We start from the raw sequence: 55,734 nt of genomic DNA, 5'->3' as shown, positions 1-55,734 counted from the left end.
CATAAGGTCGTGCGTCAAGCCAAGCGCGGCGGGAAATCCAAGCGCGGCCGGAAGGGCGGCTCCAACGACGATGACGCGGTCCGGTATGCTCATGACGCCAACCTGCCGTCGTCCGCTGAAGAACTCGCTAACGTCCGCCTGTGGCTCTCTACAACCAGTTGGGACGTTTCTGATGGAAGCACCGCAACCAAGGCGGATGGGGCTGCGTCAACCCGGATGAACCGCAGCCCCGCCCCCTGGAGTCTCGCCGGCCGCTTGCGCAGGCCGGCGAGGGGGAAGTCGGCTCCCTAAAGAGCATCTCTTTGTGGCGCTATGTTCGCGACGCAGTCGCCCACGGCTTGAGCGCATTCGTGCGCTCCCGCGCGAAGCGCCGCGCTCAAGTAGCGCGAAGCGCGATAGCGCCCTTAGATGTAGCGACGAAGACTGCGGGCCAGATCCGAACCGCTTTCCTTGGCGCCGCGACGGACTTGCGGCTGGTAGGCGACGCGGGCGTGTTCGACGCAATAGACGCCTTCCGAGGCGCGGCGGCCGCAGAAGCTGAACTCGCGCGAGGACGGGTCGCCGATCGGCCATTTGCACATGTGCGCGCCCAGAGTCATGACCGTGGCCGTGCCCGGCAGGTCCGGGATCGGGGCGGCCGGGGGCGTCGGCGGGACCGGCTTGGACGAGACGGCTTCCAGGCGGCGCGGAGCCGAAGCCTGGGGCGCCTGGGCCGGGGTCGCGGCCGGAGCGGCCGGACGCGGGCGGGTGGTGCGGAAGCTGGTCGCGTTGCGCGCCGGCTGCGACGGAGCGGCCCGGCCCGACAGGCCCAGACGGTGCACCTTGCCGATCACGGCGTTGCGGGTGACCCCGCCGCCCAATTGTTTGGCGATCTGGCTCGCGGACTGGCCCTCGAGCCAGAGCTTCTTCAGCGCGCCTACGCGGTCGTCGGTCCAGCCTGCGGTCATGCCACCCTCAGCGAGTTTGGATTCAATATCTAGGTCCAGGCTCCCCCTCCGGGGTCTTGACCTACCACTAATCGTAAACCAGCCGTTAAGAGACGCAAGATGTGCGAATCAACCGTCCACAGAAACCAGATATTGAATCTTCGTTAAGGTTAAGACGGGTTCGTCAGGCGTGACGCGTGAATCGGGAGTCAGCGAAGGCCACGATTCACCAATCACGAGTCACCCCCACCTTGCGAAGCCAGGCCCCAGAGCGCATCTGGCGGCCATGACCGAGACCGCGCCGAACCTGATCTCCACCCGCCCCGCCGGCCTGCCGCAGCCGCGGCGTTATCCGGGGGTCAACTGGATCGGGGTGCAGACCCTGTATCTGCGCGAGGTGCGGCGGTTCTGGAAGGTGGGGGCCCAGACGGTGGCGGCGCCGGTGGTGACGACCCTGCTCTATATGCTGGTCTTCGTGGTCGCGCTTCAGGGCGCCCGGCCGCCGCTGCACGGCACGCCCTTCGCCCTGTTCGTGGCGCCCGGCCTGATCATGATGGCGGTGCTGAACAACGCCTTCGCCAACGCCTCGTCCAGCCTGATCCAGGCCAAGATCATGGGCACGGCCACCGACTTCCTGACCCCGCCGCTCAGCCCGCTGGAGCTGACGATGGGCTTCACACTGGGCGCCGCGACGCGCGGGGCGGTGGTCGGTCTGGTCACGGCCCTGTGCGTCCTGCCATTCGCGCCGCTCGGCGTGGCCAATATCTTCGCCATCGTCTGGTTCGCCCTGGCCGCCAGTTTCATCATGGGCATGACCGGGATTCTGGCGGGCCTTTGGAGCGAGAAGTTCGACCATCTGTCGGCGGTCCAGAACTTCATCGTCATGCCCATGACCTTCCTGTCGGGCACCTTCTATCTGGTCGACAACCTGCCCGAGCCGTTCCGCTCGTTCAGCCGCTACAATCCCTTCTTCTATCTGATCGACGGCTTCCGCTACGGCTTCATCGGCCATGCCGAGAGCAACCTGACGGTCGGCGTGATCGGTTCGGCCGTGCTGATGGTCGTCATGGGAGTCGTCTGCTGGCTGGTGTTCCGCTCGGGCTGGCGTCTGAAGAGCTAGCGCGCCGGAAGCAGCCCCGCCATAGCGTCCAGATAGGCGACGAAGGCGGTCCGGCCCTCTTCGGTCAGCCGGGCCTCGGTCAGGGGCTTGCGGCCGACGAAGCTCTTGGTCACGGCGACGAAGCCCGCCTCCTCCAGCTTTCGCAGATGGACCGACAGATTGCCGTCGGTCGTCTGCAACCGGGCCTTCAGCGTGTTGAAATCCGCCGCCTCGGCCCCGGACAGATAGGCCATGATCCCCAGCCGGATCCGCCCGTGGATCACCTCGTCGATCCGGCCGATATCGAAATCATCCGCCATCAGACGATCTCCGACGGTTCCTGCCGCATCAGGATCAGGCCGGGAACAAAGGCGACGGCGAAGATCATCCCTGCGAAAACCAGATACATGGCCATGTCGCCGGCGAACCACCCCACCACCACAGCGCCGATGTAGGACAGGATCCCCGTCATCGTCATCCAGCGCACGCACGTCATGGCGCCCGCGATTATCCAGGCCGAGCCATAGGCCACGAAGACGATGGTCGGCATGGCCATCATCACCGACCAATCGCCAGACTTAAGCCCCATGGCCATAAACCCCATCCAGGTGGCGAAGATCCCATATCCAACCGCCGACCAGGCAGAGCCGACCGCGCGATTGCCCGACGAGTTGAAGCCCGGCTTGCCCTTCATCCGACCGATCAGAACCGCCAGGGCCGCGCCGAACACGAGGCCCGCTCCGATCCAGAGCCAGACCGGCGCCCAGGGGGAGGCGTCGATCACGTCGGTGAGCAGAGCCCACTGAGCCAGATTGGCCGCCCCGAAAATAACCGCGGCCGTCACCAGCACCGGCCCCGCCAACAAAGGCGCGTGCCGCCCCTCCTGGGCCAAGGCCCGCATATAGGCGATGTCGTCCTGAATAGTCTGCGTCTCGCGCGTCATGGCGCCCTCCTCCTGAAATCCGATGATCACAGGATGTACAATGCGCTTTGGTTTGTAAAGTTCTTTTTCGGAGACCCTTTGCCGCCGACTTTTCGACGCCAGCGACGAAAAGATCTTCCCCCGCTTGCGGGGGAAGTGTCAGGCCGTGGCGCGAAGCGACACGCCTGACGATGGGGGAAGTCTTGCGTCTGAGTTGGACTTCCCTCTCAGTCGCTGGATCGCTGCGCGATCAACGCGACACCTCTCCCGCAAGCGGGAGAGGGTCTTTCGTGCGACGCCCTTATCTTTCGTACGACGCCCTTAACGGAACGGCGGCTCGTCGAAGGCGCGGAGTTTGCGCGAATGCAGGCGCGAACCCTCGTTCCGCATCAGGTCCACCGCCTGAATGCCGATCTGGAGGTGTTCCGAGATCGAGCCTTCGTAGAAGCGGTTGGCCTGGCCCGGCAGCTTGATCTCGCCGTGCAGCGGCTTGTCCGAGACGCATAACAGGGTGCCGTAGGGGACGCGGAACCGGTAACCCTGGGCGGCGATGGTGGCGCTTTCCATGTCGATGGCGACGGCCCGGCTCTGGTTGAAGCGCAGCGCCGACTTCGAATAGCGCAGCTCCCAGTTCCGGTCGTCGGTGGTGACCACCGTGCCGGTGCGCAGGCGCAGCTTGACCTCGTCGCCGGGCATGCCGCTGACTGACTTGGTCGCATCGTACAGGGCGCGCTGGACCTCGGCGATCGAGGGGATCGGAATGTCCGGCGGCAGCACCGCGTCCAGCACATGGTCGTCGCGCAGATAGGCGTGGGCCAGCACATAGTCGCCGATGGTCTGGCTGGCGCGCAGGCCGCCGCAATGCCCGATCATCAGCCAGACATGCGGGCGGGTGACGGCGAGGTGGTCGGTGATGGTCTTGGCGTTGGACGGGCCGACGCCGATATTGACCAGGGTCACGCCCTTATGGCCCGGCGCGGTCAGGTGATAGGCTGGCATCTGGTGCTTCTTCCAGGCCGTGTCACTGATCGAGGCCTCGGGATTGGGCGTGTCGCGCGTGATCACCACCCCGCCGGCGCAGGACAGGGTCTCATACGGCGTGCCCGGCGTCTGAAGCTGCTCGATGGCCCAGCGCACGAACTCGTCGACATAGCGATTATAGTTGGTGAACAGGACATAGGACTGGACGTCGTCCACCGCCGTGCCGGTGTAGTGCCGCAGCCGCGCCAGCGAGAAGTCGGTCCTCAGTCCGTCGAAATGCGACAGGGGAAAGTCGCCGCCCATATCGAACAGGCCGTCGGCGATCTCGTCGCCGATATGGGCCAGGTCCGTGGTCGGGAACCAGCGCGCCAGGGCCGCCGTCATCGACCGGTCCAGCGCCACCTCCAGTCCGTCGGTCACATAGGGGAAGGGGATTTCCTGCTTCGAGATCCCGACCTCGAAGGTCGCGGCGTACTCCTGCTCCAGCAGGCCCAGCTGTTCGGTCAGATAGGGGCGGAACAGGTCCGGCCGCGTGATCGTGGTGGCGTAGGTTCCCTGTTTCGACAGCCGGGCGTAGGCGCGCGGCTCCAGGTCCTGGGGACGATCCCCGTCCCAGCGGATGCGAAGTTCGGGATAGGCGAACACCCCTTCGGCGCGTTTCAGCGGATCGGGCCGCGCGCCGGTCTCGACGAAATCCCGCACGGCGTCGCGCAGGTTGGTCACGGATTGGGTGTAGAGGGTTTCGAGGCGGTCCAGCGCCGCCTGTGCTGTCATCTGTTCTGTCATGACTTCCTCTAGCGAAGCTTCGTGACAATGGCGAGGCGTTGCGGCTTCAATCTCGATTTCGCTGCGTTGCGAAATTCGGGTCAGTTTTCTGTTTCTGGAGGGAGATAGATCGCATACGTCAGCACAAGGGCATCGTCGCGGACGTCGAAAAACAGACTCGCGCTCCCGCCTGACGGACAGCAGTTGCCATCCTCGGCTCGCCACAGGCTTGTGTCGGCCTTCAGCAGACCTGATGGATTGTAACTGAAGGCCAAGCCTTTATTGATCCAGAGATTGGCAGGAAGTGGAGCGGGGGCGGCGCCGATCCAGCTTCCGGTCTGAATCGGAACCAGCGGGTGCGGGCCGTTCGTCCATCGAAACAGCGCATCGGCGTTGTAATTTCCGGTGCCCTGCATGAACCCTGCAATCGCGATGATGGGGTCCCTGCCATCGCCATCGCCATCGCCCTTCCAGAACACGACGGGCGCCTCGTAGGTGTCCGCCTCGGCCGCCCAGAAGATCGGGATCAGCGACGCATTCGACTCCACGAAGAGTGTGAAGCCAGCGGATGCGGCGTACTCGTCGGCGTCTCCATCCTGAATTTGCCAGTAGATGCGCGGCCTTCCCGGCGCACTCAGATAGCCACCTTTGAAGGTTTCGCAGTTCACCAGAAGGCGGGGAATACAACGCTTCGCCAACTCCTCCATAGCAAAGGCCGGTTCGGTGATCGCGTGGCCCCAGCCGGCCGGTCGGTCGCGCCAGACTCCTTTTGGATCAGCAAATCTCTCTGGCATTTGGATCTGGGGTGATCCCCATACCGGAGGGGGCTCTGACGAAATGGCGAGCAGAATGACCGGCAAGGTCAGAAGGGCTGGGAGTGCGTGTTTCATTTGGCGGTGCTCCACCGATCAGACTGCATTCGCCGCGGTTCTGTGTCGACCCACTCGATTTCGCTGCATTGCAGCAATTTATGACAGGGCGACGGTTGCGGATCGGGGCGTGACAGCGCATCTGGCCCAAATGTCTTCTTCCCCCGCGTCAGCCCCCGCCAAGAAGGAGCTCGGCTTCGTCGAGTTCGTCTGCCTGATCGCCCTGATGATGGCGCTGAACGCCCTGGCCATCGACTCCATGCTGCCGGCCCTGCCGCACATCGGCGCCGACCTGAACGTGGCGACCGACAACGACCGCCAGTGGGTGGTGACCGCCTATCTGCTCGGTTTCGGCGGGGCCCAGTTGTTCTACGGCCCGCTGGCGGACCGGTTCGGGCGCAAGCCTGTCCTGCTGTTCGGCGTCGGCGTCTATGTGGTGTTCAGCCTGCTGGCGACCCTGGCGCCCACCTTCGACATGCTGATCCTGGCGCGGATCGGCCAGGGCCTGGGCAGCGCCTGCACCCGCGTGCTGGCCGTCTCCATCGTGCGCGACCGCTACGAAGGCCGCACCATGGCCCGGGTCATGTCCTTCAGCTTCCTGGTCTTCCTGGGCGTGCCCATCCTGGCCCCGTCGATCGGCCAGATGATCATGCTGGTCGGGCCGTGGCGCTGGATCTTCGCGGGTCTGGGCCTGATCGGCGTGGGCCTGATCGTCTGGGCGTCGCTTCGTCTGCCCGAGACGCTGAAGCCCGAGGATCGGCTGCCGATCCGGGTGAAGCGCCTGACCTCGGCCTACAGGACCGCCCTGACCGACCGCACCGCCGTCGGCTACACCCTGGCCATGACGGCCATCACCGGGGCGCTGTTCGGCTTCATCAACTCGTCGCAGCAGATCTTCTCCGACGTCTTCGACGCCGAGGCGGCCTTCCCGGCCGTCTTCGCCCTGATCGCCGGCGGCATCGCCGTGGCCTCGATCGTCAATGCGCGGCTGGTGGTCCGGCTCGGATCGCGCAAGATCTCGCACACGGCCCTGATCGGCTTCACCGCCATTTCGGCCATCCACGCCGCCGTGGCGATCAGCGGGCATGAATCGATCTGGACCTTCGCCGTGCTGCAGACCCTGACCATGTTCTGCTTCGGCCTGATCGCCGGCAACTTCGGCACCATGGCCATGGAGACCATGGGCCATATCGCCGGCACCGCCGCCTCGATCCAGGGCTTCGTCTCCACCATCTTCGGCTCCCTGCTGGGTTTTGCGGTGGGTCAACAGTTCAACGGCACCACCGTGCCCATGGTGCTGGGCTTCACCGTCTTCGGCCTGATCGCCCTGGCCTGGGTCCTGTTCGCCGAGCGCGGCCGGCTGTTCCGGTCGCATCACGCGCCCGGCGCGACGGCGCACTGAGGCTTTACCGACCGCAGGCTTGATCTTTTCGACGTTTCCGCGCGTTCTCCGGACAACCCCTCTGGTCAGCCCCGGAAAGCCTCGATGAAGCGCAAAGCCTTCGGTCTCGTCTCCGCCCTCGCCCTTGCTTCGGTTCTCGGCCTCGGCGCCTGTTCCACCCCGACCGGAGGAACCGCGTCGATGACGCCGCCCGCCATCGCCCCCGCGCCCGGCCCCGACGCGGTCGACAGCCACACCTACGCCCGGCCCGAGATCGCCCGCGTCGTCGACGTCGCCCTGGACCTGACCGCCGACTTCAACGCCAAGACCCTGTCGGGGACGGCGACCCTGGACATCCTGGCCGCCCCCGGCGCCAATGAGGTGATCCTGGACATCCGCAACCTGGACATCCAGGACGTTCGCGACGCCTCCGGGCAACCGCTGCGCTATGTCGTCGGCGACAATGACGCCATCAAGGGCCAGCCCCTGACCGTCTATTTCCCGGCCTTCGCCGCCAATGAGCGGCGCAAGATCACCGTCCGCTATTCGACCCGTCCCGACGCGGCGGCCCTGCAATGGCTGAGCCCGACCCAGACGGCGGGCGGCCAGAAACCCTATCTGTTCAGCCAGGGCCAGGCCATTCTGACCCGCACCTGGGTTCCGACCCAGGACAGCCCCGGCATCCGCCAGACCTATTCGGCCCGCATCACCGCACCGGCCGACCTGACCGTGGTCATGAGCGCCGACCAGCTGACGCCCAAGGGCGAAGCCGCCGCAAATGGCATGAAGTCCTGGCGCTTCCGGATGGACAATCCGATCCCGCCCTATCTGATCGCCATCGGGGTCGGCGACATCGCCTTCGCGCCCTTCGATGAGCGGACCGGGGTCTGGACCGAGCCCAGCCGCCTGCGCGCCGCCGCCGCCGAACTGGAGCCGACCGCCGAAATGGTGGACGCGGCCGAGAAGCTGTACGGCCCCTATCGGTGGGGCCGCTACGACCTGCTGGTCCTGCCGCCCAGCTTCCCGTTCGGCGGGATGGAAAACCCCAAACTGACCTTCGCCACCCCGACCATCATCGCCGGCGACCAGTCGCTGGTCTCGTTGGTGGCGCATGAACTGGCCCACTCCTGGTCCGGCAATCTGGTCACCAACGCCACCTGGAACGACTTCTGGCTGAACGAGGGCTTCACCACCTATTTCGAGAACCGGATCATGGAGTCGATCTACGGCCATGACCGGGCGGTGCAGGAACAGGTGCTGAGCTGGGACGGGCTGCAGGACGAGCTGAAATCCCTGCCCGCCGCCGACACCCGGCTGCATCTGGACCTGACCGGCCGCGACCCCGACGACGGCATGAACACCATCGCCTATGACAAGGGTTCGGCCTTCCTGCGCACCATCGAGCGGATCGCGGGGCGCGATAAGTTCGACGCCTGGCTGCGCGGCTATTTCGACCGCAACGCCTATCGGCCGATGACCACGGCCATGTTCCTGGAGGACATCCGGACCCATCTGGTGAGGGGCGACGCGGCTCTGGAATCCGAACTGCAGCTGGACGCCTGGGTCTATCAGCCCGGCCTGCCGTCCAACGCCGTGGTCCCGGTCTCGAACGCCTTCACCCCGGTCGATGCGGCCGCCGTGGCCTTCTTCAAGGACAAGGGACCGGCCTCCGCCATTCCGTGGGCGGAGTGGAACACCCAGCAGCGCCAGCGTTTCCTGGGCTGGCGCCCAGAGGGCCTGGCCGCCAACGCCGACTGGCTGACCGCCGCCCAGCTGGCGGATCTGGAGCGCACCCTGAACCTGGCGAACGAAGGCAACAGCGAACTGACCTTCGCCTGGCTGCAGATCGCCCTGGCCCACCGCTATCAGCCTGCGGTCGCCACGGCGGAGAAATTCCTGACCAGCCAGGGCCGGCGCAAGTTCGTCCTGCCCCTGTTCCAGACCCTGTGGAACGAGGGCGACTGGGGCCGCCCCATCGCCCGCCGCATCTACGCCGAGGCCCGGCCGCTGTACCATCCCGTGACCAGCGGTTCGGTCGACCAACTGGTCGGCCGGCCGTAACGCAAAAGACCCTCTCCCGCTTGCGGGAGAGGTAGCCCGGCGTTCGCGAAGCGAACCAGGGTCGGAGAGGGGAGTCTGATTTCAGAAGAAAAACTCCCCCCATCGTCAGGCGTGTCGCTTCGCGCCACGACCTGACACTTCCCCCGCAAGCGGGGGAAGGTGGGCCTCGCCCCCCGCCCCTAAAGGTTGACCACGCTCGCGCCGGCCTCATCCGACAGCCGCTCCGCCAGGACGGCGCGGTGGCAGCCGGCGTGGTCGGCCTCGAAGCACAGCAGGGCCACGCGCTTCTCGCCCGCCAGCGCCTTCAGCCGCTCATATTCCATCTGGGCCTGGGGCTCGGCCAGATGGTCGGCGAAGATGGCGCGCATTTCGGCGACATGACCCTTGCGGGCCGCATCCCGCCCCGCCTTGGGCGTGCCCAGGCCGCGCAGGTGGAGATAGTCGATCCCCTCGGCCTTCAGGCTCTCGCCCAGAATCGTCTTGGAAAACCCGGCGCGGCGCGAGGCGGCGACGGCGCGGACATCGATCAGAAGATCGACCCCGGCCGCCTTCAGCCGGTCGATCACCTGGGCCTGGGTCGCGCCCTCGTAGCCGATTGTGAAGACTTTCATGGGTCGCAGATAGGGGCGGCGGCCACGATCGCCAGCTTGACAGTCCAACGCCGCGTTGCGGTGCGGCGCCCTATCGTTTATCCCGCCGACACGGATTTCGACTGGAGCTTTCCCCATGGCTGACCTCGCCCCCGGCGTCGTGACCCTCTTCGGAGGATCCGGCTTCATCGGATCGCAGGCGGTGCGCGCCCTGGCCCGTCGCGGCTGGCGCATCCGCGTTGCGGTGCGCAACCCGGTTCTGGCCATCGAGGTCCAGCCCCTGGGCGATCCGGGCCAGATCCAGTTCATGCGCTGCGACGTGACCAATGCCGAGGATGTGGCGGCGGCGGTGCGCGGCTCGCACGCCGTGGTCAATCTGGTCGGCGTCCTGCACGACGGCGGCGGCAAGCGCGGCTTCAAGAGCGCCCATGTCGAGGCCGCCAGGAATATCGCCCAGGCGTCCAAGGCCGCCGGGGTGGAGCGCGTCGTCCAGATCTCGGCCATCGGCGCCGACTCCAACAGCCGCTCCGCCTACGCCCGCACCAAGGGTGAGGCCGAGAACGAAATTCGCGCCGTCTATCCGGACGCCGTCATCCTGCGCCCGTCCCTGGTGTTCGGCGCCAGCGACGGCTTCCTGAACCGGTTCGCCGCCATGGCGACCATGGCCCCCGCCCTGCCGCTGATCGGCGGCGGCAAGACCCGGTTCCAGCCGGTCTATGTCGGCGACGTGGCCGAGGCCGTCGCCCGCGCCGTGATCCGCGGCGACGCGGCCGGCCGCACCTTCGAACTGGGCGGTCCGGACGTCTTCAGCTTCCGCGAAGTGCTGGAGCTGGTGTGCCGCGAGACCGGCCGCAATCGGCCGCTTCTGCCCATCCCCTTCCCCGTCGCCCGCCTGATGGGTTCGGTGTTCCAGACCGTCGCCCTTCTGGGCCTGACCCCGCCCCTGACCCGCGATCAGGTCGTCATGCTTCAGTCCGACAACATCGTCTCGCCGGACGCCGCCGGCCTGACCGACCTGGGCATGGTTCATCCGACCAGCATGGGCTCCATCGCCCCCTCCTATCTGTGGCGCTATCGCGACGGCGGCCAGTTCGCCGTCTCGCCCGCCCACTGACGCCCCCTTCGCCGGCCTGACGCCCGGCCGTGAAAACGGCCCATTCTAACTTAAGACCCGGCCGTGAAAACGGCCGGGCGATCTTCGCACGGCGGAACAAATAGTGCACAACCTTCGGATGCCCGCCACGCAAACCCAGTTCCGCCCCGACCAGGACCCGACGCTGGACGACGCCCGGTCCCTGCTGTCGCGCGTCTGGGGCCATGGGGATTTTCGCGGCCTGCAAAGCCAGGTGGTGGCCGAGATCCTGGCCGGGCGCGACGCCTTGGCCGTGCTGCCGACCGGCGGCGGCAAGAGCGTCTGCTATCAGATCCCGGCCATCCTCCGCCCCGGCCTGGGCCTCGTGGTCTCGCCCCTGATCGCCCTGATGACCGACCAGGTCGAGGCCCTGAAGCAGCAGGGCGTCGCCGCCGCCCGGCTGGATTCCGGCGTCTCGCTGGACGAGCGGTCGGCGATCTGGGCCGCGGCCCGGTCCGGCGATCTGGACCTGCTGTATGTCTCGCCCGAAGGCCTGGCGGCGGGGGCCATGATGGACCGGCTGGCCGAACTGCCCCTGAGCCTGATCGCCATCGACGAGGCCCACTGCGTCAGCCAGTGGGGGCACGATTTCCGTCCCGACTATCGCAACCTGGGTCTGCTGGCCGAGCGGTTCCCGAACGTCCCGCGCATCGCCGTCACCGCCACCGCCGACGCCCGCACCCGCGACGACATCCTGCGCTCGCTGCGGCTGGAACAGGCCAAGGTCTTCGTCGACAGCTTCGCCCGCCCCAACCTGCAGCTGTCGGCCGAGCGCAAGGAGAGCGCCTCGCGCGCCAAGACCGACGCCCGGGTCATCGAACTGGTGCGTGAGCGGCGCGGCAAGCCGGGCGTGGTCTATTGCGGCAGCCGCGACGGCTGCGACCGCGTGGCCCAGGCCCTGCGCGACGCCGGGACCAACGCCATCGCCTATCACGCGGGCATGGACAACAAGGAGCGGGACCGCCGGCTGGAGCGTTTCCTGGCCGAGGACGGGGCCGTCATGGTGGCCACCATCGCCTTCGGCATGGGGGTGGACAAGGCCGACGTCCGTTTCGTCATCCACGCCGATCCGCCGGGGTCGCTAGAGGCCTATTGGCAGGAGATCGGCCGGGGCGGCCGCGACGGCGAACCGGCCGAGGGCATCACCCTGTACGGCCCCTCCGACATCGCCTGGACCCTGCGCCGGCTGGACAGCCGCCCGATGGCCGAGGAGGTCAAACAGGTTCAGGTGCGCAAGGCCCGCCAGTTGTTCGCCATGCTGGACGGCGCCGTCTGCCGCGCCCAGGCCGTGCGCCGCTATTTCGGCGAGACCGACGCGGAGCCTTGCGGCGTCTGCGACATCTGCGGCGACCCGCCGCTTCTCTATGACGCCACCGTCCCCGCGCAAAAGGCCCTGGCGGCGGTCCAGCGTCTGGGCGGCCGGTTCGGCCGGGGCCGGATCGTCGACCACCTGACCGGCCGGACCAAGGCGGTCCAGCCGTGGGAGCAGCAGCTGTCCACCTGGGGCATAGGCGCCGACATCTCGCCCAACGGCTGGCGCGACATCGTCGATCACCTGTTGTTCGAGGGCCTGCTGGTCGAGGATCCGAACGACGGCAAGCCCCTGGTCGGTCTGGGCGACGGCGAGGCGGTACGCGCCGTCTACAAGGCCGAACGCAAGATCGAGGTGCGCCGCGTGCCCGCCGGCTACGACGCCGGCACGCGCTCGGGCAATCCGCGCAATCGCCGCGACCGCACCGGCGAGGGCCGCAACGCCGCGCTCGAGACCATGGACGCCGACGTCCGCGCCCGGTTCGAGGCCCTGCGGGCCTGGCGCCGCGACCGCGCCTCGGAACAGCACGTCCCGCCCTATGTCATCTTCCAGGACAAGACCCTGCTGGAAATCGCCCACGCCGAGCCCGGCGACCTCGCCGCCCTCGCCGCCCTGCCCGGCGTCGGCCAGTCGAAGCTGGACCGCTACGGCAAGGGGGTGCTGGAGACGTTGGCGAAAGGCTTGGAGCCCGAAGACGGTCGTCCCTCGGACATCATCGACCGGGCGCGCGATTTGCGCCGAGAGATGAGTTTGCCCGAGGTCCAGCTATGGCAGGCGCTGCGGGGCGAGAAATTGGGCGGGCTGAAGTTCCGCCGCCAGCATCCGATCGCCCCCTATGTGCTCGACTTTTATTGCGCCGGCGCGCGACTGGCGGTCGAGATCGACGGAGAAAGTCATGAAGGGCGAGGCGCTCAAGACGCCCGGCGCGACGCCTTCTTGCTGGATCAGGGCATACGCACCCTGCGGATTCCGGCCCGCGACGTCCTTAACGACCTGACCGCCGTCACCGACCATATCCATCGCGAGGCCCGCAGCCGCTAAGACCCTCTCCCGCTTGCGGGAGAGGTGGCCCGGCGTTCGCGCAGCGAACCAGGGTCGGAGAGGGAAGTGTCGCTCAAAGGGAGACTTCCCCCATCGTCAGGCGTGTCGCTTCGCGCCACGACCTGCCACTTCCCCCGCAAGCGGGGGAAGGTCTGCACCTATCCCATGAACCGTTCCACCGCCGCCTGAAAGCGTGCGGGCTGGTCGATCATGACCTGGTGGTCGGCGCCCTCGATGCGGACGAATTGTGCGGGCCGGCGCAGGGTGGAGAAGCCGTAGCGGTACAGGCCCTCCAGCCGGTTGCGCGGGTTGTTCGTGTCCCGCGTCCAGCCATAGACCACCGTGACCGGAGCGGTGACGTCGCGCAGCCGTTGGCGCAGATCGACCGTCAGGGCTTCGTACAGGCCCTGGGCCAGCACCCGCCGGTCGCCGCCCTGCAGCCCCAAGCCGTCGAACACCATATCGCCCGCCAGGCCCAGATCGCCGCCCAGGGCCGAGACCTGGCCCTTCAGCGCCTGGTCCCCGAACAGCATCAGGGCCTGATAACCCAGCCGCGCCAGGGGCTCGACCTCGCGGGCGGTGACGCGGGAATCGACCAGGGCCGGAAAGAAGGGGGCGGAATCGACCACCATCACCCGGCCGATCCGGTCCCGCATGTCCGCCGCGACCCGCAGCGCGATCTGGCCGCCCAGCGAATGGCCGATCAGGGCGGGGCGCGAAAGCCGCTGTTCGCGAATATAGCGTTCGATCTCCAGAGCGGCGGGCGCGGCCAGGGCGCCGCCGGCGTTGGCGCCGATATCCGTCTGGCCGAAGCCCCGGATGGTGACCAGATGGACCCGATACCGGCCCTCCAGCTTGTCCGCCGTCGACCGCCAGGCCGCCCCGGTTGAGCCCAGGCCCGGAATAAAGACGATATCCGGCCCCGCGCCCCGCGTCTCGACGATGATCCGGTCGGAACGGAAGGCGGGGGCGAGAGACGCCGATACTGGCGCCCGGGCGACGGCGGCGCCAGGCAGGACGACGAACAGGATCGCGAAAAGCGGAGCAAGAAGACGGCGCATGACCCGCACCTAACGCACGATCACGGCGATCGGTTGACGGCCGCGACCGTGAGTCATCGCCCCTTGAAGTCCGGCTTGCGCTTGTCGACGAAGGCGGACATGCCCTCCTTCTGGTCCTCGAAGGCGAAGAGAGAGTGGAACAGGCGGCGCTCGAACCGCACGCCCTCGGTCAGGGTCGTCTCAAGGGCGACGTTGACCAGTTCCTTGTTCATCATCACCGCCAGCGGGCTCTGGGCCGCGATCTTGGCGGCGGCGGCGCGGGCTTCGTCCAGCAGTGCGTCGGCGGCGACCACCCGGCTGACCAGGCCGGCGCGTTCGGCCTCGGCGGCGTCCATCATCCGGGCGGTCAGGATCATGTCCATGGCCTTGGACTTGCCGACCAGACGCGTCAGCCGCTGCGAGCCGCCGATGCCGGGCGCCACGCCCAGATTGATCTCGGGCTGGCCGAACTTCGCCGTCTCGGACGCGATGATGAAATCGCACAACATCGCCAGTTCGCAGCCGCCGCCCAGGGCGTAGCCCGACACGGCCGCGATGATCGGCTTGCGGAAGCGCATGATCCGGTCATGGCCCAGGGCGAAGAAATTGCCCTTGAACATGTCGGCGTAGGACTGATCCGCCATCTCCTTGATGTCGGCCCCGGCGGCGAAGGCCTTGGCCGAGCCGGTCAGGATCAGGCAGCGCACGCTGTCGTCGGTCTCGACCGCATCCAGGAAGGCCGCCAGTTCGCCGAACAGGGTCGAGTTCAGGGCGTTCAGCGCCTCCGGCCGGTTCAGGGTCACGACGGCGTAGCCGTCGGCGCAGCGTTCGATCAGCAGGGTGGAATAGGCGTCGGCCATGGGCGGTCTCCTTTGAGCGCGGTCATACAGTGACGCAGGCGGGCTTGCTACCGGCGCGGCGTCAAGGCCAGCGTCAGGCCGGCGCGCACCAGTTCGGCGACGACCGCCATGCCGAGCAGCAGATTGGCGGCGATCACCTGGCCGCGCGCGCCCGACAGATCCAGCGTCCAGCCGAAGACGGATGAAAGCGCCAGGACCAGGGCCGAGAGCAGGATCAAGCCGACCAGCAGCATCAGGGCGACATGCCCCGCCTTCAGCGCCGCCTGAAGCGTCGGCCCGTCGTCCAGCGCACGGGTGCGCCGTCGAAGCAGACGGGCGATCAGCCCGGTGGCGGCCCCTTCTGCGACGACGGCGACGATCAGGGCGGCGAGAAACCACCAGATCAGTCCCCCGAGATCGCCGGAGCGCAGACCTTGAGCGAAATGAAGGAAATAGGCGCCCCAGACCAGGACGCCGACCACCAGACTGATCCACAGATGGATTTTGCGCATGGTGCGAACCTCCTCGGGACTACGTCTTCTGGCAGGACGGGCAGTAGAAGGTCGAGCGACCACCCTGGACGATGCGCGCCACGACGCCGGAGCAGCCTTCGCCCTGACAGGCTTGACCCTCGCGGCCATAGACGTCGAACCGGTGCTGGAAATAGCCCTGGCCGCCCTCGGCGTTGGCGAAATCCTTCAGGGTCGATCCGCCCGCGGCGATGGCGTCGTTCAGCACGTCGCGGACGACGGCGGCCAGCCGCTCCAGCCGCGCCTTCGAGACCGATCCGGCCGCGACCAGGGGCGAGATGCGGGCGCGATAAAGCGCCTCGCAGACATAGATGTTGCCCAGTCCGGCGACGATCCGCTGGTCCAGCAGCGAGACCTTGATGTTCTGTGTCTTGCCGGCGAAGGCCTCGACCAGGTGCGCGCCGGAGAAACCATTGCCCAGGGGCTCGGGGCCCAGGCCGGCGAACCACGGGTGGACCTCGACCTGGTCGGTCGGGATCAGGCCCATGAAGCCGAACCGGCGCGCGTCGGCGTAGCCGATGCGGGTCGCGACGCCGTCGCGCACGGCGCAGCCGCTGAAATGCTCGTGCTTGCCGGCGATGGGCGCCGCCTCCTCGAACTCGCCCAGCTGGGTTCCGTCCAGGGTGAAACGGCCGGTCATGCCCAGATGGGTGATCCAGGTCTCGCCGCTAGACAAAGGCATCAACAGATATTTGGCCCGTCGGTCGATCCGTTGGACCGTCGCCCCCACCAGCCGCTCGACGAACCGGTCGGGAAAGGGAAAACGCAGATCGGGCCGGTTGATCCTGACCCGGGACAGGCGCGCGCCCGCCAGTACGGGCGTCAGGCCGCGTCGGACGGTTTCGACCTCGGGGAGTTCTGGCATGGGTCGGTCCTAGCCCCTCGGTGATCGCGGGCCAAGCGGATCGTCCGCCCCCGCTGCGATCTTCAGAAAACCTTGTTCGAACCGACGTTCAGCCGACACCCTGGTCTGTCATCCGTTTTAGGCGCACTCCGGGGGGAACGTGTCTCAATCGATCATCATCCGCCGGCCCGGCGTCCGCGTCTCGAACCTGATTCGTTCGGTCGGTCTGACGCGCGACGACGCCGCGATCCTGGCGGCGGCGGCCGTTTTGGCGGTCAGCGTCTATTTCCTGGCCTTTCCCGGCGTCGATATTGCGGTCAGCCGCCTGTTCTACCGGCCCGAAGCCGGCTTCTTCCTGGCCGACAATCCCCTGCTGAAGGCGTTGCGCAAAAGCTCCTCCCTCGTTCTGGCCCTTATGCTTCTGGGCGTGATCGGCCGACTGGCGTGGCGCGCCCTGCGTCGCCGGCCTCTCGGCGCCGCCGCGCGCCGCGCGGTCTTCGTCCTGGCCGCCCTCGCGGTCGGGCCGGGCCTGGTGGTCAATCTGGTGCTGAAGGGGCTGTGGGGCCGCGCCCGTCCGGTTCAGATCGACCAGTTCGGCGGCGACGCGGCCTTTACCCCCGTCTGGATGGTCAGCGACGCCTGCCAGTCCAACTGCTCCTTCGTCTCGGGCGAGGGCTCCAGCGCGGCCTGGATGGTCGGGGTCCTGCTGGTAGTGACGCCGGCGAAATGGCGGCCGGTCGTCCTGCCCCTCGCCGTCGTCTACGCCTTCGCCCTGTCGATGAACCGGCTCGCCTTCGGGGGGCATTTCCTGTCGGACATCCTGCTGTCCTGGGCCCTGACCGCCCTGGTCATGACGGGGGTGTATCGGGTGACGGTGGCCTCGCCCGGCCTGGTTCGTCGGGCGCGGCGGCGGTTCCGAGGGCTGCAGCCCCTCCCCGCCTGAGCGTTGTCTGGGCGTGACCGGTTGCCGCAGGCGGCGTTATGGGCTTACGTCCGCGTCGAACGTGGGAACCGATCTCGATGACTGACGCCGCCGCTGCGCCCCAAAGCCCTGCCCAAAAGGGCCGGCTTGAACTGACCCTTCGCGCCCTTGTGCTGGGCTGCCTGCTGGCGGTGATCTTCACCGCCGCCAACACCTATCTGGGCCTGCTGGTCGGCCTGACCTTCGCCTCTGCCATTCCGGCGGCGGTCATATCGATGGCGGTGCTGCGCGCCTTCCGCACCTCGACCATCTGGGAGAACATGACCGTCCAGACCGTGGCCTCGGTCGGCGGGGCCATGAGTTCGATCATCTTCGTCCTGCCCGGCCTGGTGATGATCGGCTGGTGGCTGGAGTTTCCCTTCTGGCAGTCGGTGGCCATCTGCATCCTGGGCGGCGTGCTGGGGGTGACCTTCTCCATCCCGCTGCGCCGCGCCCTGGTGACCAACGGCGGCCTGCCCTACCCCGAGGGCGTCGCCGCCGCCGAGGTGCTGAAGGTCGGCTCGCGCGGCGCCGAACAGACCGAGAGCGCGGTGCGCGAGAACAAGTCCGGTCTGTGGATCGTCGTCGCCGGCGCTGTCGTCTCGGCCGGCTACGCCCTGCTGGTCGCGGGTCGCGTCTTCGCCGGCGAGGCGGCGAAATTCTTCAAGCTGCCGGCCGCCCTGGGCGGCGGCGCCACCGGCATGGGTTTCGGCATGCAGTTCGCGCTTCTGGGCGCCGGCCACCTGATCGGTCTGACCGTGGGCCTGGCCCAGCTGTTCGGTCTGATTTTGGCCTGGGCCATCGCCGTGCCGATCCTGACCAGCCCCGACACCGTGGCCTGGCTGACGGCGCACGGGATCCCCTCCATCGCCTCCACCCTGCCCGCCGGCGCGCCGGCCGAGGAGCTGGCGGCGACCGTCTGGAGCCGTGAAGTCCGCTTCATGGGCGCCGGCGTCATCGGCGTCGCCGCCATCTGGACCCTGGTCAAGCTGGCCGGCCCGCTGATCGGCGGCCTGACCTCCGCCCTGGCCGCCAACGCCAAACGCGCCCACGGCGAGGTGCTGGAACGCACCGAACAGGACCTGCCCATCAAGCTGGTCGGCGCGATTTCGGTCGCCTGCCTGGTCGGCATCGCCGGCCTGCTGGCCTGGTTCGCCCAGAGCGCCCCCGCCCTGGCGGGATCGACCCCGCTGCTGGTCATCGGCGGCCTGGTCTATGTCGTCCTGATCGGTTTCGCCGTCGCCGCCATCTGCGGCTATATGGCCGGCCTGATCGGCTCGTCGAACAGCCCGGTCTCGGGCGTCGGCATCCTGGCGGTCGTGATCGCCTCGCTGCTGATGCTGGGCGTCATGGCCATCGCGGGCGTGCCGGCCGATCCGTCGATCATCGCCTTCGCCCTGATCGTCACCGCCGTGGTCTTCGCCGTCGCCGTCATCGCCAATGACAATCTTCAGGACCTGAAGACCGGCCAACTGATCGAGGCCACGCCCTGGCGCCAGCAGGTCGCCCTGATCGTCGGCGTCGGCGCCGGCGCCATCGTCATTCCCCTGATCCTGAACCTGCTGAACCAGGCCTTCGGCTTCGAGGGCGGGCCGCCCGCCATCGTCGAGGGCGCCAAGACCCTGGCGGCGCCCCAGGCCACCCTGATCTCGGCCCTGGCGCGCGGCGTCATCGGCGGCGATCTGCGCTGGGACCTGATCGGCTTGGGCGCGGTGATCGGCGTGATCATCATCGTGCTGGACGCCGTCGTGTCCAGGGCCACCAAGGGCAAGGTGAAACTGCCGCCGCTCGCCGTCGGCATCGGCTTCTATCTGCCCGCCGCCGTCACGACCATGCTGGTCATCGGCGCCGTCTGCGGCTGGATCTACGACAAGGCGGTCTCCAGCACCCGTTACGCCGACGTGGCGCGCCGCATGGGGGTGCTGCTGGCCTCGGGCCTGATCGTCGGCGAGAGCCTGTTCGGCGTCTTCACCGCCGGGGTGATCGTGGCCACGCGCGACGACGCGCCGTTCGCCATGCTGCCCGAGGGTTCGGCCTGGCCGGCCATGCTGGCGGGGATCATCGGCTTCGCCGTCGCGGTGTTCGCCCTCTACGCCTGGACGCGGAGCCGCGCCAAGGCGGTGTGACACAACACCTCTCCCTCCCCCTGCGGGGGAGGGGGGCGGAGGCGTAGCCGGAGCCGGGTGGGAGCGGCAGGGCGACACATCGCAGACCTGACTTGATTCAGATCGGTGCGCCCCCGCCTGGCCGCCCCCACCCCGTCGCTGCGCGACGCCCCTCCCCCGCAGGGGGAGGGAGAACCGCTAGGCCGCCCGCGTCGCCACCATCATATAGTTGATGCCCGCATCGTCGCTCTGGCTCCAGCGGTCGGTCAGAGGATCGTAGTTCAGGCCGTAAGGCCCCTCGACCGCCACAGCCTCGGCCGCCAGCATCGCCCGGATCTCGTCGGGCTTCAGGAACTGTCGCCAGTCGTGCGTGCCCGCCGGCACCCAGCGCAGGATGTACTCCGCCGCCACCTTGCCCAGGGCCAGGGACTTCAGCGTGCGGTTCAGGGTGGCGACCATCATCACCCCGCCCGGCCGGACCAGGCGCGAACAGGCGCGGACGAAGCCCTCAGGGTCGGCGACATGCTCGATCACCTCCATGGTCAGGACCACGTCGAACGGCCCCGCCCCCTCGGCCTCGATCTGTTCAACCGTCGCGGCGCGATAGGCGATGTCCAGCCCGACCATCTCGGCGTGGGCCCGCGCCGTGCCGATATTCTCGGACGAGGCGTCGATGGCGGTTACGGCAAAGCCCATCCGCCGCATCGGTTCGGCGATCAGCCCGCCGCCGCAGCCGACGTCCAGAAGCGTCAGCCCCTCGAACGGGCGACGCGCCTTCGAATCCCGCCCCAGACGGGTACAAAGCTGCTCGCGGATCAGCGCCAGACGGGCCGGATTGAACCGGTGCAGGGGCGCGAACGGCCCGTGCGCATCCCACCATTCGGCCGCCTGGGCCGAGAAGCGGGCCACGTCGGCCGGGTCGATCGATGCGCCAAATGCGCCTTCGGACGAATTTTGCGGAAAACCATGCCCTTCGCGGGGTAGGCGAGACGGTGCGGCGTCGCTAGAAGCGGTCATGGCGCGAGGGATGAACCTTCGCGCCCTTTCACGCAAGCAGGGGGCGGAACGCCACGATGACGCGGCCCGATTCTTCACGATCCGACACCACGCGACTGGTGATGAAGTTCGGCGGCACCTCGATGGGCGACCTCGAACGGATTCGGCGCGCGGCGCGAATCGTCGCCGCCGAGGCCGCGTCCGGCAAGAAGGTCGCCGTCGTCGTCTCCGCCATGGCCGGCAAGACCAACGAACTGGTCGCCTGGACCGACGGCGCCGGCCCGGCCGCGGCGGGCCTGCCGCTCAGCGACGACGAATATGACGTGGTGGTCGCCTCGGGCGAACAGGTGACGGCCGGGCTTCTGGCTCTGACCCTGCGCAACATGGGGCTGAACGCCCGCTCGTGGATGGGCTGGCAGGTGCCGATCATCACCGACGACGCCCACGCCCGCGCCCGCATCATCGACATCCCCGGCGAGAAACTGGGCGCCGCCCTCGACGCGGGCGAGATCGCCATCGTCCCCGGCTTCCAGGGCGTCACCCCCGACGGCAAGATCACCACCCTGGGCCGCGGCGGGTCCGACACCTCGGCCGTGGCCGTGGCCGCCGCCCTGTCCTGCCCCTGCGACATCTATACCGACGTGGACGGGGTCTATACGACCGACCCGCGCATCGAGAGCCGCGCGCGCCGCCTGGCTAAGGTCTCCTATGAGGAGATGCTGGAAATGGCCTCATTGGGGGCCAAGGTGCTGCAGACCCGCTCGGTCGAGCTCGCCATGGCCAAACAGGTGCCGGTGCGCGTCCTGTCCAGCTTCATCGAACCGGACGCGTCCGGCCAAATGCCCGACAAGGGCGGAACCCTGATCTGCGACGAGGAGGAGATCTTGGAAAAGCGCATCGTGTCCGGTGTGACCATGAGCCGTGACGAGGCCCGCATCACCCTGCTGGGCCTGTCCGACCGTGTGGACGCCCCCGCCGACGTCTTCACCCGCCTGGCCGAGGCCAACGTCAATGTGGACATGATCGTCCAGAGCCAGTCGCGCACCGCCGGGGCGGTCAACCTGACCTTCACGACCGGCCGTCGCGACGCCGTCCGCGCCGCCGACCTGATGAAGGCCGCCCAGGCCGAGATCGGCATCGAGGAAATCCGGGTCGACGAGGATGTCGCCAAGGTGTCCGTCGTCGGGGTCGGCATGCGCAGCCACGCCGGTGTGGCCCAGACCATGTTCAAGGCCCTGGCCGACAAGGGCGTCAAGTTCCAGGCCATCTCGACCTCGGAAATCAAGATCAGCGTCCTGATCGACGCGGCGTACGCCGAACTGGCCGTGCGCGCATTGCATTCGGCTTACGGGCTGGACGCGATATAGGATGATTTGAACAGGCGCCTCGGCGCCGGAGCGCGGGAGCGCGGGAGCCATAATGCCGGCAGGCGGCGCGATGACCAGAGGACCTCGGATCCTCCTGCGCCAGATCCGCGAGGCTCTGGGCGGGGCCGGCGCGGGCGCGACCCCGGCGCAGGACCGTCTGAACATGGTGGTGCGGATCATCGCCCGATCCATGGTCGCCGAGGTCTGCTCCATCTATCTGCGCCGCGCCTCGGGCGAGCTGGAGCTGTTCGCCACCGAGGGCCTGAACCCCGACGCCGTCCACAACACCCGCCTGCGCCCCGGCGAAGGCCTGGTGGGCGAGGTGGCCCGGATGGCCCAGCCGATCAGCCTGTCGGACGCCCCGTCGCACCCGTCCTTCTCGTATCGGCCGGAAACGGGCGAAGACCCCTATCACGCCTTCCTCGGCGCCCCCCTGCTGCGCGGCGGCCGCGCCATCGGCGTCCTGGTCGTCCAGAACCGCACCGAGCGGCGCTATGACGAGGAGGAGGTCGAGGACATCCAGACCATCGCCATGGTCCTGTCCGAGACGGTGTCCTCCGGCGAACTGCTGGAACAGGACGAGCTGCGCGACGTCGAACTGGCGCCCCACCGGCCCGAACGGCTGAAGGGCCAGAAGTTCGGCGACGGTCTGGCGGTCGGCCGGGTCGTCCTGCACGAAGCGCCACTGCCGCCCGAGAAACTGCTGTCCGAAGACCCGGCGATGGAGGAGGCTCGGCTGAAGCTGGCCCTGGCCTCGCTCAAGACCGGCCTGGACGCCATGCTGGACAAGGGTCAGGGCCTGGCCGGACCCTCGTTCGAGGTGCTGGAGACCTATCGGATGTTCGCCGACGACCGGGGCTGGAACCGGTCGCTGGAAGAGGCGGTCCGCAACGGCCTGACCGCCGAGGCGGCGGTGGACCGGGTCCGGAACGAGCACCGCGCCCGCTTCGCCCAGGCGCGCGACCCCTATATCCGCGAACGGCTGCACGATTTCGAGGACCTGGCCAACCGGCTGCTGCGGGTGCTGGCGGGCGACAAGCCAGGCGAGCGCGAACTGCCGGACGACGCCATTCTCGTGGCGCGCAACCTGGGTCCGGCGGACCTGCTGGAATATCCGCGCGACAAGCTGAAGGGCCTGTTGCTGGAAGAAGGCTCGGCCGCCAGCCACGCCGCCATCGTCGCCCGCGCGCTGCAGATCCCGTGCGTCGGCCGCCTGATGGGCCTGCGCGACCGACTGTCGGAAGGCGACGTCGTCATCGCCGACGGCGAGACCGGCGAGGCCTATCTGCGGCCCCGCCCCGATATGATCGAGGCGGTCCAGTCGCGTATGGCCGTACGCGACCAGCGCCAGGCTCAGTTCGCCCAGTTGCGCGACACCCCCGCCGTGACCCTGGACGGCCAGCGCATCACCCTGCTGACCAACGCCGGCCTGGCGGTGGACCTGGAGAATCTGAACGAGACGGGGGCGGAGGGCATCGGCCTGTTCCGCACCGAATTCCAGTTCATGGTCTCGGACGAGCTGCCCCGGCTGAACGCCCAGACGGCCCTGTACAAGCTGGTGCTGGACGCCGCCGGCGACCGGCCCGTCACCTTCCGCACCCTGGACATCGGCGGCGACAAGGTCCTGCCCTATCTGGAGGCCGAGCGGGAGGAGAACCCCGCCCTGGGCCGCCGCGCCATACGCCTGGGCCTGGACCGGCCGTCTTTGTTACGGATGCAACTTCGGGCCCTGCTGACGGCGGCGGCGGGTCGAGAGCTGCGCGTCATGTTCCCGATGATCGCCACGGTGGACGAGTTCCGCGCCGCGCGCGAACTGGTCGACGTCGAATGCGCCTGGGCCAAGCGGCGCGGCCGCGCCCTGCCCGCCCTGCTGCGCGTCGGGGCCATGGTCGAATGCCCGTCGCTGCTGTGGCACCTCGACGCGCTTCTGCCCCTGACCGACTTCGTCTCGATCGGCACCAACGACCTGTTCCAGTACATGTACGCCGCCGACCGGACCAATCCCCTGGTCTCGGACCGCTACGATCCCCTGTCGCCGCCCACCCTGCGCGCCCTGCAGACGATCCAGAAGGCCTGCGCCGACACCGGCACCCCGGTCTCGATCTGCGGCGAACTGGCGGGCCGGCCGCTGGAGGCCTTCGCCCTGATCACCCTGGGCTTCACCCGCCTGTCAGCCCCGGCCGGCGGCGTCGGCCCCGTCAAGCGGATGATCCTGTCCGCGGACCTGACGGCGGCGCGCCGGGGCCTGAACAATCTGCTGAATCTCTCGACCGGCTCGGTGCGCAACGAGATCGAATCCCTGGCGCGGAAGTTGAACATCGCCGTCTGAGAGTCTTCGCGCGCGTTCCGTTTTGGGAATCGCCGTTGATGGGGCGGGCATTATGGTTTATCCACAGGACGCATCAGGACTGCCTCCGGGGGGAGGCGAGTCCAGTCACGAAGACATGCTACCGGACGGGTCCGTTTCGAGTACGGAGCGGCTTCAAGCCGTTCCGAGTGTGGGGTCAGGCGTCATGGCGCTGGATGCGGGGCAAGCCCCCGACGAGTTCAAGGCTCATCCTGATTGGAAGGACATTGCGCCCTCCATCGCAGAGTCCGTGACTCTGGGCGACGGCCTGCGCCGGGCGCGCGAGTCGTCCGGCAAGTCCCTGGCGGATCTGTCCGCCGAAACCAAGGTCCATTCGCGGTTCCTGACCGCTCTGGAGCAGAACGACTGGTCCTCCCTGCCCTCTCGGGTTTTCGCCATCGGCTATGTGCGTGGCTATGCGGCCGCCCTGGGCCTCGACGAGCAATTGGCCGTCGAACGGTTCAAGCGCGACAGCCCCGACACCTCGGCTCCGTTGAAGGCGCCCATCGGCATCGCCTTTGAGGATGTGAAACGCTATTCGCCGCGCATCATCGCGGTCGTCGCCGTGGCCGCCCTGGCCATCGTCGGATGGAATGTCTTCCAGCGCATCAATCTGATGAAGGCGCCGCGCGCCTCCGACATCGCCGCCGTGCCCGAGAGCTGGACCCTGGGGGACGTGCCCGGTCAGAACGGTCTGATCGACCTCAGCGCGCCCCGCGCCGCACCGCTGGACCAGACCACGCCGGCCCTCTACATCACGCCCGGCCTGGAGGCCGAGCTGACCGGGATCGATCCCAATGATCCTGCGGTGCTGGCGGCGACGGCGGCGGCCAACAACGCCCCCGTGCAAAAGGCCTTCAACCCACGCGGCGCCGTCTATGGCGCCCCCGCCACCGCCTCCCAGGTGGTGATCCAGGCCAAGAAGGCCGGCGCCCTGGTCGTTCGGCTGGGGGACGGTCAGGCCCTGTTCGCCCGCCAGATGGCCGCCGGCGAGGCCTGGCGCGCGCCGATGGGCGTCAGCGCCACCATCGATGTATCGGATCCGGCGGCCTTTGACGTCTATCTGAACGGCGAACATGGCGGCATCCTGCCGGCTGTCCTGACGCCCCTGGCCCAGTTGAACAGCCGCGCAGAACAGGCCGCCCGCCAAGTGGCGGAGGACCAGGCCCGCCGCGTGGCGCAGGCTCAGGCCGTGCGGGCGGCCCAACAAGCGGCTCAACCCGCCCCTCCCCCCGTCGCGGCGACAAACTGATCGTCGCCCCCGTGGCCCTGACGCCGTCTTCGGCCTATATGAGCCCGTGATGAGCGACCATACCCACGTCCGACCCTGGCGCCATATCGAGCGCCGCAAGAGCCGCCAGATCCGCGTAGGCTCCGTCCTCGTGGGCGGCGACGCCCCGATCAGCGTTCAGTCGATGACCAATACGCCGACGTCCGACGCGGCGGCGACGATCGACCAGATCCGCCAGTTGGAAGAGGCCGGCGCCGACATCGTCCGCGTCTCCTGCCCCGACGTGGAATCGACAGAGGCGTTCAAGGTCATCGCCCGCGAGGCCAGGGTCCCCTTGGTCGCCGACATTCATTTCCACTACAAGCGCGGCATCGAGGCGGCCCAGGCGGGCGCCGCCTGCCTGCGGATCAATCCGGGCAATATCGGCAGTCCCGACCGCGTCCGCGACGTGATCCAGGCCGCCAAGGACCACGGCTGTTCGATGCGGATCGGCGTCAACGCCGGCTCGCTGGAAAAGGAGCTGCTGGAAAAATACGGCGAGCCCTGCCCCGACGCCATGGTCGAGAGCGCCCTGAACCACGCCCGCATCCTGCAGGACCACGACTTCCACGAGTTCAAGATCTCGGTGAAGGCGTCCGACCCCTTCCTGACCGTCGCCGCCTATCAGCAGTTGGCCGAGGCCATCGACTGCCCCCTGCACCTGGGCGTGACCGAGGCCGGGCCGCTGCGCACCGGCACCATCAAGTCGGCCATCGGCATGGGCTCGATGCTGTGGGCCGGCATCGGCGACACCATCCGCGTCTCCCTGGCCGCCGATCCGGTCGAGGAGATCAAGGTCGGCTTCGACATCCTGAAGTCGCTGGGCCTGCGCCATCGGGGCGTCAACATCATCGCCTGTCCGTCGTGCGCGCGTCAGGGCTTCAACGTCATCGAGACGGTGACGCTGCTGGAAGAGAAATTGGCCCATATCTCGACGCCGATGAGCCTGTCGGTCATCGGCTGCGTCGTGAACGGCCCGGGCGAGGCCCTCTATACCGACATCGGTTTCACCGGCGGCGGCAAGGGGGCGGGCATGATCTATCTGAACGGCAAGATCGCCCACAAACAGGCCAACGACGGCATGATCGACCATATCGTCGACCTGGTCGAGCAGAAGGCCGCCGAACTGGACGCGGCCCGGGCGGCGGAGCTTCAGGCGGCGGAATAGACCCGCCCCTCGAGGTTGCACAAGGTTTGATGAAATTCACGCCTGAGTGATTGACCGATCGTGTCGAAAGTGCAACCTCTGCCGTTGGTTCGCCTGGGGAGGCTGAACCTTAATCCACTGAGGGGCCTTATGATTTCCAAAAATTCCGCACGTTTCGGCGTGCGCTTGCTCATGCTTGCCGGCGTGGCGATGTCGCTGCCCGCCTGCGCCACCGTGACGCGTGGCTCCAGTCAGCAATTCTCCGTCCAGAGCACCCCGCCCGGCGCCCAGGTCAGCACGTCGAACGGCTTCGAATGCCAGGCGACGCCCTGCACCTTCCGCATGCCGCGCAAGGACGCCTTCCGCATCACCGTGTCCAAGGACGGCTACGTCGCCCAGACCCATGACATCACCAGCAGCGTCTCCGGCGCGGGCGGTACGGCCATGGCCGGCAACATCCTGATCGGCGGCATCATCGGTGGGGCGATCGACGCCACCTCCGGCGCCATGAATGATCTGAAGCCCAATCCGCTGATCGTGACCCTGCGCACCCCGGCCGAAGAAGCGGCCGCAGCCCAGGCCCCCGTCGCGACGCCGCCCGCCGCGGCCGCAGCCGCAGCCGGAGGCGAATAATGATCCGTCGTCTCGCCGCCGCCGCCGCTCTGGGCGCCCTGATGGGCGTCGCGGCCTGCGCCAGCCCGTCCAACCCCGCGCTCATGACCTTGCCGGCGACATCGGGCCTCACGGCGGCGCCCGGCGATCTCGGCTATCGGTCGGTGACGACAGTCACGGTTTCCGGCGGCCAGAACACCAATCCGATGTGGACCTCCGAGGTTTCGAATGCGGACTTCAAGACCGCGCTGGAAGGCTCCTTAGCGGCCGCCGGCTATATGGGGACCGAAGGTCAGCCCATGACGATCTCCGCATCCTTGATCGACCTGAAACAGCCGATGGCCGGCTTTGACATGTCTGTGACCAGCCAGGTTCGCTATACCGTGATGCGAGCCGACCGTTCCGTCTTCGACGAAACGGTGGCGGCGACCGGCACAGCGACCATGGGTCAGGCCTTCATGGGCGTGGAACGTCTGCGGATGGCCAACGAAGCCTCGATCCGCGAAAACATCAAGGAATTCCTGACCCGCTTCCGCGCCCGCGCGCGCTGATCGGATCAAAGGACGACCACGGCGACGGCGGGTCCCGACCCGCCGTCGTCTTTCGTCTCAGATCACCCTGAACAGCCGCAGGGCCTGATAGCCGGCGGACAGCAACACAACGGCCCCGACGCCATAGGTCAGGATCCGACGGGGCGCGATCCGCGCGATCACCCCGGCGAAGGGCGCGGCGATCAGACCGCCCAGGATGAGGCCCAGGATGGAGGCGGCGTGGGTGGCGACGCCCTTGGCCTCCGCCCAGTGACCGGTCAGCAGGGCGGCCAGGAAGGTCGCCGAAATGGCCGAGGTGACGAAGAACTCCGCCGTATTGGTGGTGCCGATCGCGGCGCGCGGATCGCCCCCCGACCCCACCAGGGTCGTCGTGACCGTCGGCCCCCAGCCGCCGCCGCCGATGGCGTCGAAGAACCCGCCGACGACGCCCAGCGGTCCCGCGAACCTGACCGGGAAGATCCGCGCGCGAGTCTGGCGGGTCGCGCGCCAGATGATCACGCCCCCCATGATCGCCAGGTAGGCGGTGATCCAGGGCTTGACCAGGTCGCCGTCGATGCTGGTCAGGACAAAGGCGCCCAGGCAGCCGCCCACCACCCCGCCCATGGCCAGGGGCACGAACAGTTTCCAGTTTACATTCTTGTTGACCGTGTGAGATCCGGCCGACGCCGCCGTGGTGAAGACCTCTGCGGCATGGACGCTGGCCGAAGCTGTCGCAGGGGGCACGCCGAACGACAGCAGGACCGTCGAGGAGATGACGCCGTAAGCCATGCCCAGGGCCCCATCGACGGACTGGGCCAGGAAACCGACGAGGAGAAAGACGAGGAAATCTTGCATGGCCGCCCCTGAAAATCCGCCCGACGGTGCGTGTTATTTTCCTACTGGGTCAATAGGAGAAGGATTCGACGCGGCTTGCAGAAGGCTTCGCGCCTCGAACACCGCGGCGACGGCGTCGCGCCCATCCTGCAGGACCGGCTGCAACGGGCAGGTCTCGACGTCCGGACAGGTCTCGCAAGGCCCGTGGGCGGTGCGCGACGCGCAGGGCGCCAGGGCCAGGGGGCCTTCCAGCGCCCGGATCACATCGGCGAAACTGATGGTCCCGGCCGGCGCCGCCAGGGCGTAGCCTCCGGTCCGCCCCCGCTTGGACACCAGCAGATTCTGACGACGCAGATCCAGAAGTATGGCTTCTAGGAATTTGCGCGGCGCCGTGGCGGCCTCGGCGATCTCGCCGATGGTGGCGGGGCCGCCGCCCGGCAGGCCGGCCAGATGGATCATGGCGCGCAGGGCGTAGCGGGACCGGTTCGACAGCATGGTCCGTGATCGCGCGACCGCGCGCCGGACGCAAGACGCCGTTCGCCGTCCGGCCCGACCTCATCCCGGCCGGGCCAGCCGGGCCGCCGCCGCCAGGATTTGCGGACCGGTATAGGGTTTCAGCACCAGGGCCTCGGCGAGGGGGGCGTAACGGGTTGCGGCCTCAGCGTCGCCGGAAATGAAGATCACCCGAATATCCCAGCGCCGCGTCAGAACCTCGGCCAATTCGCCCCCGGTCGTGGCGCCGGACAGATTGATGTCCAGCAGCGCGCCGTCGATGGCGTGCAGGGCGGCCGCAGCCTCGGCCGCCGCCGCGCTGTGGAACGGGCCCACCACCCTGTGCCCGGCCTCGGTCAACAGCTCGGTTAGGTCGGCGGCCACCTCGGCGTCATCCTCGACCACCAGAAGGGTCAGGGGCTCCAGATCGCCCCCCACGACGCCGATCTCGGCCGGCCGGGGCGCGGCCCCTTCAGCGGAACCGGATGTCTGGGCCACGATGACCCGACGCAGATCGCGCCAGACCTCGACCGCCGGTCGGTCGCTATCCAGGCCATAGAGGCCCGCCATGGTCTTCAGGTCGCGCGCATCGTCCGGCGACAGACGGCCGCCCGCCGCGGTGAGACGCGCGTCATACAGGCGGCACAGCCGTTCCACGCTGTCGGCGCCGTCCGGAGTCGCGTCGGCGGCCTGGGCGACAGGCTTCGACGGCGGCGGGCGATCGAACATGACGTCCTCCTCACGGCTGATCGGCCGTCAGCTAGTCGTTTGGAACCCTCGGCGTAAGCGCCTCTGACGCCATCGTTATCCAAAATCACAATCCCGGCGCCGACCGTGGTCCCCGCCGACAATCGACATCGCGCCCCTCGGCGCGCTAAGGACGGCCCTCCCTTTCTCCAGGATTGCCCCCTTGCGTCTGCCCCAGGCCCGTCTCGATCAGGTGCTCGACCGTTTCCACGAGGTGGAGGCCCGCATGGGTGCGGCGACGGACGGCGTCGAGATCGTCCGCCTGTCCAAGGAGCACGCCGAGCTGAAGCCCGTCGCCGACGCGGTCCAGGGCCTGGCCCGACTCCGCGCCGAGATGGCCGATCTGGAGGTCATGGCCGCCGATCCCGAAATGGCCGCCATGGCCCAGGACGAGCTGCGCGACCTGACCGAACGCCTGCCGCAGATGGAGCGCGACGTCGCCCTGCTGCTGGCCCCGCGCGACGCCGACGAGAACGCCTCGGCCGTGCTGGAAGTCCGCGCCGGCACCGGCGGCGACGAGGCGGCCCTGTTCGCCGGCGACCTGTTCCGCATGTATTCGCGCTACGCCGCCACGCGCGGCTGGCGGATCGAGCTGGATTCGGCGACCGAAGGGGACGCCGGCGGCTACAAGGAGATCATCGCCACCGTCACCGGCGACGGGGTGTTCGGCCGACTGAAGTTCGAAAGCGGCGTCCATCGGGTCCAGCGCGTGCCGACGACCGAGGCCGGAGGCCGCATCCACACCTCGGCCGCCACCGTCGCCGTCCTGCCCGAGGTCGAGGACGTCGAGATCGAGATTCTGGAAAAAGACATCCGCATCGACACCTTCCGCGCCTCCGGCTCGGGCGGTCAGCACGTCAACAAGACCGACTCGGCGGTGCGGATCACCCACCTTCCGACCGGGATCGTGGCCACCAGCTCCGAGAAATCGCAGCACGTGAACCGCGACAAGGCGATGAAGAACCTGCGGGTCCGCCTGTACGACATGCAGCGCCAGGCCAAGGATCTGGCCCGCGCCGACTCGCGCAAGTCCCAGGTCGGGTCGGGCGACCGGTCCGAGCGGATTCGCACCTACAACTTCCCCCAAGGCCGGGTGACCGACCACCGCATCGGCCTGACCCTGCACAGCCTGCCCCAGATCCTGGAAGGCGATCTGGACCCCATGCTGAACGCCCTGATCGCCGAGGACCAGGCCGCACGCCTGGCGGATCTCGAGGCCGAGTTCGGCTGATCAGCCCAGCACGCCCAGCATGGGCAGGCACAGCACCAGGGCCGTGACGGCTGTATAGCCGGCGAAGGCGTGGACCGACCGGCGACGGCCGCTCAGGGCCGTGGGCTCGGCGATGCGGACGGCGCGATCATTCCACAGCAGATACAGGGCCTGGATCGTCCACCCGGCCAGGAAGGCCGCGACCGCCCAGCCGCTGAGCGCCGCCAGGGCCGCGCCGGAGGCCAGGACCAGCATGGCGCCCAGAGCAATCACCCCGTCCCCGACCTGGTCGGTGACGGACACCGGGATCAGCCCCGACAATGCACGCTGCAAACGCCAGTTGAGCCAGGCCTGATACAGAAGCATCAGCCCGCCCAAGACGTAGAACACCCCTATCGCGCGCGCTGCCCACTCCATGGCGGGAATAAGGCGTCATTCCCGCCCGGGCCGTAAGTGCGGAAAACCCCTTAGTCGGCTGAAAAGGTCCAAGCGGCGCAAACGAGACACAACCGATGATATCTCAGGCTGCGCGCGTCTGCTCGGCCTGGAGCGCCCGGACGACCGCCGGACGACGGCCCATCCGGTCGTAATGGGCGCGTACATACGGAAACTCGGCCACATCCACGCCGTCGCCTTCCAGCCAGCCGGTGAAGGTGAACAGATAGGGGTCTGCGACGGAATAGGCGTCGCCCATCACCCAGTCGCTGTCTCCGTTCCGGGCCAGATCCGCCTCGATCAGGGTGAAACAGTCCCGCATGTTCTGCGCCACCTTGGCCGCCATCGAGGCCTGGGCCGCAGCGTCGTCGCTCCAGCGCGAGGCCCGGCGGCCATGGGCGTGGGCGACGTGGACAGTCGAGGCCAGATAGAGGTTGAAGGCCTGCATCCGCGCAAGGGCGAAGGGCTCGACCGGCGCCAGCAGACCCTGCGGAGCGAGGGCGGCGATATAGGCCAGAATGGCCGGGCTTTCGGTCAGGATTCCCTGATCGGTCACCAGAGCCGGAACCCGCCCCTTGGGGTTGATCGCCAGAAACTCGGGCCGGCGCTGGTCCCCCTGGGCGAAGTCGACCAGGCGGGCTTCGAACGCCAGGCCGGACTCTTCCAGCGCGATATGGCTGGCCCGGCTGCAGGATCCGGGGGCGGTATAGAGGGTCAGCATGATCGGCCTCGTCGGGAAAGAAAAAGGCGACGAGAACCTCGCCGCCTTTCCGTCTCTTACAGGTCCAGCAGGGCCCGCTGCGGGTCTTCCAGCAGTTCCTTGATGCGGACCAGGAAGGTCACGGCTTCCTTGCCGTCGACGATGCGGTGATCATAGCTGAGGGCCAGGTACATCATCGGACGGATCTTGACCTCGCCGTTGATGGCCATCGGGCGCTGGACGATGTTGTGCATGCCCAGGATGCCCGACTGCGGGGCGTTCAGGATCGGCGTCGACATCAGCGACCCATAGGTGCCGCCGTTGGTGATGGTGAAGGTGCCGCCCTGCAGCTGGTCCATGGTCAGGGCGCCGTCGCGGGCGGCCTTGCCCAGGGCGCCGATGCCCTTTTCGATGCCCGCCAGGCTCAGGGTGTCGGCGTCGCGCAGCACCGGAACCACCAGACCCTTTTCGGTGCCGACGGCGACGCCGATGTCATAGTGGTTCTTGTAGATGATGTCCGTGCCGTCGATCTCGGCGTTGACGGCCGGAATCTCGTGCAGGGCCGCAACCACGGCCTTGGTGAAGAAGGACATGAAGCCCAGCTTTACGCCGTGGCGCTTCTCGAACACCTCTTTGTACTGGGCGCGCAGGGCCATGACATTGGTCATGTCCACCTCGTTGAAGGTGGTCAGCTGGGCGGCCGTGTTCTGCGATTCCTTCAGGCGACGGGCGATGGTCTGACGCAGGCGCGTCATCTTCACCCGCTCTTCGCGCGGGCCGACGGCGCGCGGGGCCGAAGGCGCGGCGGCGGCGGCCGGAGCCGGGGCGGCCTGACCGATGGCGGCGATGGCGTCAGCCTTGGTGATATTGCCCTTGGGCCCGGTGGCGGCGATGGCCTTCGGATCCAGATTGTTTTCGGCGACGACGCGCTGGACGGCCGGCGACAGGGTGTCGTTCTTGCCGCCCGAGACCTGGGCCGAGCCGGTGTTGGCCGGAGCGGCGGCAGGCGCCGGGGCAGCGGCGGCCGGAGCCGAAGCGGCTGCGCCCGAACCCGAAACCGAACCGATCTTCTGGCCGGGGGTGACGGTCGCGCCCTCGTCGGCGGCGATGGTCAGGACGCCGTCAGCCGGCGCTGACACTTCGACCGCGACCTTGTCGGTCTCGATCTCGACCAGCAGTTCGTCCTTCTTGACGGCGTCGCCGCTCTTCTTCAGCCACTTGCCCATAGAGCCCTCGGCGACGCTTTCGCCCATCACCGGCACGGTGATGTCGATGCCGGACGCAGCGGCGGCGGGCGCCGCCTTGGCCTCGGCCTTGGCGGCCTTGGCTGGGGCCGGGGCCGGAGCCGCAGCAGCGGCCGCACCGCCTTCGGTCACCGAACCCAGGACCGTGCCGGGAACGACGGTGTCGCCCTCGGCGGCGTTGATGGCGCCCAGGACTCCGTCGGCCGGCGCCACGACTTCCAGCGAGACCTTGTCGGTCTCCAGTTCGACGAGCAGTTCGTCCTTCTTGACCGCGTCGCCGACCTTCTTGGTCCATTTCGCGATGGTGGCCTCGGTGACGGATTCACCGAGGGCGGGGGTCAGGATGTCGGCCATGTCGGGTCCAGCTGTCTCTTTGGGAGTATTCGGTGAGGTGTATCAGGCGAAGGCTTCGTTGGTGAAGGTCTCGAGTTCCTTCAGGTGGCGGCTCATCAGGCCGGCCGCCGTCGAGGCGGAACCGGGACGGCCGACGTAGCGGGCGCGCTTGGAGGCGACGTCCAGCTTGTCGAGAGTCAGCTCCAGCCACGGATCGACGAAGGTCCAGCCGCCCATGTTCTTCGGCTCTTCCTGGCACCAGACCACTTCGGCCTTCGGGAAGCGGGCCAGTTCCTTGCGCAGCGACTGGATCGGCCACGGATAGAACTGCTCCAGGCGCAGGATATAGACGTCGTCCACCGCCTGGCCGTCCTTGGCCTTCTTCTCGCGGGCGTCCAGCAGGTCGTAATAGACCTTGCCCGAACACAGGATGACGCGGCGGATCGCCTTGTCGGCCTTGATCTTGATCCCGGCGACGTCGGGGCGGGTCTGGGCGTCGTCGTGCAGGACGCGGTGGAAGGACGAACCCTCCGCCAGATCCTTCATCGACGAGACCGCCTTCTTGTGACGCAGCAGGCTCTTGGGCGTCATCAGGATCAGCGGCTTGCGGAACGGCCGGTGCATCTGGCGCCGCAGGATGTGGAAATAGTTGGCCGGGGTGGTGCAGTTGGCCACCTGCATATTGTCTTCGGCGCACTGCTGCAGGAACCGCTCCAGACGGGCCGACGAGTGTTCCGGTCCCTGGCCTTCATAGCCGTGCGGCAACAGCATGGTCAGGCCGCTCATCCGCAGCCACTTGCGCTCACCCGAGCTGATGAACTGGTCGATCACCACCTGGGCGCCGTTCACGAAGTCGCCGAACTGGGCTTCCCACATCACCATGGTGTTGGGGTCGGCCAGCGAATAGCCGTACTCGAAGCCCAGCACCGCCTCTTCCGACAGAGCCGAGTCGATGACCTCGTAGTTGGCCTGGCCTTCGCGGAGGTTGTTCAGCGGGATGTACCGCTCTTCGGTCGTCTGATCGATGATGCCCGAATGGCGCTGCGAGAAGGTGCCGCGCACCGAATCCTGGCCCGACAGGCGAACCGGGAAGCCTTCGTCCACCAGCGAGGCGAAGGCCAGGCTCTCGGCCGTGGCCCAGTCCAGGCCTTCGCCCGAGGTGATGGCCTCGCGCCGGCCGTCGATGACCCGTTTCAGCGTCTTGTGCATGTCGACGCTGTTGGGGATGGTCGTCAGGCGGTGGCCCAGGTCGGTCAGCTTGGCCAGGGGCACCGCGGTCTCGCCGCGCAGTTCGTCCTTGGGTGACTGGAAGCCCTGCCACTGGCCGTCCAGCCAGTCGGCCTTCTCGGCGGACCAAGTCTTGCCGGCCTCGAACTGGTCGTCAAGGAAGGTGTCGAACCGCGCAATCTCAGCGTCCACCTCGGCCTGCGTCAGCACGCCCTCGGCGACCAGACGCTGCGAATACAGTTCGCGGGTCGAGGGCTGGGCGCGGATCTTCGAATACATCAGCGGCTGGGTGAAGGTCGGATCGTCGCCTTCGTTGTGGCCGAACCGGCGATAGCAGAACATGTCCACCACCGCGTCCTTGTGGAATTTCTGGCGGTATTCGGTGGCCACCTTGGCGGCGAAGACGACCGCTTCGGGATCATCGCCGTTCACGTGGAAGATCGGCGCCTGGACCATCAGCGCAACATCCGACGGATAGGGCGACGAGCGCGAGTTCCGCGGGCTGGTGGTGAAGCCGATCTGGTTGTTGATGACGAAATGCAGGGTGCCGCCGGTGCGGTAGCCCTTCAGCCCCATCAGGGCGAAACATTCGGCCACCACGCCCTGGCCGGCGAAGGCGGCGTCGCCGTGGATCAGCAGGGGCACGACCTTGGAACGGTCCAGCGCCCATTCGGCCTCGGGCTTGCCGGCGTTGGCCTCACGGATGTCGAACGCCTGTTTGGCGCGCGCCTTGCCCAGCACCACCGGATTGACGATCTCGAGGTGCGACGGGTTGGCGGTCAGCGACAGGTGGACGTGGTTGCCGTCGAACTCGCGGTTCGAACTGGCGCCCATGTGATATTTGACGTCGCCCGAGCCCTCGATGTCGCTGGGCACGGCCGAACCGCCCTGGAACTCGTGGAAGATGACCTTGTAGGGCTTGCCCATCACGGCGGCGAGCACGTTCAGGCGGCCGCGGTGGGCCATGCCCAGCACGACCTCGTCGACGCCCAGATTGCCGCCGCGCTTGATCACCTGCTCCAGCGCCGGGACCATGGCCTCGCCGCCGTCCAGGCCGAACCGCTTGGTGCCGGGGAAACGCTTGTGCAGGAAGCGCTCGAAGCCCTCGGCCTCGATCAGCTTGTTCAGGATGGCCAGCTTGCCTTCCTTGGTGAAGGCGTTCTGCTCGAACTTGTCCGGCCCTTCGAACCGCTGCTGCAGCCAGGACTTCTCCTCCGGCTCGGCGATATGCATGTACTGGATGCCGATATTGCCGCAGTAGGTGCGCTTCAGCAGGTCCAGCACCTGGCGGATCGTGCCGGTCTGAAGCCCCAGGACCCCGTCCAGGAAGATCGGACGATCCATGTCGGCGGCGCTGAAACCATAGAATTCCGGCGTCAGTTCCGGGTTTTCGACCGGCTGTTCGATGCCCAGCGGGTCCAGCTTGGCCTGCAGGTGGCCGCGCACGCGATAGCTGCGGATCAGCATCAGGGCGCGAATGGAATCATGGGCGGCGGCGCGGATCGCGTCGCCTGAAACCTCGACCGGCGCGGCCTTGGCCGCTGCAGGCGCCGGCGCGGCGCCGGGCTTCTTCGGATCGGGCTTGGGCGCCGGCCAGCGGCCGTCGAACACGGCGTTCGCCTCATTGGGCTCGGTGGCGGTTCCGCGCCCCCAGGCGCCGGCCTCGGCCGAGGCCTTCACGCTGGCGGCGTTGTCGCGCAACTGGTCGAAGAAGGCTTTCCATTCCGCCGAGACCGAGCCGGGATCATTGGCCCACTTCTCGTGCAGCTCCTCGATATAGGCCGCATTGGACCCGTAGAGGAAAGAGGTCTCGGCAAAGACCTGGTTCAGCCGACCCGCATCGTCCGCCATTGTTCTCGCTATCCCTTGGGCCCCGCCGGACACATCTCCGTGAGGGGCGCGCCCGTCATATAGGCGTGCTTTCCTTATGGGTCATGACCGAAACGGGGCAATTCGGTGAGAAATTGGTCGCAGGCGCAAAGAAAACGCCCCCGGCCGAAACCGGGGGCGTCCAATCCTGCCGAGACCGGCATTTTTCATTCTCCCTCCCCCACGGGGGAGGGGGCGAAGCGAAGCGGAGCCGGGTGGGGCGGGCAGGGCGACGCCCCACAGACCCTCTAAAACTAGACAGGTGCGGCCCCGCCTAGCCGCCCCCACCCCGTCGCTGACGCGACGCCCCTCCCCCGCAGGGGGAGGGAGAGGCGCCTGTGCGCCTTGGCTCCTTAACCCTTCAGCACTTCCACCAGGGTCTTGCCCAGGCGGGCCGGCGATTCCGACATGCGGATGCCGGCGGCTTCCATCGCCGCGATCTTGGATTCCGCATCGCCCTTGCCGCCCGAGACGACGGCGCCGGCGTGGCCCATGGTGCGGCCCTTCGGAGCCGTGCGGCCCGCGATGAAGCCGGCCATCGGCTTCTTGCGGCCCTTCTTGGCTTCGTCGATCAGGAATTGGGCGGCGTCTTCTTCGGCGCCGCCGCCGATCTCGCCGATCATGATGATCGAAGTGGTTTCCGGGTCGGCCAGGAACAGTTCCAGCACGTCGATGAACTCGGTGCCCTTGACCGGGTCGCCGCCGATGCCGACGGCCGTGGTCTGGCCCAGGCCTTCGTTGGTGGTCTGGAACACGGCCTCATAGGTCAGGGTGCCCGAACGCGACACGATGCCGACCGAGCCCTTCTTGAAGATATTGCCCGGCATGATGCCGATCTTGCACTCGTCCGGCGTCAGGATGCCCGGGCAGTTCGGACCCAGCAGGCGCGACTTGGAGCCTTCCAGGCGGCGCTTGACGTTGACCATGTCCAGCACCGGAATGCCCTCGGTGATGCAGGTGATAAAGGGGATCTCGGCGTCGATGGCCTCGATGATGGCGGCGGCGGCGCCCGACGGCGGGACATAGATCACCGAGGCGTCGGCGCCCGTGGCGTCCTTGGCTTCGGCGACCGAGGCGTAGATGGGCAGGGTTTCGCCGTGCGAACCCGTCCAGTTTGTGCCGCCCTTGGTCGGGTGCACGCCGGCGACCATCTTGGTGCCGTGATAGGCCAGGGCCTGTTCGGTGTGGAAGCCGCCGGTCTTGCCGGTCAGGCCCTGGACGATGATCTTGGTGTCTTTGTTGACGAGGATGGACATGGGGTCTCGCTTCTTTGGCTAGGCGGAGAGGAAGGGGTTTTCGACGCGGACCGACCCGTAGGTCTGACCGTGAGTGAGAACTTCGGAATAGAGCACCTTGGCGCCCAGCCGCTCGGCGGCGGCGATGATGGCGCCGTCCCAGTAGGACAGCTGATAGCGGCGGGCGTTGTCGACGCCCGCGACCACCACCTCCGGCGTGATCGGCTGGCAGGGCTTCATGGCGACGACACGGACCCATTCGCGGGCCTTGTCCGGCGAAAGCGGCGGCGCGCCCTTGCGCGTGGCGTTGTTGTAGAACTCGGCGAGCACCTGGCCCGAGGTGCAATAGTCCTCGGTCAGCACGATCTCGCGCGCACGCTCCCACCTATGCCCCGCATGGTCGCGACCAAGAGCGGCGTAGAGCAGAATATTGGTGTCGAGAAAGACCTCAGAACTCGCGATCAAACCGAGGGTCTCCGCTGTAGGTTTCTTCCCGTGTGAGCGGACGCCAACCCTCGCCTCCGCGGCCTTCGGATTCGTCGATCAGTTTCAGCAGCGCCTCGCGCGCCTCGTCCTTTGAGGTCTCCTGCTCGACCAGCCGTGTCAGAAAGCCGCGCACCATCTCGTTGACGCTGGTCCGCTTCATGGCGGCCAGAACCCGCACCTTGTCGAGCAGGTCGTCGTCGATGGCGAGGGTCAGGTTGCGGGTCATCGGCCTACACGGGTTATGTGGAACACATAGGCCGTGGAGCGAGACGGGGCAAGTCAGTCCCTTGTCGGCCAGCGGGGGCTCGGAATATCGAGCAACAATCCCAGCCGCCGCAGAATCCAGGCCTGAACCGGCGTCAGGGCGTACAGTCTCTCGAACAGCGCGGCCTCCCGGCCCGCGGCCCGCGCCTCGGCGTAGTCTGTCTGCTGTCGTCTTCGGCGACGGCCGCACTCGGCCGTATCGCCGACAGCCAGCCGTCGATCCCATTTGGCGCGCCAGCCGTCCAGGCTGATGGCGTCATAATGGAGCAGCCAGGCCCGACCGCCAGCGCCGGGGTCGCGGGCGCGGGCGGCCTTCAACGGAACCCCCGCCCGCTTGGATTCGTGGATGCAGACGGTGATGTCGGCCAGGCCGCGCCGCACGGCGTGCTTGCCCATATGGTGGCCCAGCAGCCCCCGGACGAAGAACTTGCCGGTGCCCGGATAGAGGCCGTGACTCAGCTCGGACCAGAACGGCCCGCTGTAGGACTTGCGGGCCAGACTGGCCCCGTATTCCAGATTGAGATCGTCCCCGGATCGCCAGACCGCCTCGACGGTCTCGAAGATGACGGACTCATAGTCGGCCGGAACCGCCTCCAGCACGGCGGCCGGCGAGACCGCGCCGAACAGCCGCTCGTCTATATCGACGACCAGCAGCCAGTCGGCGGCCAGGCTGCGATAGGCCGCGCCATAGACGACCCTTTGCCGACCCTCGACCGTCGCCGGCCGACCGCCAAGGGCGGACCAGAAGGCGTCGTCACAGACGATCAGCTCGCCTTCAGCCAGGCCCACGGCGTCCGGCGACGGCGCGGCCGCGCCGTCGAAATAGACGCGAACGCGCGCGGCCCCCTTGCGGCGGAAGTGATCGACGAAGGCCGCGACATGCCGCTCCGGCGCCAGGGCCATGGCGACGACTTCGAACACGGCCATCGACGACGTCCGCCTGGGGGCGAGCCGCCGGACCTAGCCGACCGCCGCGACGATCTTCTGGGCGGCGTCGTCCAGATCGTCGGCGGCCTGGATGGTCAGACCCGACTCGTTCAGGATTTTCTTGCCCAGTTCGGCGTTGGTGCCTTCCAGACGCACGACCAGCGGCACCTTCAGACCGACTTCCTTCACCGCGGCGACGACGCCCTCGGCGATGACGTCGCACTTCATGATGCCGCCGAAGATGTTGACCAGGATGCCCTGGACGTTCGGGTCGGCGGTGATGATCTTGAAGGCCGCAGCGACCTTCTCCTTGCCGGCGCCGCCGCCGACGTCACAGAAGTTGGCCGGCTCCTTGCCGTACAGCTTGATGATGTCCATCGTCGCCATGGCCAGGCCGGCGCCGTTGACCATGCAGCCGATGTTGCCGTCCAGCGAGACATAGGCGAGGTCCCACTTGGAGGCTTCGATTTCCTTGGCGTCTTCCTCGGTCTCGTCGCGCAGGGCGCGCATGTCTTCGTGGCGGAACAGGGCGTTGCCGTCGAAGCTGACCTTGGCGTCCAGGACGCGCAGACGGCCGTTCTCCATGACGATCAGCGGGTTCACTTCCAGCATGGCCATGTCCTTCTCGACGAAGGCCTTGTACAGCGCCGGGAACAGCGACTTGCCGTCTTCGGCCGCATCGCCCGTCAGGCCGTAGGCGGCGTTGATGGCGGCGACGTCGGCCTCGGTCACGCCCGTGGCGGGGTCGATGACGATGGTCTGGATCTTCTCGGGCGTGTCATGGGCGACGGCCTCGATGTCCATGCCGCCCTCGGTCGAGACGACGAAGGCCACGCGGCCATACTGACGGTCGACCAGCAGCGAGCAGTACAGTTCGCGGGCGATGTCGGCGCCGTCCTCGATATAGAGGCGGTTGACCTGCTTGCCGGCCTCGCCCGTCTGGGCGGTGACCAGGGTGTTGCCCAGCATTTCCTTGGCGTTCTTGACCACGTCCTCGATCGAGAAGGCCAGGCGCACGCCGCCCTTGGCGTCGGCCGGCAGTTCCTTGAACTTGCCCTTGCCGCGGCCGCCGGCGTGGATCTGCGACTTCACGACATAGAGCGGGCCAGGCAGTTGCTTGGCGGCGGCCTCGGCCTGATCGGCCGAGGTGATGGGCACGCCCTCGGCGACCGGGGCGCCGAAGCCCTTGAGAACCTGCTTGGCCTGATATTCGTGGATGTTCATGGCGACCGCCGCAATCTTTGCTGGGAAGGGTTTGCGGGGCTTATAGGCTCCGCCCCTTCGCAGGCGCAACAGGGGTCGACCATGGTTTTGGTCTAAGCTTCAGTCGACCCAGTCCCGCTTCAGCGTCCGCGAGGCCCCGATCAGCAGGACCGCCGCCAGCACATAGAAGCCCATGCCGGTGTAGATGGCCCACCGCAGGCTCTCTTCCCCGAACCGGGGCGCCAGCAGGTCGCTCATCCAGCCGAAATAGTAGAAGCCGACCGCGATCCCCAGCAGATTGTTCAGCAGCAGGAACAGGGCCGAGGCCGTGGACCGCATGGCCGCCGGGACCAGATGCTGGACCGCCGCCGTGATCGGCCCCAGCCAGGCCAGGTTCAGACCGGTCGGCAACAGGAAGATCAGGAAGGCCAGGACCAGTTGCTGGGTGTTGCTGCCGCCGCCCGGCAGGACCAGGCCGATCAGCCAGGGCGAGTTCATCGCCAGGATGAAACAGGGCGCCGAGATCAGGAAGGCGATGGCCGGGGTCAGGGGATAGGCGCCCTTGCCCTTTTTCGACAGCTTGTCGGCGATCATCCCGCCCAGCCAGATGCCCAGCAGACCGCCGATCAGGGCGATGCCGGCGTAATACCAGCTGGTCTGACGCAGGGTCAGGTCGAAGCTGCGCATGAAGAACAGCGGCAACCAGCCCGCGACGCCATAGCCGCACACCGAGGACGAGGCCGCGCCCAGGCCCAGCAGCCAGAAGCTGGGCTTGCGGATCACCACCGAGGCGGTGCGTCGCGCCACCATCAGCGACACGCCGATCACGCCGGCCAGCAGGCCGCCGAAGGCCAGGACCAGCGGACTGCCCAGGGACACGCCCAGCAACCAGTTCGCCGCCGCCAGGAGCAGCAGCCCGGCGCCCAGACCCAGCATGACCTGGGCCGCGATCCGGCCCGCCCGGTCGGTGCCGACCGGCGCGGCCGCCAGGGCCGCGACCTGGGCCTCGGTCTTGACCGCATCGGTTCCGCCGCGCTGGGGATCCTTCACCGTCAGCCTCAGCAGGGGCGCGACCAGCAGGCCCAGCAGGCCGACGACGATGAAGGCCGTGCGCCAGCCGTAGGTCGCCGCCAGCAGGCCCCCGACCAGGGTGCCCGCCGCCATGCCCAGCGGAATCCCGAAGGCGAAGGCCGCGAGGGCCCGCGCCCTTTGATGGGGCGGGAAATAGTCGGCGATCAGCGAATAGGCCGGGGCGACCCCGCCCGCCTCGCCCACGCCCACGCCCATACGGCACAGGAACAGCTGGCCGAACGACCCCGTCATGCCGCACAGGGCGGTGAAGCCGGACCAGACCGCCAGGGCTCCGGTCATGATCCAGACCCGGCTGAACCGGTCGGCCATCCAGGCCAGGGGAATGGCCAGGGTCGAATAGACCGATGCGAAGGCGATGCCGCCCAACAGGCCGAACTGGCTGTCGGACATGCCGAACTCTTCCTTCAGCGGCGCGGCCAGGATGCCGATGATCTGCCGGTCCAGGAAGTTCAGCATGTAGATCAGGATCAGCACCGCCAGCACATAGAAGCGGTAGCCCGGTCGGTGCGGCGCGGGCGCCTGCGCGTCCGTCAGCGTGTCGGTCGTCATCGGCGTTTCCCTCGACATGTTCTTCTTGTTGGGGCGAGCCTAGCCGCAAGTCCGCCCCCTGCAAAGCAAAGGGCGGCGGCCCGGAGACCGCCGCCCTCCGTCAGGCGTCTTCGGCGATCAGAACCGGTAGGTCAGGCGCGCCGAATAGGTGGTCGGCGGGCCGTAGAAGGCGCTGATCGAGTTGTTGTAGGTCGCGCCCGGGAAGCTGTAGCCCCCGACCTTGTAGCGGACATCGGTCAGGTTGCGGCCGAACAGGCCGACCTCCCACTGTTTGCTTGGCGCGATCCAGACCACGCTGGCGTCGGCCAGGACATAGCCGTCCTGGTCCAGGATGGGGTCCGGCGTGTCGAACAGGTGGTAGTCCGAGCGATAGGACAGCGACGGCGTGACCCGGATCTCCCCGCCCAGGATGTCGCCCCGCCAGGTCATGCCGTAATAGGCCGACCATTCCGGCGAGTTCTGCGGCTCGCGGGTGTCCGAGATATCGACCGGCGTGCCGGTGATCCGGGTGATGAACTCGTCGAACTCGTTCTTCAGATAGCCCAGCGAGAAGTTGGCGGTGATGTCGTCGGTCAGGAAGGCCGACCCTTCCAGCTCGAAGCCGTAGATGGTCGAGGCGCCGGCGTTGTCGACCACCGAGGCGATGCCGACGGCCGGGGCCGTGGCCACCTGCTGGGTCGTGATCTGCTGGTCCTTGTAGTCGGAATAGAAGACCGCCGAGGCGAAATTCATCCGCCGGTCGAAGGCCGATCCCTTCAGGCCCAGCTCATAGGTGGTGACCGTCTCGGGCTGGTAGCCATTGACCGTCTGCGGCACCAGGGCGGCGTCGCCCCGCATGTCCCAGCCGCCCGACTTGAAGCCCTGGCTGACCGAGGCGTAGCCGGTAACCTCCTCGGTGAAGTCATACGAGATGCTGGCGCGCGGCGTGAACTTCTCGAAGCTGTCCGAAGCGGTGTAGTCGGTGCGTGTGGCGAAGATCGGCCGGGCCACTCCGCCGGTGTAGGGCGTCGGCGTGGCGCCCAGATAGAAGAGGCGCAGGACCGAGGCGTCCTTGTCGTCCTTGGTGTAGCGCCCGCCCAGCGAGACGTGCAGCCGGTCAGAGAGGTCGTAGCTGAAGTCGCCGAACACCGAGAAGGACTTTGTGTCCACCGATCCCGCCGCCGCGATGGCCAGGCCCAGATTGCCCGCGATGGTGTCGAAGGCGCCCGAGGAGGTGCCGTCCAGATAGAAGACGCCCGCCACGCCCGACCAGCGATCGCCGGTGAACAGGGCCTGGAACTCCTGGGTGAACTGATCGTCCGAATAGATGGCCGGCACGTCCAGGGTCGGCAGGGGCGTCTGGTCGAAGTCGATGATGGTCTCGGTGTCGCCCGAGCGATAGGCGGTGATCGACTTGAGGGTCAGCATGTCGTTGACCCGGTATTCGCCGGTCAGGGACACGCCCTCGGTGACCACCTTCTGCTCGCCGGTGACGCCGGCGTAGGTGTCATATTCGCTGGCCGGGGGCGTATAGCCGCCGGTGGTCGAGTTCACCTCGCGGTGGCCGTGACGGGGGCTGGAGTCGTCCTCGACCCGGTCCCAGGCCAGACGGAAGAACAGGCTGTCGTTCGGCGTCCATTCGGCGCTGGCGCGATAGGCGGTGACGTCCTTGTCGTACTGGTCCTGGCCGGTGTTCAGGTTCTCGCCGTAGCCGTCGTGCTGATAGGTGGCGACCGCGCCCCCAATCGCAAAGGTGTCGCCGACCGGGACCGAGCCGGACAGCAGGAAGTTGTGCTCGTTATACGAACCGACCTCGGCCCGCGCCGTCAGGCTGGGATCGGCGCCCAGGCGTTTGGTGACGTATTTGATCGCCCCGCCGATGGTGTTGCGGCCGTACAGGGTCCCCTGGGGCCCGCGCAGCACCTCGATGCGCGAGATGTCGAAGATGTCCAGCACGGCGCCCTGCGGCCGGGCCACATAGACGTCGTCGATATAGAGGCCGACGCCGGGCTCGAAGCCCCACAGCGGGTCCTGCTGGCCCACGCCGCGGATGAAGCTGATCAGGGTCGAGTTGGAGCCGCGGGCGATCTGCACCGTGGCGTTCGGCGTCTGCTGCTGCAGGGCCGTGATATTGGTCGCGCCGGTCTGTTCCAGACGCTCGGCGCTGAGGGCCGAGACCGCGACCGGAACGTCCTTCAGCTGTTCGTCGCGCCGCCGGGCGGTGACGACGATGTCCTCGACCATATTGGCCTGTTCTGCATTGGCCGCCTGGGCCGCCGCCTCGGCGTCCTGGGCCGTGGAAGCCCCCGCCAGCACGCCCCAAGCCGCGCCGGCCAGCAGCGCGCACTTCACATGATGTCTCATGATCCTACCCCTTTGGTTGTCGTTTCCAGCCCGTTGACGCTTTTATTCAGCGTTCAATGATTTTCCTGAACCTGACCCGGTTTCCGCCGTCTGTCAAACCCTCCCCCTTCCCCGCGTCACCGCGCCGCCGCTTCGATCCGGGGCGTGGCGCCGTTGCACCGGTGCGACCGCCCGCCTAGCCTGCGGATCATGAGCAAGCTCGACGCCTCGCCCGCCGCCGTCCGCCCCATCGCCGCCGCGCGCCGCAAGGCGGCCGCCGGCGCTCTTCCCGGCCAGGTTCCGGCCCGGCGCGGCCGCCCGCCCAAGGCCCAGGCCAAGGCGGCGGGCGAGACCCGCGACCTGATCCTGGACGCGGCCGAGGACCTGTTCTCCAAACACGGCTTCTACGGCGTCACCATCCGCGAGGTGGCGCGCGAGGCGGGCGTGGACACCGCACTTGTGCATTATTATTTCGGGGCCAAGCGCGACCTGTTCGACGCCGTCTTCCTGCGCCGGGCCCAGGTCTGGAACGACGACCGCGTCGCCGCCATCGACCGTTACGCCGAGGCCGCCGGCGCCGACATGACCCTGGAAGGCCTGCTCGAGGCCTTCCTGCGGCCCCCGTTCGAATGGTCGCTGAAGGGCGGGCCGGGCTGGAAACACTATGCCGCCCTGGTGGCCCAGACCAACGCCAACCCCACCTTCGGGGGCGAGACCATGGCCCGCTATTTCGACCCCGCCATCCGTCGTCTGATCGAGCTGATCGCCGTGGTCCTGCCGGACGCCAGCGAGGTGGACCTGTACTGGGGCTATCACAATCTGTCGGGCGCCCTGACCCTGACCCTGGGCGAGACGGGCCGTCTGGACCGGCTGTCGGGCGGCCTGGCCCGGTCCGGGGATCTGGAGACGGCCGGCGACTATATGGTCCGCTTCGCCGCCGCCGGCTTCCGCGCCGTCGTCGGCCTGTCGCCCCGCTAGCCGAAGAAGATCGCCCACATCAGCCGGCCGGGCAGGAAGGTCAACGCGCCGGCGACGATCAGCCCGCCCACGAACATCCCCGTCATCGCCCGCCGGTGCGCCTGCACCCGGTGACGCCGCGCGGCATGGACCGCCATCGGCAGGCTCACCACCGTCCAGCCGCTGATCAGATGGATGAAGGACAGGCCGGCCGGCCCGTCGGGGTTGATCGTGTGGATGAAGAAGGAACTGACCGCCGTCGTCCCCATGGCCAGCACCCAGGTCCAGCCCAGCGCCCGGTGCAGCCGCGTCCCCTTGATCCCCGCCAATAGCACGATGCCGATGGCCAGGGCCGTCAGGGCCGCCGCCACATGGATCTGGATCGCGGTCGGCGCCGCCGCCAGCAGGCTGAAGTCCGGCGCCCGCAGACTGAGCCCCAGCAAGGCGAGCCGCCCCCCGTCCGCCGCCAGATAGGCGACGATGGGGGCGCCCAGCAGGACCAGGGCGACGATGGACGGGGCGAAACGGGCGAGACGGGCGTGACGAAACAAGGGGAACCTCCGGCGATGTGTCCCGCCGCTTCTGAAGCCCGGCTCGCGGTCGCGCCTCCCGTTCTGCGTCAACGACCACCCCGGCTTCGCGAACGGACGCCCCTTCCTCCGGCCCCGAAATCATGATTTCAGACAGGCGTCCCTCCTTCGAAAGCCGCCATGACGTCTCCCGCCGCCGACCGTCGCCGAACCTTCCTGCGCGGCCTGGTCGTCGCCAGTCTGGTCGGGGTCTTCCTGGCGACCACCGGCGCCTTCGGCAGCGCCAACGCCCCCTATGTCCAGCGCCTGGCCTACTGGGTGCTGATGATGATCCTGGGCGGGCTGTGGGGCCATCTGTGCAGCCGGATCGTGACGCGGTTCATCAATGTGGACGACCGCCCCTGGCTGACGGTGGCGGTGATGACCGCCGTAATCACCGGCCCCCTGAGCGTCATCGTCTGGGCGGCAACCGGCCTGTTCTTCGCCCAGAAACTCTATCCGCTGGCGGCCCTGCCCCAGCTGTTCGGCCCGGTCCTGATCGTCACCCTGGCGGTCACCACCGTCAATGTCTTCCTGGGCCGGGCCCAGCCGGTCCAGACCCACGCCGCGCCCGCCTCCCCCGCGCCGGCCTCGCCGCCTCCGGTCCGTTTCCTGGACCGGCTGCCGCTGAAGCTCAGGGGCGCGACCCTGCACGCCGTCCAGGCCGAGGATCATTATCTGCGCCTGCACACCGACCGGGGCTCGGACCTGATCCTGATGCGCCTGTCCGACGCGGTCGAAGAACTGGAGGGGCTGGAGGGCGCCCGCACCCACCGCAGCTGGTGGGTGGCCCGATCCGCCGTGCGCGGCGTCGACCGCGGCGACGGCCGCGCCACCCTGACGCTGGAAAACGGCCTCAGCGTCCCCGTCAGCCGCCGCTACGCCCGCACCCTGCGCGAAGCCGACTGGTGGTGAAGGCCGGAGCCGGTCAGGGCGCCGGCGCGACTTTCAAGGCCGAGGCCGATGCGGCGCAACCGCTCAGGGTGTCGTCGCCGATCTCGACCCGTGCGGTCAGCGGATAGGTGCGGTCACTCATGCCGTCCGAACATTCGGTGGCGATCAGCACGACATTCATCGCCGCATTCAGGTCGGTGGAGGTGGCGTAGGTGGCGACCGTCCCCTGAACCGTCGCCCCGCGGTTCGGCGCCCGCTGCGTCGGCTGGTCCATCCGGGTGTAGATCAGGGTGTCCGGGGTGATCTCCACGCTCCAGAAGGGTTCGGTCCCCAGGGCCCGCACCGGCTTGCCCAGATCGACCCCTGCCAGAACCGGCGCGGCCTCGGGCGGCGGCGCGGATTCGGGCGCCTTGTCCCGACGGTCGTAGCAACCGACCAGGGTCAGGCCGAGAACCGGCCCGATCAGCAATGTGGTGAGTATGGCGCGCATGACGGACCCCCGCGTTCGGCCTGCAGGTGTGGACGGGGCCGGCCTCGGTCAAGGGGCCGGGCTGAGTTATGGTGGCCGCATGTCGATTCGCCCGACCGCCTATGAATTTTTCGCCGGGGGCGGTCTCGCGGGCCTGGGCCTGTCTGGCGCCGGCCTCTCAGGCCAGAGATGGGCCGGCGTCGACACCGTCTTCGCCAACGACATGGCCCCCGCCAAGGGGCGGGCCTTCGTCGCCAACCATCCCGACATCCGCTTCCATCTGGGCGACGTCTGGTCCCTGCGCCCCGCAGACTTGCCGGGCGCGCCCGATCTGGCCTGGGCCTCGTCGCCCTGTCAGGACGTCAGCCTGGCCGGGGCGCGAGGCGGACTGGAGGCCGGTCGATCCGGCGCCTTCTGGGGCTTCTGGCGTCTGATCCAGGGCCTGGCGGTCGAAGGGCGCGCGCCCCGCGTCATCGTGCTGGAAAACGTCATCGGTCTGCTGACCTCCGGCCCCAAAGACGAATCGGGCCGGGATTTTTCCGCCGTCTGCGCCGCCATGGTCCAGGCCGGCTATCGCGTCGGGGCGCTGGAGATGGACGCCGCCCACTGGCTGCCCCAGTCACGGCCCCGCCTGTTCGTCGTGGCGGTTCAGGAGTCGGCCCTGAACGGCGCGCCCGAGGCCTCCGCCCCCTCTGGACCCTTCCACTCCCCCCGCCTGATCGCCGCCCATGCCCGGCTGCCGGACGCCGTGCGCGCGGCCTGGGCCTGGTGGAGTCTGCCGGTCCCGCCCCGGCGCAATCTGGATCTCGCCGCCCTGCTGGAACCGGATGAATCCGTGGAATGGCTGGACGACGGCGCGGACATCCTCGCCCTGGCCGCTCCGCTGCACCGCGCCCGGATCGAGGCCGCCGTCGCCTCCGGCCGGCGCGTGGTCGGCGCCGCCTATCGCCGGGTGCGGACCGAAGACGGCCGCAAGGTCCAGCGGCTTGAGATCCGGTTCGACGGCCTGGCCGGCTGTCTGCGCACCCCGGCGGGCGGGTCGTCGCGGCAATATGTGGTGGTCTGCGACGGCGGTCGGACGCGGGTGCGTCGCCTGACCGGACGCGAGGCGGCGAGGCTTATGGGCGTGTCGGACGACTATCGTCTGCCCGGCAGCGAGAGCGCGGCGCTGAAATTGATGGGCGACGCCGTCGCCGTGCCCGTGGTGCGCGCCCTGACCGAAGGCCTGCTTCTGCCGGCCCTGAGCTCGCGTCGCACAGCGGCCTGAAGCCCGCGGGGTCGACCCGGCGAAACGCCGGATCGATCATTCAGGCCTGGCTCAGCGCTGGACCCACTGGCCCTGGGCGTTGCGGTACCACTGGCCCGACTGGATGCGCGGCAGCAGCTGGCTTTCGAACATCCGGGCGCCGGCGACATCGGCGCTGGTGCCCGCCTCGGCCGCGCTGCGGGCGTAGGCGGCGCGGCGGCCGGCGTTCATGGCGTCCACGGCGGCGCGCAGGGCGGCGTCGGAGGTGCTGACGCGGAAGCCGACATAGCCGTCGGCCTGTTCACCCACGGTGCCGGCGGCCTTGGCCTGATCGACCAGGGTCTTCTGGGCTGCGGTCTGGGCCAGGGCGGCGCCGCCGAATGAAACGGCTGCGGCCAGGGCGCCGACAGCGAGGAATTTACGAAGGCTCATATCGGCCTGTCCTTTCAAAAGAAGCGAGGCGATCAGAAGAGGTTCGGGTTCTGCTGAAGCAGTTGCTGCAGCTCCTGATCCAGCCGGACGCGGACGTCCGCGTCCAATTTGGCGTAGATCTGGATCGGCGCAACCTCCAGACGGATTGTCGGGGCGCAGGCCGCGACGGCGACGACGACCGCCCCGAGGCCGAGTCCGGCCAACTGGCGCTTGTTGATCATGGCGAGAACTCCGGGTCGGTCAAGGTTGAGAGGTCATTAGCACGCTATCGCGTGAACGGTCGCTGAATGGTTCGACTCACGGCGCTTCGGGCTCAGTCTCGGGCGCGGGCGTCGGCGCTGGCTCTTTCTGACCCTGACGCGCCCGATTGACCGCCATGATGTCGGCGAACAACTGGTTGGCGTTCAGGGTGGTGTCCAGCGTCAGGTCGATCTGGGTGCCCGACGGCAGGGGCAGTTCCCGGTTCAGGAACTCCCGGCTGATCAGCTCGGCCACCGTCAGGCGCAGTTCCTGGCGCTGCGGCGGTTCGTGCCGCCCCCGGATGTGGAACAGGACCGAGATCCGTCCCTCGTCCAGACTGTTCACATCCGCGCTCAGCACGTCGAAGGCCAGATGCTCCATCGCCTGATAGGCCAGGTCCTCGACCATATTGGGCGGCACGTCGGCGCCCCCGCCGCCCGCATCCACATCGGTCAGCACCTCGCGCTGGATCGACAGCCGGCCCGGCTGGACCGCGCCCAGGGCGCCGGCCGTGATCTTCAGGCCCAGTTTCGGGTCCATGGTGAAGGGCAGCCGGCCCGACACCACCGCGTCCAGCATCACCTTGTCGGCGAAACCGCTGTCGGCGACCACATCCCCCAGCTGGACCCGGTCCAGCACGATGACCCCGCTATAGGCCTGGGTCGGGTCCAGCGGCACGACCAGGGGTTCGATGGAGACGGTCCCGCCCCCGGCCTGGACCGACCCGCCGGCGATGCTGAACCCCGCCGCGTCGATGGCGAAGTTCAGGTCCAGGGCCGTCGCGTCGGCCCCGATGTCCAGACTGTCGACCGTCAGCCTCTGGTTCGGCGCCGTGATGATGGCGGGGCTCAGGCTGGTGAATTCGATCTCGCCGCGCGCGCCCTTGACCGGCCCGGCCGGGCTGACGAAGTCCAGCCCCGGCACGCTCAACCGCCCGCTGGACGTCGGCTCGCCGTCCTTGGTCCAGTCGAACCGGCCGTCGAACCCGACGACGCCGGTCGCCGGCGACTGGACGAAGGCCTCGACCAGGGGGCTCAGCATCGAGGGCTGAAGGCCGCCCTCGACGAACCGCACCTCCGGCGCGGCGATATGAACGCCCCCGGCCCCGGTTCGACCGTCGTGGGCCAGGGTCAACCGCCCCAGGGTGGTCGCGGCCGCCTTGCCGGTTCCCTTCAGGTCGAACCCGCCGGTCCAGCGCTCATTGGCCAGGGTCGCCTGGCCGGAAGCCGCCAGGGTCTCGAACCGTTTGGGCGTGGTCGCATCGACCGCCTGGACCTGGGCCACCGTCGCCGTCAGCCCGACCCCCGCCTTGGTCCCGTCCACCACCACCCGGCCCGAGGCCTCGGCGAACCGCATCCCCAGGAAGGGAGCGTCGGCCGACACGCCCTGGAAACCGCCGGCGACGCGCCAGATCCCGTCCTTGGAACTCAGCAGGGGCCCGGCCTCGGGACACAGTTTTCCGGCCACCTGATGGACGTCGTTCTCGTCCAGCTCCAGCCGCTCGACCGTCAGGTCGACACAGTCGGAGGTCGCATAGGTCAGCCGCCCGTCCGCCATGGCCAGCAGACCCCGCGTCCGGGCGTCGATCCCGCGCGCCAGGTCGAAGTCCAGCTGGGCCCGCCCGTCCAGCAGGGCCTCGAACCCGCTGTCCGTCAGCCGCCACTCAGGCACGGCCACGGCCATTTCCGGCAGCCCCCGCCCTCGCGTCGCCGTCAGGATCAGGGCCCCGCCGCCCAACCGTCCCGGTTCGGCCTGATAGGCCCCCGTTCCCGCCTGGGCGACGGTCAGTATTCCGCCGTTGGCCGGCGTCAGGGTGACGGGCCGGGCCAGGGTCACGCTGGTCCCCGCCGAACCCGTGGCGAAGCGGATGGCGGGCGCGCTCAGGGCGAAATCCCCCAGCGCCGTCTTCATCTCGGTCAGCTCGGCGATCTCGTCGGGCCCGACAGGCCCGAACAGGGGCCAGGCGCCGCCCGCCGAGCGCAGGCCGCCTTCGGCCGCGATCCGGATCGCTCCGTCCTGAACCACGTCGAGGCTCAGTTCGCCCCGCGCCTGTTTCAGCATCAGGTCGCCGAAACCGATCCGGTCGAACGCCGCCGTCACCGGCCCGGTCGCCTCGAAGGCCGTATTCCGCCCGCCCATGGACAGACCGTTCGACTGGATCGAAAGGTTCTGCGCCTTGGCCTCGCCGGCCTGGCCAGAGGCGGCTCTCAAATTGAGCGGCGTCTCCAGGCTCCAGCGCACGGCCTCATCCCGCGACACGGTCAACCGCCCACCCGTCGCCGAACCCGCGACCTGACGCGCCGCCAGCCCCGGCCCATCGATCGCCGCCGCCTTCAGGTTCAGGGCGGTCGCGCCTTCCAGCCGGAAGGTCTCGATCCATCCGGCCGTCACGCCGTCGAACCGCGCCGACAGATCCGCGTCCCGCGCCTGCGTCTGCTGTCCGCCCTGGCCCCCGCCCCCGCCCCCGCTTTGGGCGAAGCCCAGCACGTCGCCGACCAGACGGGCGTCGACCACGGCCCGGCCGTCGCCGCGCCGCCTCTTCATGTCGGGATAGGGCAGGTCGCCGGTCAGACTCAGCCGCATCGCCCGGCCGTTCAGGGCGGCGGTCTGGACCCGGTCGCCTTCGGCCTCGACCCGCAAGGCGATCCGGTCGCCGGTCGTCGTCAGATCGACGACGGCCCCCAGGCCGTCAGCCTCGAATTCTCCGCTCTTCAGCGCGGCCCGCGGCATCCTTGCGCTCAAACGCATCAGCTTGCCGTCGTCCACCCGCGCATCGGCCAGCAGTTGAACCGGCCCATATTCGGTATCGAGCCGCGCCCGCCCGCCCTCGACGATCACCAGAGGGCTGCGCGAGTCCGGCCTGGGCGGCCCGCCTGTGAACTGTTCGACCAGAGGATCGAGCGACCCCAGGGACAGTTTTCCCTTCTTCCAGCTGGCCCGCATCACCGGCCGCACCAGTCGAATCCGACTGGGCGTCACCCCCACGCCGGTCCTGGACCAGGGCAGGGCCACGGCGTAATCCACCTCAACCCGCTCGACGGTCACATCCGGATTGCGCGGGTCGCCGATGCGGATGCGGCCGACGAAACCGTCCAGCTCGATCCGCTCGACCTCCACCTCGGCCTGGACGCCCTGACGCTCCAGCCAGCCGACCAGAACCTCGCGCGCGGCGGCGCGACGGTTCAGATAGAGGGCGGCCGCCAGCAGGGCCACGACCACGAACACGGCGAGCAGGCCCAGGCCCAGTCGACGCCGCAGGCCGCCCTTGCGCCTGACGCCTGGGGATCGGTCGGAAGGAGTGGCCGGAACTTCGGTCAAACAGGGACGCCGTGTCGATTGAGAACTGATCGCCGGACCACCATCGCCACCCTCGATGCGAATACAAGCCTCAAGCGTCGCCGACAGGCCCGAACCCTGCGTCCGTCGCAGCCAAGCTGGGCGACAAGAGGGCGAGCCTGCGTGTCAATCGCATGAGTCTGTGAGGCTTTTTCCGCCCACGTCCGGTTCTTAACGGTTTGTAACGGTCTGTCTTCCCAAACTGAGACAGGCAGGTTATAGCCGATGACTTCGCGCTCGGGGTCTATCGGCGCGATTTTGGGTAAAAAGTTTGGCGCCTCGGGCGTCGCAACACGATGAGACCGATGGCTCAGTTCGACCCACGCCGCCAACCTATGCGTCTCGCACCGCATGTCGTGACCGCCGCCGCCGCCATTTCGGTCGCCCTGCTGGCCGGTCGAGTCTACCAACCCGCTCAGGCGGAAGAAGTTCCTGTAATGTCGTCGGCCCAGATGGCCGCCATGGAAGTCGAGGCCTTCGCCGCCGCCAACGCCCCGGCCGGCATGACCGCCCCGGAAGCCGTCCCCGTCCAGATCCGTCGCGGCGAAACCTTCGAGCAGGCCGTGCGCCGCACCGGCGTCGCGCCGGAAGAAGCCAGCGCCGTCGCCGCCACCGTCGCCAACGCCTTCGACCTCGCCGACCTCCGCGCCGGCCTTCGCTTCGAAACCGCCATCGCCAAGCCGCGCGACGGCCGGGGCGACGCCCGCCTCATCGGCCTGACCATGCGCACCGGTCCCGCCAGCCAGCTGACCGTGTCGCGCAGTTTCGACGGCGCCCTGCGCCTGCGTTCGCTGGAAGAAAAAGTCACGCACGAGACCGTGGTCCTGAAGGGCGACGTCGAACGCTCCCTGTCCGCCAGCGCCCGCGAACTGGGGGCCACCGCCTCCATCGTCCGCTCCGCCAGCCGCCTGTTCGCCACCAAGTTCGACATGCAGCGCGACATCCGCGCCTCGGACGAGTTCACCATGGTCTTCGACCGCGACGTGACCGAGGCCGGTCGCACCGTGGGCGTGGGCGACCTGATGTACGCCGAACTGCGCGGCGTCACCTTCTATCGGTTCAAGCCGGCCGGCGCGAAGGAAGCCCAGTTCTTCGACGCCTCGGGCAAGAACCTGCGCTCGGCCATGATGCGCACCCCGCTGCAGAATTTCCGCCGCGTCTCGTCAGGCTTCGGTTTCCGCACCCACCCGATCTCGGGCTACAAGAAGATGCACCAGGGCATCGACTTCGCCGCCGGCTCCGGCACGCCCATCGTGGCCCCCGCCGACGGCGTGGTGGTCGAGGCGCGTCGCTGGGGCGGCTACGGCAACTGGCTGCGCATCCGCCACAACAACGGGCTCGAGAGCGGCTACGGACACCTGTCGCGTTACGGCTCCGGCATTCGCGCCGGCCAGCGCGTCAGCCAGGGCCAGGTCGTCGCCTATGTCGGTTCGACCGGCGCCTCGACCGGCCCCCACCTGCACTATGAACTGTGGCGCAACGGCCAGCGGATCAATCCCGCCGGCGTCCGCACCCAGGAAGGCACCGAACTGGCCGGCGGCGATCTGGCCGCCTTCCGCGCCGAAAAGGCCCGCATCGACCGCATCATCGCGTCCGGCGGACAGAAGCGCCCGGCCCTGCAACAAGCCTCCGCCGACGGCCTGCGCCCCGTTCGGGGCTGATCAAGCCTGACGGCGCGCTTCCTCAACCCGCGCCTTCGCCGGCGCGGGTTTTCTATTGCGCGAACCGCAAAGCGAAGCCGCCGCTGCGCTGTGGTGATCAAATTTAGAGAAATTTGGAAAAGGATGGCGCACCCGGAGCGATTCGAACGCCCGACCCCCAGATTCGTAGCCGACCCAGGCGGCAATCAGGGGCAACCCCCCATCCTCTTGTTCTGCAAGGGGTAACGGGGAAATTGGTCGCTGCCGGTCATTTCCAGAAATCGCCGCGAAATCCCGCCTCTTGGGTCCCATGCGGGTCCCAGAAACGGGCCGGAAAGTTGAGGGTGAAGCGGATGCCTAAGCTCACAAAGCGATTGATAGACGCATTGCAGACGGACGACGCCGAAGCCTTCGTCTGGGACACGATCGTCCTCGGATTTGGGGTTCGGGTCCGACCGTCAGGCACGAAGAGCTACATCCTCAAATATCGCATGGGCTCGGCCGTCCGCCGCCACACCCTCGGCCGGGTCGGGAGTCCCCATACGGTCGAAGAGGCGCGTGACGCCGCGTCCGAAATGCTGCGTCAGGTCAAGGCGGGGCATGACCCCATGCAGGCCAAGCGGGCGTCCAATGAGGCGATCACGGTCAACGAACTGATCCAAGCCTACCTCCATGAAGGCCGCATTGCGAAACCCAACAAGCGGGAGTCGTCATGGGCCGGCGACGCCTCCGTCCTGAACCGGCACGTCAGCCCCCTTCTGGGTCATCGTCTGGCGCGTGACCTGACCCGCCGCGACCTGGAAAAGCTCCAAGCCGATGTCCTCACCGGCAAGACCGCCAAGGATGTTCGAACCAAATCACGAGGCAGAGCCATCATCCGAGGCGGCCCCGGCGCTGCTGGTCACACCATACGAACCACAGCGGCCATGCTGTCGTGGGCCGTGATGCAGGACATCTTACCGTTCAATCCGGCGATTGGCGTTCAGAAGATCACAGCCAGACGCCGCGAGCGCTTCCTGACAACGGTTGAAGCCAAGCACTGTGGATCGGCGTGGAAAAGGGACCCCGTTAGCGGTGTGATCGGCGTCGAATAAGGACCCCTCATTCCTGAGGTC

General features: G+C 68.1%; 49 protein-coding genes and 1 pseudogene. 20 read left to right on the top strand and 30 right to left on the bottom strand.

The features are described from left to right. Positions 1-404: 404 nt before the first annotated feature. Complete coding sequence (gene gcrA / locus AC07NC_RS13480; RefSeq protein WP_494569864.1) at positions 405-947, bottom strand: cell cycle sigma 70 cofactor GcrA; 543 nt, start codon at positions 945-947, stop codon at positions 405-407. Positions 948-1,212: 265 nt separating this feature from the next. Between gcrA and AC07NC_RS13475 the strand changes: the two genes are divergently transcribed. After that, positions 1,213-2,046 (top strand): ABC transporter permease, encoded by an 834-nt coding sequence (locus tag AC07NC_RS13475; RefSeq protein ID WP_154726071.1) that lies wholly within the window; start codon positions 1,213-1,215, stop codon positions 2,044-2,046. Here AC07NC_RS13475 and AC07NC_RS13470 read toward each other — a convergent pair. The 4 genes from AC07NC_RS13470 to AC07NC_RS13455 all read right to left on the bottom strand — a co-directional run bounded on the left by AC07NC_RS13470 (position 2,043) and on the right by AC07NC_RS13455 (position 5,583). Then, positions 2,043-2,345 carry a winged helix-turn-helix domain-containing protein gene (locus AC07NC_RS13470; protein ID WP_494569863.1) on the bottom strand — a complete coding sequence of 101 codons (303 nt, stop codon included), beginning with the start codon at positions 2,343-2,345 and terminating at the stop codon, positions 2,043-2,045. The two genes, AC07NC_RS13475 and AC07NC_RS13470, sit on opposite strands and share 4 nt — an antisense overlap. Then, positions 2,345-2,968, bottom strand: coding sequence for a hypothetical protein (locus AC07NC_RS13465; protein WP_494569862.1), 624 nt, complete (start codon positions 2,966-2,968; stop codon positions 2,345-2,347). Before AC07NC_RS13465 ends, AC07NC_RS13470 begins: the two co-directional genes overlap by 1 nt. A gap of 300 nt (positions 2,969-3,268) precedes the next feature. Next, positions 3,269-4,714, bottom strand: a complete 1,446-nt coding sequence (locus tag AC07NC_RS13460) for an AMP nucleosidase (protein ID WP_035308775.1) — start codon at positions 4,712-4,714, stop codon at positions 3,269-3,271. Between the two features lie 80 nt (positions 4,715-4,794). Further along, positions 4,795-5,583 carry a hypothetical protein gene (locus AC07NC_RS13455; protein WP_494569861.1) on the bottom strand — a complete coding sequence of 263 codons (789 nt, stop codon included), beginning with the start codon at positions 5,581-5,583 and terminating at the stop codon, positions 4,795-4,797. 130 nt (positions 5,584-5,713) lie between these two features. Here AC07NC_RS13455 and AC07NC_RS13450 point away from each other — a divergent pair, with 130 nt between their 5' ends. Together AC07NC_RS13450 and AC07NC_RS13445 are read left to right on the top strand one after the other, a co-directional pair. Continuing rightward, complete coding sequence (locus AC07NC_RS13450; protein WP_494569860.1) at positions 5,714-6,964, top strand: multidrug effflux MFS transporter; 1,251 nt, start codon at positions 5,714-5,716, stop codon at positions 6,962-6,964. A gap of 84 nt (positions 6,965-7,048) precedes the next feature. After that, the gene (locus AC07NC_RS13445; protein ID WP_494569859.1) at positions 7,049-9,004 is read left to right on the top strand and encodes a M1 family metallopeptidase; all 1,956 of its coding nucleotides are present in this window, start codon (positions 7,049-7,051) and stop codon (positions 9,002-9,004) included. Positions 9,005-9,183: 179 nt separating this feature from the next. Here the strand turns inward: AC07NC_RS13445 and AC07NC_RS13440 are convergent, their stop codons facing one another. Next, the gene (locus AC07NC_RS13440) at positions 9,184-9,615 is read right to left on the bottom strand and encodes a DUF488 domain-containing protein (RefSeq protein ID WP_494569858.1); all 432 of its coding nucleotides are present in this window, start codon (positions 9,613-9,615) and stop codon (positions 9,184-9,186) included. Between the two features lie 115 nt (positions 9,616-9,730). On the opposite strand from AC07NC_RS13440, the gene AC07NC_RS13435 reads away from it, so the two are divergent. From AC07NC_RS13435 to AC07NC_RS13425, 3 genes and pseudogenes are all read left to right on the top strand, one after another. Next, positions 9,731-10,708 carry a complex I NDUFA9 subunit family protein gene (locus AC07NC_RS13435; protein ID WP_494569857.1) on the top strand — a complete coding sequence of 326 codons (978 nt, stop codon included), beginning with the start codon at positions 9,731-9,733 and terminating at the stop codon, positions 10,706-10,708. A gap of 118 nt (positions 10,709-10,826) precedes the next feature. Next, positions 10,827-12,710: pseudogene (gene recQ, locus AC07NC_RS13430) on the top strand (DNA helicase RecQ); the annotation flags it as partial. 72 nt (positions 12,711-12,782) lie between these two features. Beyond that, positions 12,783-13,079 carry an endonuclease domain-containing protein gene (locus AC07NC_RS13425; protein ID WP_426025900.1) on the top strand — a complete coding sequence of 99 codons (297 nt, stop codon included), beginning with the start codon at positions 12,783-12,785 and terminating at the stop codon, positions 13,077-13,079. A gap of 158 nt (positions 13,080-13,237) precedes the next feature. Here the strand turns inward: AC07NC_RS13425 and AC07NC_RS13420 are convergent, their stop codons facing one another. The 4 genes from AC07NC_RS13420 to mutM are packed head-to-tail and all read right to left on the bottom strand — an operon-like array spanning position 13,238 to position 16,353. Then, the gene (locus AC07NC_RS13420; protein ID WP_494569856.1) at positions 13,238-14,140 is read right to left on the bottom strand and encodes an alpha/beta fold hydrolase; all 903 of its coding nucleotides are present in this window, start codon (positions 14,138-14,140) and stop codon (positions 13,238-13,240) included. Between the two features lie 53 nt (positions 14,141-14,193). After that, positions 14,194-14,979, bottom strand: a complete 786-nt coding sequence (locus tag AC07NC_RS13415; RefSeq protein ID WP_494569855.1) for an enoyl-CoA hydratase — start codon at positions 14,977-14,979, stop codon at positions 14,194-14,196. 47 nt (positions 14,980-15,026) lie between these two features. Next, entirely contained in the window at positions 15,027-15,470 is a 444-nt protein-coding gene (locus AC07NC_RS13410) for a hypothetical protein (RefSeq protein WP_008260728.1), read from the bottom strand. A 19-nt stretch (positions 15,471-15,489) separates the two neighbouring features. Then, on the bottom strand, positions 15,490-16,353 hold the full coding sequence (gene mutM / locus AC07NC_RS13405; protein ID WP_494569854.1) for a bifunctional DNA-formamidopyrimidine glycosylase/DNA-(apurinic or apyrimidinic site) lyase: 864 nt from the start codon (positions 16,351-16,353) through the stop codon (positions 15,490-15,492). A 139-nt stretch (positions 16,354-16,492) separates the two neighbouring features. On the opposite strand from mutM, the gene AC07NC_RS13400 reads away from it, so the two are divergent. Beyond that, positions 16,493-17,275, top strand: coding sequence for a phosphatase PAP2 family protein (locus tag AC07NC_RS13400; protein ID WP_154726061.1), 783 nt, complete (start codon positions 16,493-16,495; stop codon positions 17,273-17,275). Between the two features lie 77 nt (positions 17,276-17,352). Next, complete coding sequence (locus tag AC07NC_RS13395; protein WP_494569853.1) at positions 17,353-19,419, top strand: OPT family oligopeptide transporter; 2,067 nt, start codon at positions 17,353-17,355, stop codon at positions 19,417-19,419. Between the two features lie 177 nt (positions 19,420-19,596). Here the strand turns inward: AC07NC_RS13395 and ubiG are convergent, their stop codons facing one another. Continuing rightward, positions 19,597-20,415, bottom strand: coding sequence for a bifunctional 2-polyprenyl-6-hydroxyphenol methylase/3-demethylubiquinol 3-O-methyltransferase UbiG (gene ubiG, locus AC07NC_RS13390; protein WP_292098374.1), 819 nt, complete (start codon positions 20,413-20,415; stop codon positions 19,597-19,599). A gap of 56 nt (positions 20,416-20,471) precedes the next feature. Between ubiG and AC07NC_RS13385 the strand changes: the two genes are divergently transcribed. From AC07NC_RS13385 to AC07NC_RS13360, 6 genes are all read left to right on the top strand, one after another. After that, positions 20,472-21,761 (top strand): aspartate kinase, encoded by a 1,290-nt coding sequence (locus AC07NC_RS13385; protein ID WP_494569852.1) that lies wholly within the window; start codon positions 20,472-20,474, stop codon positions 21,759-21,761. Positions 21,762-21,831: 70 nt separating this feature from the next. Continuing rightward, positions 21,832-24,090 carry a phosphoenolpyruvate--protein phosphotransferase gene (gene ptsP / locus AC07NC_RS13380; protein WP_369732953.1) on the top strand — a complete coding sequence of 753 codons (2,259 nt, stop codon included), beginning with the start codon at positions 21,832-21,834 and terminating at the stop codon, positions 24,088-24,090. A gap of 184 nt (positions 24,091-24,274) precedes the next feature. After that, a complete protein-coding gene (locus AC07NC_RS13375; RefSeq protein ID WP_492072280.1) occupies positions 24,275-25,360 on the top strand; it encodes a helix-turn-helix domain-containing protein in 1,086 nt (361 codons plus the stop codon). A 46-nt stretch (positions 25,361-25,406) separates the two neighbouring features. Beyond that, positions 25,407-26,546, top strand: a complete 1,140-nt coding sequence (gene ispG / locus AC07NC_RS13370) for a flavodoxin-dependent (E)-4-hydroxy-3-methylbut-2-enyl-diphosphate synthase (protein WP_494569851.1) — start codon at positions 25,407-25,409, stop codon at positions 26,544-26,546. Positions 26,547-26,717: 171 nt separating this feature from the next. Then, positions 26,718-27,158 (top strand): PEGA domain-containing protein, encoded by a 441-nt coding sequence (locus tag AC07NC_RS13365; RefSeq protein ID WP_494569897.1) that lies wholly within the window; start codon positions 26,718-26,720, stop codon positions 27,156-27,158. Further along, on the top strand, positions 27,158-27,688 hold the full coding sequence (locus AC07NC_RS13360; RefSeq protein ID WP_492072278.1) for a hypothetical protein: 531 nt from the start codon (positions 27,158-27,160) through the stop codon (positions 27,686-27,688). Before AC07NC_RS13365 ends, AC07NC_RS13360 begins: the two co-directional genes overlap by 1 nt. Positions 27,689-27,745: 57 nt before the next feature. Here the strand turns inward: AC07NC_RS13360 and AC07NC_RS13355 are convergent, their stop codons facing one another. Genes AC07NC_RS13355 through AC07NC_RS13345 form a run of 3 tightly spaced genes read right to left on the bottom strand, consistent with a single transcriptional unit; the run spans position 27,746 to position 29,722 of the window. Beyond that, positions 27,746-28,522, bottom strand: a complete 777-nt coding sequence (locus AC07NC_RS13355) for a sulfite exporter TauE/SafE family protein (protein ID WP_494569850.1) — start codon at positions 28,520-28,522, stop codon at positions 27,746-27,748. 33 nt (positions 28,523-28,555) lie between these two features. Next, positions 28,556-28,996 (bottom strand): RrF2 family transcriptional regulator, encoded by a 441-nt coding sequence (locus AC07NC_RS13350; RefSeq protein ID WP_154726055.1) that lies wholly within the window; start codon positions 28,994-28,996, stop codon positions 28,556-28,558. Between the two features lie 60 nt (positions 28,997-29,056). Beyond that, positions 29,057-29,722 (bottom strand): response regulator, encoded by a 666-nt coding sequence (locus AC07NC_RS13345; RefSeq protein ID WP_494569849.1) that lies wholly within the window; start codon positions 29,720-29,722, stop codon positions 29,057-29,059. Between the two features lie 181 nt (positions 29,723-29,903). Here AC07NC_RS13345 and prfA point away from each other — a divergent pair, with 181 nt between their 5' ends. Then, entirely contained in the window at positions 29,904-30,971 is a 1,068-nt protein-coding gene (gene prfA / locus AC07NC_RS13340) for a peptide chain release factor 1 (protein ID WP_008262463.1), read from the top strand. Here the strand turns inward: prfA and AC07NC_RS13335 are convergent, their stop codons facing one another. The 11 genes from AC07NC_RS13335 to AC07NC_RS13285 form a co-directional block, all read right to left on the bottom strand. Further along, the gene (locus tag AC07NC_RS13335; RefSeq protein ID WP_494569848.1) at positions 30,972-31,340 is read right to left on the bottom strand and encodes a hypothetical protein; all 369 of its coding nucleotides are present in this window, start codon (positions 31,338-31,340) and stop codon (positions 30,972-30,974) included. 130 nt (positions 31,341-31,470) lie between these two features. Beyond that, entirely contained in the window at positions 31,471-32,106 is a 636-nt protein-coding gene (locus AC07NC_RS13330) for a glutathione S-transferase family protein (RefSeq protein ID WP_494569847.1), read from the bottom strand. A 56-nt stretch (positions 32,107-32,162) separates the two neighbouring features. Next, complete coding sequence (odhB, locus tag AC07NC_RS13325; protein WP_494569846.1) at positions 32,163-33,683, bottom strand: 2-oxoglutarate dehydrogenase complex dihydrolipoyllysine-residue succinyltransferase; 1,521 nt, start codon at positions 33,681-33,683, stop codon at positions 32,163-32,165. Between the two features lie 42 nt (positions 33,684-33,725). Continuing rightward, on the bottom strand, positions 33,726-36,740 hold the full coding sequence (locus AC07NC_RS13320) for a 2-oxoglutarate dehydrogenase E1 component (RefSeq protein ID WP_292147623.1): 3,015 nt from the start codon (positions 36,738-36,740) through the stop codon (positions 33,726-33,728). Between the two features lie 371 nt (positions 36,741-37,111). Then, positions 37,112-38,014 carry a succinate--CoA ligase subunit alpha gene (sucD, locus tag AC07NC_RS13315; protein WP_008262761.1) on the bottom strand — a complete coding sequence of 301 codons (903 nt, stop codon included), beginning with the start codon at positions 38,012-38,014 and terminating at the stop codon, positions 37,112-37,114. Positions 38,015-38,032: 18 nt separating this feature from the next. Further along, the gene (locus AC07NC_RS13310; RefSeq protein WP_494569845.1) at positions 38,033-38,458 is read right to left on the bottom strand and encodes a PIN domain-containing protein; all 426 of its coding nucleotides are present in this window, start codon (positions 38,456-38,458) and stop codon (positions 38,033-38,035) included. Beyond that, positions 38,442-38,705, bottom strand: a complete 264-nt coding sequence (locus AC07NC_RS13305) for a ribbon-helix-helix protein, CopG family (protein ID WP_035310073.1) — start codon at positions 38,703-38,705, stop codon at positions 38,442-38,444. Before AC07NC_RS13305 ends, AC07NC_RS13310 begins: the two co-directional genes overlap by 17 nt. Before the next feature lie 53 nt (positions 38,706-38,758). Beyond that, the gene (locus AC07NC_RS13300; RefSeq protein WP_494569844.1) at positions 38,759-39,670 is read right to left on the bottom strand and encodes a hypothetical protein; all 912 of its coding nucleotides are present in this window, start codon (positions 39,668-39,670) and stop codon (positions 38,759-38,761) included. Between the two features lie 33 nt (positions 39,671-39,703). Next, positions 39,704-40,894 carry an ADP-forming succinate--CoA ligase subunit beta gene (gene sucC, locus AC07NC_RS13295; RefSeq protein WP_008263529.1) on the bottom strand — a complete coding sequence of 397 codons (1,191 nt, stop codon included), beginning with the start codon at positions 40,892-40,894 and terminating at the stop codon, positions 39,704-39,706. A gap of 99 nt (positions 40,895-40,993) precedes the next feature. After that, positions 40,994-42,514, bottom strand: a complete 1,521-nt coding sequence (locus AC07NC_RS13290) for a spinster family MFS transporter (RefSeq protein ID WP_494569843.1) — start codon at positions 42,512-42,514, stop codon at positions 40,994-40,996. Positions 42,515-42,631: 117 nt separating this feature from the next. Beyond that, entirely contained in the window at positions 42,632-44,857 is a 2,226-nt protein-coding gene (locus tag AC07NC_RS13285; RefSeq protein WP_494569842.1) for a TonB-dependent receptor, read from the bottom strand. A 189-nt stretch (positions 44,858-45,046) separates the two neighbouring features. On the opposite strand from AC07NC_RS13285, the gene AC07NC_RS13280 reads away from it, so the two are divergent. Next, positions 45,047-45,814 (top strand): TetR/AcrR family transcriptional regulator, encoded by a 768-nt coding sequence (locus tag AC07NC_RS13280; RefSeq protein ID WP_494569841.1) that lies wholly within the window; start codon positions 45,047-45,049, stop codon positions 45,812-45,814. On the opposite strand, the gene AC07NC_RS13275 is transcribed toward AC07NC_RS13280, so the two are convergent. Further along, positions 45,811-46,344, bottom strand: coding sequence for a DUF2306 domain-containing protein (locus tag AC07NC_RS13275; protein WP_494569840.1), 534 nt, complete (start codon positions 46,342-46,344; stop codon positions 45,811-45,813). The two genes, AC07NC_RS13280 and AC07NC_RS13275, sit on opposite strands and share 4 nt — an antisense overlap. Positions 46,345-46,503: 159 nt before the next feature. Here AC07NC_RS13275 and AC07NC_RS13270 point away from each other — a divergent pair, with 159 nt between their 5' ends. Next, positions 46,504-47,277, top strand: a complete 774-nt coding sequence (locus tag AC07NC_RS13270) for a LytTR family DNA-binding domain-containing protein (RefSeq protein ID WP_494569839.1) — start codon at positions 46,504-46,506, stop codon at positions 47,275-47,277. Positions 47,278-47,290: 13 nt separating this feature from the next. On the opposite strand, the gene AC07NC_RS13265 is transcribed toward AC07NC_RS13270, so the two are convergent. Beyond that, a complete protein-coding gene (locus tag AC07NC_RS13265; RefSeq protein ID WP_008263361.1) occupies positions 47,291-47,746 on the bottom strand; it encodes a COG3650 family protein in 456 nt (151 codons plus the stop codon). A 79-nt stretch (positions 47,747-47,825) separates the two neighbouring features. Here AC07NC_RS13265 and AC07NC_RS13260 point away from each other — a divergent pair, with 79 nt between their 5' ends. Then, positions 47,826-48,992 carry a DNA cytosine methyltransferase gene (locus tag AC07NC_RS13260; protein ID WP_494569838.1) on the top strand — a complete coding sequence of 389 codons (1,167 nt, stop codon included), beginning with the start codon at positions 47,826-47,828 and terminating at the stop codon, positions 48,990-48,992. 51 nt (positions 48,993-49,043) lie between these two features. On the opposite strand, the gene AC07NC_RS13255 is transcribed toward AC07NC_RS13260, so the two are convergent. The 3 genes from AC07NC_RS13255 to AC07NC_RS13245 form a co-directional block, all read right to left on the bottom strand. Beyond that, positions 49,044-49,403, bottom strand: a complete 360-nt coding sequence (locus AC07NC_RS13255; RefSeq protein ID WP_008261324.1) for a DUF1318 domain-containing protein — start codon at positions 49,401-49,403, stop codon at positions 49,044-49,046. Between the two features lie 32 nt (positions 49,404-49,435). Next, entirely contained in the window at positions 49,436-49,624 is a 189-nt protein-coding gene (locus tag AC07NC_RS13250) for a YnbE family lipoprotein (protein ID WP_008262758.1), read from the bottom strand. Between the two features lie 76 nt (positions 49,625-49,700). Next, positions 49,701-52,961 (bottom strand): intermembrane phospholipid transport protein YdbH family protein, encoded by a 3,261-nt coding sequence (locus tag AC07NC_RS13245; protein ID WP_494569837.1) that lies wholly within the window; start codon positions 52,959-52,961, stop codon positions 49,701-49,703. A gap of 323 nt (positions 52,962-53,284) precedes the next feature. Here AC07NC_RS13245 and AC07NC_RS13240 point away from each other — a divergent pair, with 323 nt between their 5' ends. Together AC07NC_RS13240 and AC07NC_RS13235 are read left to right on the top strand one after the other, a co-directional pair. After that, on the top strand, positions 53,285-54,640 hold the full coding sequence (locus tag AC07NC_RS13240; protein ID WP_494569836.1) for a M23 family metallopeptidase: 1,356 nt from the start codon (positions 53,285-53,287) through the stop codon (positions 54,638-54,640). A gap of 332 nt (positions 54,641-54,972) precedes the next feature. Next, complete coding sequence (locus AC07NC_RS13235; protein WP_494569896.1) at positions 54,973-55,713, top strand: integrase arm-type DNA-binding domain-containing protein; 741 nt, start codon at positions 54,973-54,975, stop codon at positions 55,711-55,713. The last annotated feature ends 21 nt before the right edge of the window (positions 55,714-55,734 follow it).

Source organism: Brevundimonas sp. GW821-FHT10A07 (genome assembly GCF_059415785.1).
The sequence above is the reverse complement of the archived record's forward strand: the minus strand, read 5'-3'. Positions and strand labels throughout refer to the sequence as shown.

Excerpts from the sequence above, each read along its gene's own strand:
- gcrA (WP_494569864.1), bottom strand. The coding sequence starts at position 947 with ATGACCGCAGGCTGGACCGACGACCGCGTAGGCGCGCTGAAGAAGCTC.
- AC07NC_RS13475 (WP_154726071.1), top strand. The coding sequence starts at position 1,213 with ATGACCGAGACCGCGCCGAACCTGATCTCCACCCGCCCCGCCGGCCTG.
- AC07NC_RS13470 (WP_494569863.1), bottom strand. The coding sequence starts at position 2,345 with ATGGCGGATGATTTCGATATCGGCCGGATCGACGAGGTGATCCACGGG.
- AC07NC_RS13465 (WP_494569862.1), bottom strand. The coding sequence starts at position 2,968 with ATGACGCGCGAGACGCAGACTATTCAGGACGACATCGCCTATATGCGG.
- AC07NC_RS13460 (WP_035308775.1), bottom strand. The coding sequence starts at position 4,714 with ATGACAGAACAGATGACAGCACAGGCGGCGCTGGACCGCCTCGAAACC.
- AC07NC_RS13455 (WP_494569861.1), bottom strand. The coding sequence starts at position 5,583 with ATGAAACACGCACTCCCAGCCCTTCTGACCTTGCCGGTCATTCTGCTC.
- AC07NC_RS13450 (WP_494569860.1), top strand. The coding sequence starts at position 5,714 with ATGTCTTCTTCCCCCGCGTCAGCCCCCGCCAAGAAGGAGCTCGGCTTC.
- AC07NC_RS13445 (WP_494569859.1), top strand. The coding sequence starts at position 7,049 with ATGAAGCGCAAAGCCTTCGGTCTCGTCTCCGCCCTCGCCCTTGCTTCG.
- AC07NC_RS13440 (WP_494569858.1), bottom strand. The coding sequence starts at position 9,615 with ATGAAAGTCTTCACAATCGGCTACGAGGGCGCGACCCAGGCCCAGGTG.
- AC07NC_RS13435 (WP_494569857.1), top strand. The coding sequence starts at position 9,731 with ATGGCTGACCTCGCCCCCGGCGTCGTGACCCTCTTCGGAGGATCCGGC.
- AC07NC_RS13425 (WP_426025900.1), top strand. The coding sequence starts at position 12,783 with ATGAGTTTGCCCGAGGTCCAGCTATGGCAGGCGCTGCGGGGCGAGAAA.
- AC07NC_RS13420 (WP_494569856.1), bottom strand. The coding sequence starts at position 14,140 with ATGCGCCGTCTTCTTGCTCCGCTTTTCGCGATCCTGTTCGTCGTCCTG.
- AC07NC_RS13415 (WP_494569855.1), bottom strand. The coding sequence starts at position 14,979 with ATGGCCGACGCCTATTCCACCCTGCTGATCGAACGCTGCGCCGACGGC.
- AC07NC_RS13410 (WP_008260728.1), bottom strand. The coding sequence starts at position 15,470 with ATGCGCAAAATCCATCTGTGGATCAGTCTGGTGGTCGGCGTCCTGGTC.
- mutM (WP_494569854.1), bottom strand. The coding sequence starts at position 16,353 with ATGCCAGAACTCCCCGAGGTCGAAACCGTCCGACGCGGCCTGACGCCC.
- AC07NC_RS13395 (WP_494569853.1), top strand. The coding sequence starts at position 17,353 with ATGACTGACGCCGCCGCTGCGCCCCAAAGCCCTGCCCAAAAGGGCCGG.
- ubiG (WP_292098374.1), bottom strand. The coding sequence starts at position 20,415 with ATGACCGCTTCTAGCGACGCCGCACCGTCTCGCCTACCCCGCGAAGGG.
- AC07NC_RS13385 (WP_494569852.1), top strand. The coding sequence starts at position 20,472 with ATGACGCGGCCCGATTCTTCACGATCCGACACCACGCGACTGGTGATG.
- ptsP (WP_369732953.1), top strand. The coding sequence starts at position 21,832 with ATGACCAGAGGACCTCGGATCCTCCTGCGCCAGATCCGCGAGGCTCTG.
- AC07NC_RS13375 (WP_492072280.1), top strand. The coding sequence starts at position 24,275 with ATGGCGCTGGATGCGGGGCAAGCCCCCGACGAGTTCAAGGCTCATCCT.
- AC07NC_RS13365 (WP_494569897.1), top strand. The coding sequence starts at position 26,718 with ATGCTTGCCGGCGTGGCGATGTCGCTGCCCGCCTGCGCCACCGTGACG.
- AC07NC_RS13360 (WP_492072278.1), top strand. The coding sequence starts at position 27,158 with ATGATCCGTCGTCTCGCCGCCGCCGCCGCTCTGGGCGCCCTGATGGGC.
- AC07NC_RS13355 (WP_494569850.1), bottom strand. The coding sequence starts at position 28,522 with ATGCAAGATTTCCTCGTCTTTCTCCTCGTCGGTTTCCTGGCCCAGTCC.
- AC07NC_RS13350 (WP_154726055.1), bottom strand. The coding sequence starts at position 28,996 with ATGCTGTCGAACCGGTCCCGCTACGCCCTGCGCGCCATGATCCATCTG.
- AC07NC_RS13345 (WP_494569849.1), bottom strand. The coding sequence starts at position 29,722 with ATGTTCGATCGCCCGCCGCCGTCGAAGCCTGTCGCCCAGGCCGCCGAC.
- AC07NC_RS13330 (WP_494569847.1), bottom strand. The coding sequence starts at position 32,106 with ATGCTGACCCTCTATACCGCCCCCGGATCCTGCAGCCGGGCCAGCCAT.
- odhB (WP_494569846.1), bottom strand. The coding sequence starts at position 33,683 with ATGGCCGACATCCTGACCCCCGCCCTCGGTGAATCCGTCACCGAGGCC.
- AC07NC_RS13320 (WP_292147623.1), bottom strand. The coding sequence starts at position 36,740 with ATGGCGGACGATGCGGGTCGGCTGAACCAGGTCTTTGCCGAGACCTCT.
- sucD (WP_008262761.1), bottom strand. The coding sequence starts at position 38,014 with ATGTCCATCCTCGTCAACAAAGACACCAAGATCATCGTCCAGGGCCTG.
- AC07NC_RS13305 (WP_035310073.1), bottom strand. The coding sequence starts at position 38,705 with ATGACCCGCAACCTGACCCTCGCCATCGACGACGACCTGCTCGACAAG.
- AC07NC_RS13300 (WP_494569844.1), bottom strand. The coding sequence starts at position 39,670 with ATGGCCGTGTTCGAAGTCGTCGCCATGGCCCTGGCGCCGGAGCGGCAT.
- sucC (WP_008263529.1), bottom strand. The coding sequence starts at position 40,894 with ATGAACATCCACGAATATCAGGCCAAGCAGGTTCTCAAGGGCTTCGGC.
- AC07NC_RS13290 (WP_494569843.1), bottom strand. The coding sequence starts at position 42,514 with ATGACGACCGACACGCTGACGGACGCGCAGGCGCCCGCGCCGCACCGA.
- AC07NC_RS13285 (WP_494569842.1), bottom strand. The coding sequence starts at position 44,857 with ATGAGACATCATGTGAAGTGCGCGCTGCTGGCCGGCGCGGCTTGGGGC.
- AC07NC_RS13280 (WP_494569841.1), top strand. The coding sequence starts at position 45,047 with ATGAGCAAGCTCGACGCCTCGCCCGCCGCCGTCCGCCCCATCGCCGCC.
- AC07NC_RS13270 (WP_494569839.1), top strand. The coding sequence starts at position 46,504 with ATGACGTCTCCCGCCGCCGACCGTCGCCGAACCTTCCTGCGCGGCCTG.
- AC07NC_RS13265 (WP_008263361.1), bottom strand. The coding sequence starts at position 47,746 with ATGCGCGCCATACTCACCACATTGCTGATCGGGCCGGTTCTCGGCCTG.
- AC07NC_RS13260 (WP_494569838.1), top strand. The coding sequence starts at position 47,826 with ATGTCGATTCGCCCGACCGCCTATGAATTTTTCGCCGGGGGCGGTCTC.
- AC07NC_RS13255 (WP_008261324.1), bottom strand. The coding sequence starts at position 49,403 with ATGAGCCTTCGTAAATTCCTCGCTGTCGGCGCCCTGGCCGCAGCCGTT.
- AC07NC_RS13250 (WP_008262758.1), bottom strand. The coding sequence starts at position 49,624 with ATGATCAACAAGCGCCAGTTGGCCGGACTCGGCCTCGGGGCGGTCGTC.
- AC07NC_RS13240 (WP_494569836.1), top strand. The coding sequence starts at position 53,285 with ATGGCTCAGTTCGACCCACGCCGCCAACCTATGCGTCTCGCACCGCAT.
- AC07NC_RS13235 (WP_494569896.1), top strand. The coding sequence starts at position 54,973 with ATGCCTAAGCTCACAAAGCGATTGATAGACGCATTGCAGACGGACGAC.